Here is a 56,551-nt window from a genome sequence, read left to right as displayed (position 1 = left end):
GACCACCTCCACCCCGACTCCGGCATCGCGATTGCGACCGCCGCCGACGGCGAGAACCTCACCAAGGAGATCTTCGGCGACCAGGTCGTCTGGGTGCCGTGGCGCCGTCCCGGCTTCCAGCTCGGTCTCGACATCGCCGAGATCAAGGCGAAGAACCCGCAGGCGGTCGGCTGCGTCCTGGGTGGTCACGGCATCACCGCATGGGGCGACACGTCCGAGGAGGCCGAGAAGAACTCGCTGTGGATCATCGACACGGCGGCCGCCTACATCGAGGAGCACAGCAAGGCGGATCCGTTCGGCCCCGCGCTCGAGGGCTACGCGGCCCTGGCGGAGGAGGAGCGGCGTACGAAGGCGGCTGCTCTGGCCCCCACGATCCGTGGCATCGCCTCGGCAGACCAGCCGATGGTCGGCCACTTCAACGACTCCGACGTGGTCCTCGACTTCCTCGCCCGCGAGGCTCACTCGCGCCTGGCCGAGCTCGGCACGTCGTGCCCCGACCACTTCCTGCGCACCAAGGTCAAGCCGCTGGTCCTCGACCTTCCGGCGAACGCGACCGTCGAGGAGTCGATCGCCCGCCTCAAGGAGCTCGCGGTCAGCTACCGCGAGGACTACCAGGGCTACTACGACCGGCACGCCGACCAGAACAGCCCCGCGATCCGCGGCAAGGACCCGCTCATCGTCCTGGTCCCCGGCGTCGGCATGTTCTCCTTCGGCAAGAACAAGCAGACCGCCCGCGTGGCGGGGGAGTTCTACGTCAACGCGATCAACGTGATGCGCGGTGCCGAGGGGCTCTCGACGTACGCGCCGATCGATGAGTCGGAGAAGTTCCGGATCGAGTACTGGGCGCTGGAGGAGGCCAAGCTCCAGCGGATGCCTGCCCCCAAGCCTCTGGCGACCAGGGTCGCCCTGGTCACCGGCGCCGCCTCCGGCATCGGCAAGGCCACCGCGAAGCGGCTCGCCGCCGAGGGTGCCTGCGTCGTGATCGCCGACCTCGACCTCGCCAAGGCGCAGGCCGCAGCGGAAGAGATCGGCGGCCCTGACGTCGCCGTCGGCCTCGCCGCCGACGTCTCCGACGAGGCCGCCGTACAGGCGATGTTCGACGCCGCGGTGCTCGCCTTCGGAGGTGTCGACCTGGTCGTCAACAACGCCGGCCTGTCGCTGTCGAAGTCGCTGCTGGAGACCACCGAGCGCGACTGGGACCTCCAGCACGACGTGATGGCCAAGGGCTCGTTCCTGGTCTCCAAGGCGGCGGCGAAGGTGCTGATCGAGCAGGAGATGGGCGGCGACATCGTCTACATCTCCTCGAAGAACTCGCTCTTCGCCGGGCCCAACAACGTCGCGTACGGCGCGGCCAAGGCCGACCAGGCCCATCAGGTCCGGCTGCTGGCCGCCGAGCTCGGTGAGCACGGGATCAAGGTCAACGGCATCAACCCCGACGGCGTGGTCCAGGGCTCCGGCATCTTCGCCGGAGGCTGGGGCGCCAAGCGCGCCGAGGTCTACGGGGTCAAGGAGGAGGAGCTCGGCAAGTTCTACGCCCAGCGCACCCTGCTCAAGCGCGAGGTGCTGCCGGAGAACATCGCCAACGCCGTCTTCGTGCTCTGCGGCCCGGACCTGACCCACACCACCGGTCTGCACGTGCCGGTCGACGCCGGCGTCGCCGCCGCCTTCTTGCGATGAGCCCTGACCTCAGGGTCGCGGCGGTCGACCTGGGCGCCACCTCCGGCCGGGTCATGTCCGGCCGGATCGGTGGCGACCGGGTCGAGATCGACCAGCTGCACCGCTTCCCGAACGGGGCGGTACGTGTCCGCGGCTCGCTCTTCTGGGACGTGCTCGGCATCCATCGCGAGGTGCTCACCGGCATCCGCGAGGTGGCCCGGACCGGACCGCTGCACGGCATCGGCATCGACTCCTGGGCCATCGACCACGGGCTGCTGGACCACGACGGCCAGCTCCTCGGCCAGGTCTTCAGCCACCGCGACGCCCGCGTCGAGGGGATCGCCGAGAAGGTCGTCGCCCAGATCGGCGCGGCGACGCTCTACGGCACCACCGGCATCCAGCAGCTCCCGTTCAACACGATCTACCAGCTGGTGGCTGCCCGCGGCACCACCGCCCTCGACTCCGCCGAGACGATGCTGCTGCTGCCGGACCTGCTCGGCTACTGGCTCACCGGTGCGATCGGCGCGGAGCGCACCAACGCCTCGACCACCCAGCTCTACGACGTACGTCAGGGCACCTGGGCGGTCGACCTGTGCCGGGAGCTCGGGATCCCCGAAGGGGTCCTCCCGCCCCTTCGGGACCCGGGCTCTCTCCTCGGCACGCTGCTGCCCGACGTCGCTGACGAGCTGGGTGTCACCATCGACGTACCCGTGGTCGCGGTGGGCTCGCACGACACCGCCTCGGCGGTCGTCGGCGTCCCCGCGGGGGTCGGCGATTTCGCCTACATCTCCTCGGGCACCTGGTCGCTGGTCGGCCTCGAGCTCGACCAGCCGGTGCTGACAGAGGAGGCCCGGCTCGCCGACTTCACCAACGAGGTCGGCGTCGACGGCACCATCCGCTTCCTCAAGAACGTGATGGGCCTGTGGGTCCTGTCGGAGTCGCTGCGCTCGTGGGGCGAGCGGCGCTACCAGGGCGCCGAGCTTCGCTCGCTGCTCGCGGCCGCGGCGGAGCTCGAGCCGCTGCGTACGGTCGTCGACATCAACGACCCGCGACTGCTCTTCCCGAGCACGTCGGCCGACCCGATGCCGGAGCGGATCGCTGCGCTGGCCGCGGAGTCCGACGAGGCGATCCCACACTCGCCGGCCGCGATCACCCGCTGCATCCTCGACAGCCTCGCTGTCGCCTACCGTCGCCACGTACGCACCGCCGCCGCCCTCGCGGGAACCTCGCCCGGGGTCGTCCACGTCGTCGGCGGCGGCTCTCAGAACGAGCTGCTCTGCCAGCTCACCGCGGACGCCTGCGGCCTGCCGGTTCTCGCCGGTCCGGTCGAGGCGGCCGCACTCGGAAACGTCCTGGTCCAGGGCAGGGCTCTCGGGGCCGACCTGCCTGACCTCCCCGCGATGCGGGACCTGGTCCGCCGCTCCTACGACGTACGCCGCTTCGAGCCGCGCGACGGCCTCGACTGGGCCGCCGCAGAGGCCCGCATCTCCTGACCCTGCTCCCCGAAGGCACCCCCATGACCGACTTCCTCTCCACCGCCCGGCTCAGCCGCCGCGCGCTCTTCGGCACCGCGGCCGCCACCATCGGCACCGCTGCCGCCGGCGTCACCGCGACCGCAGCCGTGACCCCCGCCGGGGCTGCGACCGCGACCGGCACCGCCGGGTTCCCGGACGCCTTCGTCAAGGCGTTCCGCAAGCCGGGCACGGCCACCGCCGCGGGCTTCCGCTGGTGGTGGCCGCACGGCCTCGTCGACCCGGTCGAGATCGCGCGGGAGGTCGACCAGGTCGCCGACGCAGGCTTCGGCGTGCTCGAGGTCGCGGACGTCACCCACAGCCTGCGCGCCCGCAACATCGACATCGACGTCGCGATGCACGGGTGGGGGACGGCGCCGTGGGTGGCCGGCGTCAAGGCCGCGCTCGCGCAGGCGGCGAAGCGGGACGTACGCGTGGACCTGACGGTCGGCCCCTCCTGGCCGGCCGCCGTCCCGACGATCACGCCCGACGACGACGCGGCCTGCACCGAGCTCGTGCACGGACAGGCGGTCGTCAGTGCCGGGTCGTCCTACGACGCAGCGCTTCCTGAGCCCGTCGTGGAGCCGGCGTCGTCGGTGACCCGCGCAGAGCTGGTGACCGTGCAGGCGCACCGCGTCACCGGTTACGTACGCGACCGCAACAACAACATCACCAGCACGATCCTCGACCCGGCCTCCTACCTCGACCTCAGTGAGAGCGTCCAGGGCGAGCACCTCACCTGGACCGCGCCGGCCGAGCCGGCCGGCGCCACCTGGGTCGTGCTCGCGACCTGGCAGCGGGGCTCGGGCCAAGAGCCCGAGGCCGGCCCGCACACCTCGCCGCGTGCCTACGTGGTCGACCACTTCAACCGTCGCGGCGCCCAGAAGGTCATCGACCTGTGGCAGGACCGGGTGCTCGACGGCGAGCTGCGTACGCTGCTGCGCGCCGCGGGCGGCTACCTCTTCGAGGACTCCCTCGAGATCGAGACCGAGGCGACGATCTGGACCCGCGACCTCCTCGACGAGTTCGAGGCGAAGCACGGCTACGACCTGCGGCCGTGGCTGCCGTTCGTGCTGGAGAAGGACGAGAAGTACCAGTTCTCGATCGCGGCCACCGACCCCGCCACCGCCGACAGCCTGCGCACCAACGAGATCCGCGACGACTACAACATCGTGCTCTCCGACCTCTACCGCGACCACCACCTGCGCCCGATGCAGGAGTTCGCGAAGACGCTCGGCATGGGCATCCGGATCCAGCCCTACGGACTGGAGACCGACACCATGCAGCACTCGGCCGTGGTCGACGTACCGGAGACCGAGTCCCTGGGATTCAAGAACCTGGACGACTACCGGGTGATGGCCGCCGGCCGCGACCTCGCCGGCCACACGGTCCTCTCCTGCGAGGCGATCTGCTACAACGGCGCCGCCTACAACACGACCTGGGGCGCCAACAGCACCAGCCCGACCGCCCAGAACCAGGCGCTGTTCACGATCAACAGCATCTTCGTCGCCGGCGTGAACCAGCTGATGATCCACGGCTTCCCCTACGCGAAGGCGCCCGACGTCACCTGGCCGGGCTTCGCGGCCTTCTCGCCCTACTACAACGGCGCGATCGGCTTCGGCGAGGCCTGGGGGCCGCGCACTCCGCAGTGGCAGCACATCCCCGGCATCGCCGCCTACCTCGCCCGCACCCAGCTGGTGCTGCAGACCGGCGCCCCGAAGTACGACGTCGCGTTCTGGCGCCACAAGGGCTGGGCCTCGACCGGCATCGGCCCGCAGTGGATCACCAACAACGGCACCAAGCTCGGCTGGTCCCACTCCTTCGTCAGCGCCTCGCTGCTCGCGCTCGACGGCGTCGACGTCGCGAACGGCCGCCTGGCGCCCAACGGTCCGGCCTACAAGGCCGTCGTCGTCGGTCCCGACAACCTGCGCAGCAACGCGTTCACGATGGAGATCGACGGCGCGAAGCGGCTGCTCGCGCTCGGTCGCAAGGGCCTGCCGATCGTGCTCATCGGCGACTGGTCGCAGGTCACCGTCGCCGGGCGCGACAGCGAGGCGGCCACCGCCGAGGTGCGCTCGCTGATGGCCCAGATCGGCGCCCTGCCGACCACCCGCACCGTCCCCGAGGCCGAGGTCGGCAACGCGCTGGCCGCGCTCGGTGTCGTACGCGACGTCGAGCACGCCGACTCGACGGTGATGCACGTCCGGCGCGTCACCGGCAAGGTCGACCTCTACTACCTCGCCAACGCCCGGCACGCCGAGAACCGGCGGCTCAACCCGGTGCAGCAGGACGTCTGGCTGACAGCCACCGACCGCGCCGCGGTGCCGTGGCTGTTGGACGCGTGGACCGGTGAGGTCACCCGGATCGCCGCCTACGAGCGCGCCGGTGACCGGGTCCGGGTACGGGTCGATCTCGTTCCGGGCCAGTCCACCGTGGTCGCTCTCGCGGCCCCGGGCGCGGGCGTCGCCCGCTCTGTTCTCCCCGTCGCCACCGCTGGCCAGGCCGTGGTGGCGCGGGGCGCCAACGTCGCGCTGCGCACGACGACCGCCGGCACCTTCGAGCTCACCAAGGCCGACGGCCGGACGGTGAAGGTCGCCGTCGACCGCGTCCGTGAGCCGGTGACGCCGCAGTCGTGGGCCCTCGCGCTCGAGGACTGGAAGCCGGCGAACCCGGCCGACCCCAAGGACCTCGCCACGACGAAGGAGGTCGTGACCAGCGACCTCGCGTCGCCGCAGTCCTGGTCGAAGGTCGCCGGTCTCGAGGACGCCTCCGGCATCGGCCGCTACCGCACGAGCGTCGACCTGGGCACCGACTGGACCGCGGAGGACGGCGCCTACCTCGAGCTCGGCGAGGTCAACGACACCTTCCGGGTGCGCGTCAACGGCGGGCTGTTGGCGCCGTGCGACCCGATGGACCCAGTGGTCGACCTGGGCCACGCCCTGGTCGCCGGCTCCAACACGATCGAGATCGAGGTGGCCTCGACGCTGCTCAACCGGCTGCGCACCGTCACCCCGTCGGTCTACGGCGTGGCGACCAGGCAGAGCTACGGGCTCGCCGGGCCGGTGCGTCTGGTGCCCTACGTCGAGAAGGTCGTGGCCCGATGAGCTCGGTGTCCCGGTCGCGTGCCCATCCATCGGCCCATTCATCGATCAGCGTCATGCTGAGACAGGAGTGAACCGTGGCGGCCTCGGGCGGCGTACGACCTTCCTCTTCGACCGATCTTCCCGCGGACGAGGTGGAGGTGCTGGCGTTGTTCGCGCGGGGCTACACGATCGAGCGGATCGCGCGGGCGCTGGGCATCTCCGAGCGCACCGTGCGGCGCCGTCTCCGGGCGGCCGCGGATGCGCTGGGAGCGGGGACGAGTGTGGAGGCGGTCGTGCGGGCCGTACGCACCGGACTCATCTGAACTGATTTGATGGCAACTAGACAGACGAAGGAGGCTGCTCGATGCGAGTCGCACTGATGGTCACCTGCATCAACGACGCGCTCTACCCGAGCACAGGGAAGGCCGTCGTACGCCTCCTGCGCCGGCTCGGCGTCGAGGTCGACTTCCCGCAGGCGCAGACGTGCTGCGGGCAGCCGATGGTCAACACCGGTTACCTGGACGAGGCGGTCCCGGTGGTGCGTACGTTCGTGGACGCGTTCGCCGGCTACGACGCCGTGGTGACACCGTCCGGGTCGTGCGCGGGCTCGGCCCGGCACCAGCACTCGATCGTGGCCCGCCGCTCCGGCGACGAGGCCCTGGAGCGGGCAGTCGCGGAGGTCGCCCCGAAGGTCTATGAGCTCTCCGAGTTCCTCGTCGACGTGCTGGGGGTGACGGACGTGGGCGCCTACTACCCGCACCGAGTGACCTACCATCCGACCTGCCACTCGCTGCGGATGCTGGGTGTGGGGGACCGGCCGCGACGGTTGCTGGAGTCGGTGCGGGGGATCAGGCTGGTCGACCTGCCCGGCGCCGACCAGTGCTGCGGCTTCGGTGGCACCTTCGCGGTCAAGAACGCCGACACCTCGATCGCGATGGGCGCCGACAAGGCCCGCCACATCCGCGAGACCGGCGCCGAGATCGTGGTCGCCGGTGACAACTCCTGCCTGACCCACATCGGCGGCGTGCTCTCCCGGCAGCGCTCGGGCGTACGCACCGTCCATCTCGCCGAGATCCTCGCCTCGACCGAGGGGGCTCTGCGATGAGCGGCACCTTCGTCGGCATGCCGGCCTTCCCGGAGGCCGCCCGCGAGGCCCTCGCCGACTCCCAGCTGCGCCACAACCTCGCCCACGCGACCGGCACCATCCGCGCCAAGCGGGCCAAGGTCGTCGCCGAGGTGGAGGACTGGGAGGAGCTGCGCCTGGCCGGTGCCGCGGTCAAGGAGCGCGCGCTGCTCGACCTCGACACCCAGCTCGTACGCCTCGAGGAGACCCTGACCGCCAACGGCGCGACCGTCCACTGGGCCCGTGACGGCGACGAGGCCAACGCGATCGTCGCTGCGATCGCGAAGGTGCACGACGCGGAGGAGGTCGTGAAGGTCAAGTCGATGGTGACCCAGGAGATCGGGCTCAACGAGGCGCTCGCCGAGGAGGGCATCGCGGCCTGGGAGACCGATCTGGCCGAGCTGATCGTGCAGCTCGGCGACGACCTGCCGAGCCACATCCTGGTGCCGGCGATCCACCGCAACCGGGCCGAGATCCGCGAGATCTTCCGGTCGAAGATGGGGGCCGCGGGCCGTCCGGCGCCCGCCGACCTGACCGACGAGCCGGCCGTGCTCGCCGCTGCTGCGCGGGAGCACCTGCGCGAGAAGTTCCTGCGTGCGAAGGTCGGGATCTCCGGTGCCAACTTCGCGGTCGCCGAGACCGGCACCCTCGTCGTGGTGGAGTCGGAGGGCAACGGCCGGATGTGCCTGACCCTTCCCGACGTGCTGGTCTCCGTCGTCGGCATCGAAAAGGTCGTCTCCCGCTGGGAGGACCTCGACCCGATGCTCAGGCTCCTGCCGCGGTCCTCGACCGGCGAGCGGATGAACCCCTACACCTCGACGTGGAGCGGGATCACCCCTGGCGACGGCCCGCAGGAGGTGCACGTGGTGCTGCTCGACAACGGCCGCACCCGTGCCCTGGGCGACGAAGTCGGCCGGCAGGCGCTGCGCTGTATCCGGTGCTCGGCCTGCCTCAACGTCTGCCCGGTCTACGAGCGCACCGGCGGCCATGCGTACGGCTCGGTCTACCCGGGCCCGATCGGCGCCATCCTCAACCCCCTGCTGAAGGGCGTCGGGCACGACGACCAGACCGACTCGCTGCCGTACGCCTCCTCGCTGTGCGGCGCCTGCTTCGAAGTCTGTCCGGTACGCATCGACATCCCCTCCGTCTTGGTCGACCTGCGCGCCCAGGTGGTCGACGCCCACCGAGGTGGCGTGCCGAAGCCGGAGGCCGTGGCGATGAAGGGTGCGGCGTACGTCCTGGGGCGCTCGCGCCGCCTCTCCGCCGTCGAGCGCTTCACCGGTCTCGGCATGCGCTTCGCGCGCCGCTTCGGACCCGCCGCCTGGATCGGAGCCCGAGATCTGCCGGACGCGCCGGGGGAGAGCTTCCGCGCCTGGTGGCTGCGCACGGATGGCGGCCGCACCGACGGCGGCCGAAAGGGAGATGGCATCGATGACTGACGCACGCACCGAGATCCTCGCCAGAGTCCGCGAGGCACTGGCCGGCTCGGCGGTCGAGCTACCCGAGACGTCCGCTCCGCGGGACCTCGCGCCCGTCGCGACCCCCGAGGTCGTCGACCACTTCGCCGAACGCGTGGCCGACTACCGCGCCGTGGTCGAGCGCTGTGGAGCCGAGAAGCTCGAGGGCCGCATCGCCGCCGCGCTGCCTGCCGGCGGCCGGGTCGTCGTCCCACCCGGCCTGTCGGTCCAGGTCCCCGAGGCGATCGTCGACGACGGCACCCTGACCGCCGCGGAGCTGGACCGGATCGCAGCGGTCGTCACCGAGGCGCGCGTCGGCATCGCCGAGACCGGCACGATCGTCCTCGACCACGCCCCCGACCAGGGCCGTCGAGCCATCTCGCTGGTCCCCGACACCCACATCTGCGTGATCCGCGAGGACCAGGTGGTCCCCGACGTACCTGATGCCATCGGCGTCTTGGACCCCGCCCGTCCGCAGACCTGGATCAGCGGCCCGTCGGCCACCAGCGACATCGAGCTCGACCGCGTCGAAGGCGTACACGGCCCCCGCACCCTCCACGTCCTGGTGGTCGCCGGCAAACGGTGACCGGATCCGGCCACGACCCTTCCCGATCGTGTGACGGTGGTCATAGTCTTCGGAGTGCTCTGAAACGTATCAATCCCGCTCCGGAGGACCCCCATGAAGCTCCGCCTGGCCGCGATCGTGATCAGTGTCCTCGTCGTCGCGGTGCCGGTCCCGGCCGTGGCTGTCGACGGCGCGGCGGCTACCCACCTCACCATCTCGCAGCTGTCCTCGCCGCGCGACGTGGAGGACCTCAGTTCGCCGCTGCTGGCCTGGCACGTCCCCTTCGCCGAGCAGAGCGCCTACCGCGTACAGGTCGCCCGGATCAGCGAGGGCATCGGAGCCGCCGGAGTCTGGGACTCCGGTCGCGTCAGGTCCTCGGCGAGCACCAACGTGCCCTACGCCGGTCCGGCGCTCGAGCCCGAGCAGACCTACCAGTGGCGAGTACGCACCTGGGACGGCCGTGGAAAGGGCTCGGACTGGTCGAGCGTCTCCACCTTCACCACCGGCCCCGGTCAGGAGTGGGGCCAGGCCGAGCCCATCTGGCTCACCCAGACCCGCACGATCTCCTGGGGTGACGTCACCATCGACACCACCTTCCGGATCACGTCCCAGAACGCCACCATCGCCTTCCGGGCCGCGGACGCCAGCAACTACTACATGTGGCAGTTCCGCGGCGACGGGGTGAACACCTTCGCTCCCCACAAGCGCGTGGGCGGGACCTTCACCCAGCTCGACTCGGTGGCGCTGGCCAAGCCCCTCGTCCGCGACACGTCCTACCGGCTGCGCATCCAGGCAGAGGGAACCACCATCCGCACGTGGCTCGACGACACCCTCGTCGACACCCGCACCCTCACCGACTTCGCCGCCGGCTCGGTCGGCTTCCGCACGGGCGGGTCCGAGCGCAACGCGTGGGACGACCTGACCGTCACCTCCGCCACCGGCGAGGTCCTCTACACCGACGACTTCTCCGCCAGCAGTGACTTCGCCTGCGGCGCCGCGGTGGGCGGCTGGCTCGAGGTCGGCACGAACGCCAACTGCATCTACGGTGTCGAATCGCAGGACTGGGCCTTCCTCCGGCACGAGTTCACGCTGCCCGACAAGCCGATCGCGGCCGCCACCCTCTATGCGACCGCATCCTCGACCGCGCCGGGCCGGCAGTACGTCTACAAGGCGTGGCTCAACGGCGAGTTCGTCGGTCTCGGGCCGACGCAGCCGATCCGCGGCGAGGCCCGCTACGACGGCTTCGACGTGACCGACGCACTGCGGCCGGGAGCCGAGAACGCGATCGGGGTGCTCGGCTGGACGAGCAGCGACCGGCGCTTCCTCGGGCGGCTCGTCGTGGAGTACGCCGACGGCACGCGTGACGCGATCGTGAGCGGTCCGCAGTGGCGGAGCCGCTCCGGCGGCCTCGTCTTCCCCTCCGCCGGCAGCATCGGAACCTCGTTCTTCTCGGCACCGAAGGAGAACCTGCAGTCGGCCCAGTGGCCCGAGGGCTTCGCCGAGCCGGGCTTCGACGACTCCGGCTGGAGCGACGCCGCGGTGCGTCCGGCTTTCGGCGACCTCCGCGCCGCCCCCACGGCGAAGGTGGAGCAGCAGTTGAGGGCGCCGGTCAGCGTCGTGGAGAAGGCGCCCGGCCACTACTTCATCGACTACGGCCGGACGTGGATCGGCGGTCTCTCCCTGGACGTCGACGGCACGGCGGGACAGGTGCTCGACCTCCGGTTCGGTGAAGAGCTGTCCGCGCCCCAGACGGTGCGGTACGCCATGCGTACCGGCAACACCTACCAGGACAGGTGGACGCTGCGTGCGGGCCAGCAGCACTTGGAGACCTGGGGGATGCGGGTCTTCCGCTACGCCGAGGTCATCGGTGCTCCCACCGGTCTGGGCGCCGCCGACTTCCCCGCCCTGGCGCAGGTCTATCCCTTCGACACCGACGAGGCGGTCTTCGACTCTGCCGACGACGACCTCGATCGCGTGTGGGCCCTGTCGCGCAACACGATCGAGGCCACCAACCACGACCTCTACGTCGACTCCTGGAGCCGCGAGCGCGGTGCCTATGAGGCCGACAGCTACCTGCAGATGATGGCCAACTTCTTCGTCTCCAGCGACCCGACCCTGGGCAACTACTCCCTGGAGTACCTGCTCACCCGCAGGACGTGGCCGACCGAGTGGCCGATGTACACGATCCTGGCCTTCCACGACTCCTGGCAGCAGACCGGTGACACCGCGGCCCTGGCCCGCAACTACACCGCCCTGCAGGAGAAGCTGCCACTCAAGTGGGTCGAGCCGTCGACGGGACTCATCCGCAAGAACAGCGGATCCAACGGCTCCAGCTCCTGCACCGACTGCGACATCGTCGACTGGCCCGCGTCCGAGCGCGACGGCTACGTCTTCCGCCCCTACAACACGGTCATCAACGCGATCGGCCACCGGTCGTTCCGTGACATGGCGGAGATCGCGACGGCGCTGGGCCACGACGACGACGCGGCGACGTACACCGCCATCGCCGACCGACTCCGGAACGCGGCCAACGACAGGCTGTGGGACTCGGCCAAGGGTGCCTACCGAGACGGTCTCAACGCCGACGGCACCCCGATCCAGCACTGGGCGATCCAGGCCAGCGTGTTTGCGACGGCGTTCGGACTCGCACGAGGTGAGGTCGCGCAGCAGGCCGCGGACTACATCGGAACCCGTGGCATGGCCTGCAGCGTCTACTGCGCCGCCTTCGTCCTCGAGGCCCTCTACGACGGCGACCGCGGAGACGTCGCGCACCAGCTGCTGACGAGCACGGGACTCCGCAGCTGGCTCAACATGATCGCGAAGGGAGCCGGTGCCACCGCCGAGGCCTGGGACACCTCGCTGAAGCCCAACATGACGTGGTCGCACCCCTGGGCGGCGTCCCCGGCCTACAACGTGCCCCACGGCATGTTCGGCATCGAGCCCCTGATGCCCGGCTACGAGGAGTTCCGCGTCCGGCCGCAGCCTGCCGGGGTCCCGTGGGCACACGTCACCCTGCCCACCCTGCGTGGACGCATCGGCGCGGCGTACGCCACGACCGACCGTGGCGTCGACCTCGGCGTGAGCGTCCCCGGCAACTCCCGGGCCGAGGTCTTCTTGCCGTCGCCGTCCGGGGAGCAGGTGTTCCTCGACGGGCGCCCCGTGCCCGCTACGCGTGAGGGCTCCTACCTGGTGATCCAGGACGTGCCCTCCGGCTGCCATGTCATCAGCACGAGCTCGGGTGAGAGCCCGGAGGTCGAGCGGCTTCGCGCCGTCTGCTGAACCCGAAGGCTGTGCCCGGATCCGGCCACAGCAACGTATCAACTCGCTCGGAGGAACCCATGAAGCTCCGCCTGGCCGCGATCGTCACCAGCGCCCTGGTCGTCACCAGCCTCTCGGCCGCAATCTCCCCCTCGGGGGCGGCCCCGGGCAACACCGCACCTGATCGGCCCGTCAGTCTGACCGTCGACGACATCGCTCGACCGCTCAACACCGACCTGACCCCACGGTTCGGCTGGCTGCCCCAGGACAGCGACGCCAACGAGGTGCAGAGCGCCTACAAGATCGAGGTACGCGACGCCGACGGCGAGATCGTCTGGGACTCCCGCAAGGTCACCTCCGCGCAGCAGTCCTACGTCGACTACGCCGGCGAGACCCTCGAGCCCGGCAGCCGCTACACCTGGCGGGTCATGACCTGGGACCGCCGCAAGCACCCCTCGCGGTGGTCGGCGAAGGCGGCATTCGAGACCGGGCTCGGCGACACCGACTGGGCCGGTGCGAGCTGGATCAGGCGACCACCGGGCACCGCGGACAACCCCGCCCAGGAGCGCGACGAGTGGACCCTGGCCCGCACCGAGGTCGAGGTCCCGGACGGCAGGATCGTCAGCGCCCGCAGCTACCTGGCGGCCAGCCACACCGCCGAGCTCTATCTCGGCGGCGAGCAGGCCGACCGGATGAGCAACTTCGGCTACCCGAGCGAGGGCTACTACCAGGCCGCGGACGTCACCGACCTGGTCACGCCCGGCGAGACCCTCGCTCTCGGCGTGAAGCTGCACTGGTTCAGCGGCGGCCAGGGCCGCGCGGCGGGCATCCCCGGCGTACTCCTGAAGCTCGAGCTGACCTACGCCGACGGGGAGACGACCACGATCGTCACCGACGGCTCCTGGAAGGTCCGCCGCGGCCCGTACGTCACCGTCGGCACCCGCAACGGCGAGGGCCTCTGGATCGAGCACCTCGACGGCCAGGCCGCCCAACAGATCGGCGACTGGACCGAGCCCGGCTACGACGACTCGCAGTGGTCCGGCGCCGTGGTCGTCGGCGCGCACCCGGTGGCGCCGTTCACCCACCTCGAGGGCCAGCAGACAAGGCTCGCCGAGACCGTCGTCCACCCCGAGCGCATCCTCGAAGCCGCCGACGGCACCCCGGTCGCGGACTTCGGCAGGATCATCCCGGCCCGACCCGGCGTGCACTTCGAAGATGGAGTGGCCGGGCGACAGGTCCCGATCCGGGCCGGCTACGAGCTCGCCGACACCGGCCGGGTCTCGACCACCGGCCTCTCGACGCAGAGCACCAACATGTCCTTCCCCTACACCCAGGCCGCCGGCGCGCAGGACTACCTGGCGGTCGGCCACCTGGGCTTCCGCTACCTCGAGATCCCGGGCGCGGGGGAGGAGATCACCGCCGAGGACGTGACCGCGACCGTCGTCCACACCGCGTACGACGAGGACGGCGCCGCCACCTTCGAGAGCTCCGACGCGACCCTCGACGACGTGTGGGACCTGATGGACCGCTCGCTGCGCTACTCGGTCCAGGAGACCTTCGTCGACACCCCGACGCGCGAGCAGGGCCAGTTCCTGCACGACACCGCCAACATCTCGATCGGCCTGATGTCCTCCCAGCGTGAGCGGGTCGCGTCCCGCCAGGCGATCCGGGAGTTCCTGCTCAGCCAGGAGCGCTACTGGACCACCGGCAACGACGCCGGCCGCTACAACGCGGTCTACCCGAACGGCGACGGCAAGCGCGACATCCCCGACTTCACCGAGGTCGTCCCCGACTGGATCTGGCGCTACTACCTCGAGACCGGCGACAAGGCCGTGCTCGAGGACGCCTACGACAACCTCACCGCCACCGCCGGCTACATCCGGCGACACATCGCCACCAGCGGCCCGACCCAGGGTCTGGTCACCAACCTGTCCGGCGGCTCCGGCCAGTACCTGTACGGCATCGTCGACTGGCCCGCCCATGGCCGCTTCGGCTACGACATGACCACCGCCGCCAGGACCACGGTCAACGCGCTCGGCGTCGACGTGCTCCGCAAGGTCGCGCTGATCGGCGAGGAGCTGGACCGCCCCGACGCCGAGGTCGCCGCGCTCCGCTCGGACGCCGACGCCCTCGCGACGCGGATGAACCAGGCGCTGCGCACGGCCGACGGGTCCTACGTCGACGGCCTGCTCGCCGACGGCACCCAGTCCGCCCATGCCGGACAGCACGCGACCTCGTACGCCATCGCCTTCGGCGTCGCACCGGAGCAGGACGTGCCCGTGCTCGGTGAGCAGATCGCCTCCCAGGGGATGAAGCAGGGCCCGATGACCGCCCACGTGCTGCTCGAGGCCCTCGCTGAGGCGGGCGCCGGCGAGAGCGTCCTGAACCTGCTGACCAACGAGGACGACTACGGCTGGGCCGGCTGGCTCGCCGGCGGCGGCACCTTCACTCCCGAGGCCTGGGAGCTGAGCGGCTCGGCCAACAGCGCCTCCCACGGCTGGGGCTCGCGCGGCATCGTCGACGTCACCGAGTCGGTCCTCGGCATCCGCACCACCGCCCCCGGCGCCGCCGAGGTCGAGCTCACCGTGCCGGCCACCGGCCTGACCCACGCCAAGGGCTCGGTGGCCACCCAGCGCGGCCGCGTCGCCTCCGCCTGGACCCGCACCGCCGACGCCGTCACCCTTCGCGCCACCATCCCGGTCAACGTCACCGCGGTCGTACGCCTCCCCGAGGGCTCCTACCTGGCCACCGGCCCCGGCAGGACCGCCCCGGAGCGCCTCGGGACCGCGAACGGCATCACCTCCTACCGGATCGGCTCCGGTGCCTGGACCTTCAAGAAAGGGGCATGACCAGGTGCCGTGACTCCGCTAACCTGCGGCAGTGCGCCGAATCGCCGTGCTCGCCGTGGGTCTCCTGATCGGGGCGACCCTGGCCGCCTGCGGCACGACCGAGCCGCGCGAGACTGCCTGGCCCGACGGGCTGACCGCCTACCTCGACCAGACCCGGCTCCAGCGCAACACCGGTGAGGCGTTCGTACGCCTCGTCAACGACACCGGCACCTCGATCGAGGTCTCGCGCCTCGAGGTGGGCAGCGACCGGTTCCGGGCCCGATGGACGGGCTCGGAACCGGTCGACCCCGAGATGGACTTCGACTTCGACATGCCTCGCGGGAAGTGCGGCGAGGGCGGCGACGCCGACCTGACCATCACTTGGCGCGAGACGGGCGAAGAGGGGGAGTGGCGCACCAGCACCGGCAAGGCCGAGGACAGGTACGCCAACGTCGACCGCCTCCTCGACCGCGACTGCGCCGAGCGCACCCTGACCGAGGCCGCCGACATCACCGTCGGCGAGCCCCGGGTCGAGGGTGAGGGCAAGCAGAGCGTCTTCGTCCTCCCGGTCACGTTCGCCCCGACCGAGGCTCTCCCGGACGTCACCTTCGACGGCTGGGAGGGCACGGTGCTCTTCCAGCTCACGGCCGAGACACCCACCTGGCCACGAGCAACCCCGCTCCCGATGACGGGCGAGCCGACCACGTTGGAGCTGCGGGTCCTGCCGGCTCGCTGCGACCCGCACGCCCTCGCCGACGACAAGGTGGGCAGCCTCTTCCGCGTCCATGTCGGCGGCCCCGACGTTCCGGACGGCGCCAACTACTTCCTCCCGCTCAGCAAGGCGCAGAAGACCGCCCTCTACGACTTCCTGCCCGGCTACTGCGGCTGGGAGTGAGGCTCAGCCGAAGAGCGGCCCGAGCGCGGCCCGGGCGAGCAGGAACCCGACGATCCCCACGGCCCATGCCGTCGCACTCGCGGCGTGTTTGACCAGCCAGCCGTCGAGGAGGGCCAGCGGGCGCGCCACCAGGGGAGCGGCGAAGACGCGCGCGGCGGTGAGCAGGAGCGCCGGAGCGATCATCACCGCGCAGTAGCCGAGCACCCATAGTCCCGAGACCGGCCAGTCCGGCCCCTGGGTCCCGATCACTCCGATCGCGGCCAGGTAGGGGAGCATCGAGGCGGCCTCGACGAGCCCGGCGAGCACCGCCAGCGCGGCGAGCGCCGAGGCCGATCCGGACTCGGAGGCGACCGCCCGCTCGCGCCAGCGGAGCAGGCGGCGCGGCGGTTCCGGGGCATCGGTCTGGCCCTTCGCCGACCTGGGCGGGTCCAGCTTGAAGCTCCACGCGAAGAGACCGACACCGACGAGCAGTTGTCCCCACAGGAACGTGCGCGAGTCGCGCAGCCCGGTGAGCGCATCGGCCACGGCCGAGCCACCCAGCAGGATCGCGATGCCGAGCAGCGCGTAGAACCCGGCGATCGCGCCCAGGTAGACCAGGATCCGTCCGGGCCGCACCCGGCCGGGTGCCATCAGCAGCCACACCGGGATCAGCAGGGTGCCGAAGCTGGTCGAGTCGATCAGTGCCAGCACCGCCAGTGCGACGTACGTCGCGGTGCCGCCCAGATCGCCGGTGAGTGGGCCGAGGTCGATGTCCATGCCCCGAGGTTCGCGCGCGGCCGGCCGCACGCGCGTCGGTCGAACCGGTGATCCTTCGGCGCGGAGATACATCCTTCGGATGACCCCGAGGAGGCGGCGTACGTGCTGAGATGGTGTCGTGGACCGTCCGACCCTGCTGCAGCAGCTGCCCGCGGCGCTTCTCGGCGGTGGCACGAGCCTGCGCGCCGCGGACCGCCGGCTGGCCTGGCTCGACGCCGTGATCGTCCTCGCCGCCGGCCTCGCGCTGCACGCACTCGGTCAGGTCGGGGGCGTACGCGGTCTGCACCCGTTCGGCATCGACCTGGACAGTGTGCCGACCTGGTGGCATCTCGTCCCCCTCACCCTCGCGGCCGGGGCGCTCGTGCTCAAGCGGCGCCGGCCGCTCGCGGTGCAGACCGTCGTCGCCCTCTGCTTCGGGGCAGATCTGCTGATCGGGAGCAGCATCGCGATGGTGGTGGTGCTCTGGGACGCGCTCTTCGCCGGCCAGCTGCACGGATCGCCGCTGGCGCGACGCATCGCCACCGTCGCCGTCGCGGTGGCCATCGGTGCTGCGGTCGTCGCCTCCGCCGCGGCCACCTCGGACCCGCGCACCCCCGTCGTGCTCGCACTCACCCTCTTCGCGATCGTCGTCACCCCGATGTGGTGGGGCAGCAACGTACGTCAGGGCAGCGAGCTCGCCGACGCCGCCGACGACCGGGCCCGGCTCGAGCGCGAACGCAGCGCCGCGCTGCTGCGGCTGGCCGACGCCGAGCGGCACGACGCGGTCCGGGCCGAGCGCTCCGCGGTGGCCCGGGACCTGCACGACGTGGTCGCCTCCCACCTGTCCGCCATCGCGCTGACCTCGGGGGCGGCGCTGGCCGGTGAGCACGACCCGGAACGGGACCGCGCGGCGCTGCGGTCGGTGCGGGCCGAGAGCCTGGCCTCGCTCGACGACATGCGCGCGATGATCCGCGTCCTGCGCTCCGACGGCGATCCCGGCGACGCCGAGGACCTCACCGCCGCCTCCCGCGCCGCCAACCTCGGCCCCGTCCTGGAACAGGCGCGACTGGCCGGCCTGCCGCTGCGGGTCGACGACCCCGGCGGGCTCTTGGACGGTGCCGACCTCGCGCTGCCGGTCTCGGTCGACCACGCCGTCTACCGGATCGTGCGCGAGTCCCTGACCAACGTGCTCAAGCACGGCGGCGGCACCACTCATCTGCGTCTGATCCCCGGCGACGCCCTCGAGATCGAGGTGACCGATGCCGGCGCCGCGAAGGAGCCCCCGGCCGAGGCCGGCACCGGCACCGGACTGGTGTCGATGCGCGAGCGCGCCGAAGCCCTCGGCGGAACCTTCGAGGCCGGCCCTGACGGCCCCGGCTGGCGGGTCCGGTCGACCCTGCCGCTCCCGGGAGCGAGCGCATGATCCGCGTTCTGCTCGCCGACGACCACGCCGCCATCCGCGCCGGTCTGCGCATGTTGCTCGCCACCGCCGGCGACATCGAGGTGGTGGGGGAGGCCGCCGACGGCGCGACCGCGGTCGCCAACGCGCGGGCTCTGCGCCCCGACGTCGTGCTGATGGACGTACGCATGCCCGGCACCGATGGCGTGACGGCGACCCGCCAGGTCGTCGAGGAGGGGCTCGCCGACGTACTCGTGCTGACCACCTTCGACCTGGACGAGTACGTCTTCGGTGCCCTCCGCGCCGGCGCGGCCGGCTTCCTGCTCAAGTCGGCGGAGGCGTCCGACCTGGTCGACGCCGTCCGGCACGTCGCCGCCGGCGACGGTGTGGTCGCCCCGGAGGTGACCCGCCGGGTGCTCGCCGAGCTCGCCGGCGCGCCGGACCGATCCGTCCCGGCGTCCACGGCCGCCGTACCACTTCCTGAAGACCTCACACCCCGGGAGAGGGACGTACTCGCGGCCCTGGGACAAGGCCTGTCCAACGCCGAGATCGCCCAGCGGCTGGTGATCTCCGAGGCGACCACGAAGACCCACGTCTCCCGCGTCCTGGCGAAGCTCGGGGTCGCCTCGCGGGTCCAGGCGGCGATCGTGGCCCGCGAGGCGGGCATCGTCTGAAGACGCGCCCACACCCCAGAGTTCACCGGTTCGTGACCTTCGGAGCCCCCATCCGGACGCGCCAGGTAGCAGAATTACCAACCGTCCGTAACGCACACACTGGAGGATTCATGTCCGGGAAGAACCGCTCCGTGCTCACGATGATCAAGCTGCTCCTCGCAGGTCTCGTCGCCACCACCAGCCTGCTCGGTGGGAGCGTCGCGCTCGCTCCTGCCGCCCAGGCCGACTGGATCGAGAGCTGCACCCACAAGGGCTGCGCCGAGGCCCTCGACTCCAACGAGGTCTGGGCCTCGCTGGGCTACCCGTCCAACCGTGGCTGGCACGACTGGCCGCCGACCGGCACCTGCAACTTCTCCGGTGGCACCTACAACAACTACGAGGGCGAGCTGCCCTCGGGCCACTCCTACCTCGAGTTCGACGTGACCCCGCGCGAATGCGGTGCGCAGCGCCAGTCCTACCGGCTCGTGGTCGACACCACAACGGGTGACGTCTACTTCACTCCCGACCACTACAGCACCTTCTACTTCCTGGTCTGAGTGTTCCGGAAACGGGCCTCTGACCTGGGCAGACACGGCATCGCCGGCCCAGGTCGGAGGCCCGTTCGTACGCTTGGAGATCCCTGAGACCTCGCTGAGACGCCGCTGAGACGCCGCAAACACGGGTCCGAGGATCGCGAAGGGCGTGGGAGCCCGCCGTACTCTAGGGACGTTTGTGACCGCGGGAGGGGACATCTTGAGCTGGCAGGGCAATCCGCCTTACATACCCACGCCGACGCCGAAGAAGAAGCGTGGAAGGAAGGTCTTGAAGGCCTTCTTCATCGTGATTCTGGTGGGCGCGCTGATCGGCGCCCTGGGTGTGATCGTGGCCTACAACGCCATCCCGATCCCCAGCGCCAACGCCGCGTACGAGAAGGAGACCTCCTTCGTCTACTACCGCGGCGGCAAGGACGAGCTCGGGCGCTACATCGCCGACTCGCAGGACCGCGACTCGCTGCCCTATGACGAGATCCCGCAGTTGATGAAGGACGCCGCGGTCGCCGCGGAGGACCGTACGTTCTGGACCAACAGCGGCATCGACATCAAGGGCATCATGCGCGCGGTGGTCAACAACAACACCGGAGGCGCCCAGTCCGGCGCCTCGACGATCACCCAGCAGTACGTCAAGAACCTCTACCTCACCCAGGAGCGCACTTACACCCGCAAGGTGAAGGAAGCGGTCATCTCGCTGAAGATCAGCCGGCAGAAGTCCAAGGAGGACATCCTCGCTGGCTACCTCAACACCATCTACTTCGGCCGTGGCGCCTACGGCATCGAGGCGGCATCGAACGCCTACTTCGACAAGCCGGCCGCGGAGCTCACCCTCCAGGAGGCTGCCGCGCTCGCCGCGATCCTCAACGACCCCAACGACCTCGACCCGAGCAACGGCGAGGAGGCGGTCGCCGAGCTCGAGGGCCGCTACCGCTACGTCATCAACTCGATGGTCAAGATGGAGATGGTCGACGCCGCCGAGGGGGAGAAGGCCAAGGAGTCGCTGCCGAAGTTCAAGAAGCCGCGCTCCGACAGCCGCTACGGCGGGCAGAAGGGTCACGCGCTCAAGCTTGTCCGCGACGAGCTCCTCAAGCTCGAGGACGAGCAGGGCAACCCGCTGGTCACCGAGGACGAGATCAACGGCGGCGGGCTCCGCATCACCACCACGCTGACCAAGAAGACGATGCGGACTGCGGAGCAGGCGGTCAACGACGTACGTCCGGACGACAAGAAGGCGTACATCGAGGGCGATGTGAAGGACGAGCTCCACGTCGGTGCGGCGACGGTCGACGTCAAGACCGGCGCCCTGCGCGGCTTCTACGGTGGCCAGGACTACCTGGAGTCCCAGATCAACTGGGCCGCGAGCAGCGCCACGATGGCCGGGTCGACGATGAAGCCGTTCACCCTCGCCGCGGCGCTGAAGTCGGGCTACTCGCTCAAGGACACCTGGAACGGCAACTCGCCGATGGAGTTCCCCGGTGGTGTGAACGTACGCAACTCCGGCCAGAGCGCCGCCGACCCGAACGGCCACAGCTACGGCTCCAACGTCAGCAGCCTCCAGGCGATGGAAGACTCGATCAACACCGCCTTCGTCGAGATGTCCGACTCGCTGCCCAACGGCAGCAAGGACGTCTACGACATGGCCGTACGCTCCGGCATCCCGCGCGGCGACCGCAGCGACCCCGCCTACCCGGGCATCCCGATGAAGTCCGGCGGCGACATGCAGCCCGAGAACTTCCTGCTCACGCTGGGCAACTCGACGGTCAGCCCGATCAACATGGCCAACTCCTACGCCACGATCGCCAACGGCGGAGTGCACAACGACGTCTTTGTCGTCTCCAAGGTGGTCGACGCCGACGGCACCGTCATCTACGAGCACGACGACACCGAGGGCAGCAAGCGGGCGATGGACGAGGACGTCGCCGCCGACACCTCCTACTCGCTCCAGCAGGTCGTCTCCAGCGGCACCGGCCAGGCCGCCAGCGCGGTGGTACAGCCGGCCGCCGGCAAGACCGGCACCGCGACCAACGACAAGGACGAGGTCTCCTCGGCCTGGTTCGTCGGCTACACCCCGCAGCTCTCCACCGCTGTCGCCTACAGCCGCGGACAGGGCAGCGGCGCCCTCGACGGCTGGCTCGACACCTTCTTCGGCGCCGACTACCCGGCCGACACCTGGGTCGAGATCATGGGACAGCTGACCGACGAGCTCGACTACGAGGAGTTCCCGCCGCCGGCCGGGCTCGACGGTGACGCCCCGGAGTCCGGCCACGCGCCGTACGTCCCGCCGAGCCCGGATCCCGAGCCGACCGAGGAGCCGGAGCCGTCGAACACACCGCCGCCGTCCCAGGAGCCCACGCCGACGCCCACGCCGACACCCACCCCGACGCCGACCCCGACGCCTACTCCGACGCCGACCAAGACGCCCGGTCCTCCGGACCCCGACCCCGACGACCCCGAGACCGAGCCCGGCCCGCTCTGAGACGACTGAGCGGCGGGGATATGGGCGAACGGCAGTGGGATGGTGACAGGGTGCTGCTCGAGATCCGTGGCCACAACCTTCCGGGCCGGACCTGGGAACTCGAGGACGGCCCGTGCCACAACGTCCATGTCGGCATCCAGCGGGGAAAGCACCCGGTCGACCTGGTGCGCGGCGACAGTGAGAGCGCGGTCTGGAAGATCGAGATCGAGCTCCTCGATGTCGACGCGGGTCTCGACTTCCGCGGCGACGCGGTGCAGGGCAGACGCGGAGCCAGGTTCGTCTATCTGACTTGGGGTGACGTGGGCGGCGACGGGTTCACGATGTTCCGTCGCGCCAAATTTGATGCTCGACGACCTCGTCCCACTGGTGGCGTCTGGCCGGACCGGTCAGCACGTCATCGCCACCGTCGACCTCACCGATGAGTGCGGTGGCCCGCGATGCGCTCGACTGGCCGCACCGGCCCTCCAGCTCCGAAACAGATGACGTGTCAACGCTTGCTGGGGGACCTCAGTTCCCACGACCTTGCCCGACACGGTTAGATAGTGCCCGTGTCTGTGATCGCCCCCGTCGACGTCCACGATGACACCGCTCTGAAGGCTTGGTACGCCGTGGAGGCGGCATCGATGGCCTTCGATCGACCCTACGCGTCGCATCGCACCTTCGAGGCGCTCGCAAACTCCGTGCGCACCCCGCACGACCACGGCCGCCGCGTACTCCTCGCCGCGAAGGAGCAGGGCGAGACGATCGGCATCGCTGAGCTCGACCTCCCCGAGGAGGAGCGGAGCCACGTCGTCGAGCTGGGCATCCACGTCCTCCCCGTGCACCGCTGGCGCGGGGTCGGCACCGAGCTGTGGCGAGCCGCCGATGACGTACGCCGCACCAGCGGCCGCACCCTGACGACCGCCGAGGTGACCATCCCCCCGAAGTCGTCCCTGGCCTTCGCGCGGGCGCTCGGCTTCAAGTCCGTACGCCGCGAGGACCACCTCGCTGCCGACCTCCCGCTGCCCCACAAGCCCTTCAACGTGCTCGGCTACGAGCTCCTGATGTGGGAGGACCGGACCCCCGAGGACCTGCTCGCCCAGTTCGTCGGCCTGCGCAACCAGATGGGCAAGGAGATGCCGGGCAAGACCGAGCAAGACATGGTCGCCCACACCGCCGACCGCATCCGCTCGGCCGAGAAGAGCACCGCCCGCTCCTACGACCGCATCACCGCCGCCGCCCGCGAGATCCTCACCGGCGAGCTGGTCGGCTACTCGGTCATCTTCCTGGCCCACGGCAGCGACGAGGCCATCCAGGACGACACCTTCGTCAAGACCGCCCACCGCGGCCACAAGCTCGGCCTCGCCCTCAAGGTCGCCACCCTCGCCGCCGTCCAGCGCGACCACCCCGAACGCACCAGCATCCACACCTGGACCGACCCGTCGAACGACGTGATGCAGCGCATCAACAGGCAGTTCGGCTTCCGCAAGATCGAGCTCATGCACGAGGTCCAGCGCACCGATCGTTGGTAGCTGGGCCGCTTCTAGGCGCTGGGCCGGGAGGTGGCCAGCAAGCGCGGAATGCCGTAGCCCGATCCAACAGCGTGCTGTCCAGATCGATCATCAGAAGCGGCACTTGGCGAAGCCTAGTGACCAGGAATTGCTCAGCCGCTCGTGTCCGATCGTCGGTGAAAGAAAAATTCCTTTCACGGCAGGCGTCTGCGCGAGCGTAGGAGATCGCCCCGCCGGCAGTTGTGCGTGGTAGGCCGTGCGGGGCTCGAACCCGCGACCCAAGGATTATGAGTTCTCTCGCTGAGGCGCCCTGACCTGCATCTTCGGTTCTGGAGGCTTCGGCAGCGACGCCCGTCGTACGCAAGTCAGAGTTTCGTCTGTCATTTGGTGTCGCGAGATCGGGCACGAGCGCTTGGTGCGCTACAGGACGCGCAGGGGCTTGCCTGCGACCTTACGGCCCGACCCGAGGCCGAGGTGTGGACGAACGTGCGTCACTTTCAGTTCGCGGCAACTGTCCTCCACGACATCACGGGGGACGAACCACTGCACCCCTTGCTCGCCGTCGATGACCACCGGCAGATCAGACGATCCGACGACGTGAAGGTGAGCTAGGTACCAATGCATCGACTCGGGCGGCGCACCGACTGGCTCGAGCCACCATGAGGTGACCTGAGCGGATCCACGGCCCTTGTTCAGTGCCGACACGGTGAGCACTTTGGTCACTGGTCCGGCCGTTAGAAATCCGAGGCTGGCTTCGGCCACGAGCACAGCACCGGAACGGCTCCACATCACCCATTGAAGGATGAGGCCGACGATCGACAGAGCAAGTGCGGCGCCGGCTATGCAGGCGGTTACTACATCTGCTGTGTCCATGTCGCGTGTCCCAGCCTTCCCTAGCTTGGCCCCCGGTCGATTGACTCATGGTGTGGGCAACCAGGTGCCCGGTCGCGTTGCCTTTGGCGCGCGACCGGGCCTGGAGTAGGCCGTGCGGGACTTGAACCCGCGACTGGGCGATTATGAGTCGCCTGCTCTAACCCACTGAGCTAACGGCCCGAGCAGAGCCTAGCGGGCGCTTCGTCGGGTGTCGTCCTCGGCTCGACCACTGCTGACTTCGCTCCCGACCGCGGCCCTGGCCCGAAACGGGCGTTCTAGTGCGCAGGAGGATGCCGCCGCCCTAGGATCTGTATCTCACGCACTTGACGGAGACCACGGTGAGTAGCAACGAGAACTTCTTTGAGTCGCCGCAGGCGGCAGCGGTCTACAAGCACAAACTGATCAAGAGTTATATCCCTGCCTGGGTTGGCAAGGTGGGTTCAACATCTACGGACAAACGTGTGGTTGTGTACGACGCCTACTCGGGTCCCGGACGCTATGAGGACGACCAGCCTGGCTCGCCCGAGTTGCTCGTCGATACCGCCGAAGATATGGCAAAGCTCCGTGCCGTGTATTCGGTGTTCAGCGAGAAAGACGAGGAATACTGCGACCGGCTAGGTGCAATGCTGGACGAGAAGGGCATCGACGCTGAAACCTATGAAGTTCGGCGTGGTCCCGTGGAGGAGCACGTTGAAAGTGTGCTCGACTTGGCTGGTGATCTTCCGCTCTTCGTATTCCTGGATCCATACGGCTTGACCATCCCATTCGATCGTGTTGTCCACGTGCTTAAGTCGCGGGACAGGCCTACGTACTCGAGATTGCTTCAGCCCAAGACTGAGTTGTTAATGAACTTCTCGTACGAGGCCGTGCGGCGAATCTCAGGCGTCGTCCGGTCGGACAAGGAGTACCCAGCCAAGAAGGGCCAGATAGCGGCGCTCGACACTGCTCTCGGTGGGGATTGGTGGCAAGAACTTGCGCGCGAGCAGGTGGACGGATGGGTTGAGTTGGTTCTAGAGGGGTACGCGACCCGCATTGCCGAAGCAGTCGGGGCGTGTGGTTTCATCACAGCGGATGTCGCCGACTCTCTCAGCGCGCAGCCTGTTTATGAGCTCATTCTCTTCACCCGCCACATGGATGGCTTCTGGGAGATGGCTCGATCCATGTCAATGGCGCGCAAAGAATGGCGTCAGTGGTTGGTCGATGCTCGAGAGGAGGCGGCTGGCGGTCAAGCCGAACTTCGAGGACTGGATTTTGCCGACGATGAAGCCGCTTGGGTGGACGAGATCGCGGGTAACGTCGAGGCCATCCTGAGGGCCGAGACTGGATTCGTCATCGAGCAGAAACTTGCTGACGTGTTTGGGCGCACCCTCGGGCTTGCGCGTGAGACGCACATTCGGCAGGCCTTGAGAAAGACCAAAGATATGGATCTTATCGATGCTGTGCCAAAGGGAAGCCTCCAGCGAGCTTATATAGCTCGCAAGTGACCAGCGGTGGGAAACTCGTCCCAAGTGTGACCATCAAGTTCGCGGCCGCCGCTCTTCGCGCGGATTCCACCCCACTGCTTGAAAAAGAATGGCGTGCGCGCGGTCACACACTGATCGCGAATATCCCTAATCCAGTCGGGATCGACTGGTCGCGCATGAAATCCGCTCTCCCCGCCAGCGATGACCCAGTCGATGCCCTCCAGTGGGAGGTGAGGAAGAGAATCCAGTAGTGGCTCGCATGACAGAAAGCGGACTGCTGCAGGGACCGTGGCCAAGTCGCGGATGCGGTCGTATTGCTTCGCGGACTCGACACTTACGCCCATCCACACGTTGCTTGGCCAGTCGATCCTGTCAGCGATTCGTGCAAGTCGGTGAGCGCGCTTCGTCAGGACCTGGTAGGTGTGATGTGGCGTGTCAGCCATCACGCCGAAGACCTGCTTAATGAAATCGACCGGGATTCGAGCATGGAACAAATCGCTCATCGAGTTGACAAACACGACTCGGGGCCGCTTCCACGTGTATGGAATATTTAGAGCGTCGGGGTGAATCGTGACGCCGAAGCCCGGGCCGCTCGTTCGTGGGTCGCCGTCGCTCTGGTACTTGCTGTTGCCCATTGCCTTAAGCCGCTTGGAGAGGGTCAGCGCATAACAGTTGTCGCATCCGGCCGAGACTTGGTCGCACCCGGTCGTCGGGTTCCAAGTGGCCTCAGTCCATTCGATTGCACTCTTGTCGGCCATGGTCTTCACCCTATCGAATCGAACGTTTGTTCACCGGTTATTCGTCAGGCGCGTGCCTTCGTGTGACCCGCTCGCACGGTTGGAGTTCGACTCCCGCCGTGCGAGCGGACGCGGTGGAGCTCATCCTTCTATGCCGCCATCGTCGGTGAGGGCCTGCTCGATCCGCTTGCGTGCAGCGTCCTCCTGGCCGTCGACTGCGTGCGCATAGACGGTCAGCAGCACCTGCACGCTGTGCCCGGCCCACTTGGCTACCAACGGGGCGGGCGTGCCGGCGGCTAGCCAGGTGGAGACAGCAGCGTGTCGGAGGTCGTACGCCCGGCGAGCCAATGGTGAATTCTGTTCTTCCTCGGTGAATGCGGCCGCTCTGGCATTCTTCATGACGCGACCTACGGCAGAGAGAGGCACCGGGCGCGACAGCGACGCGGGGAGTGCATGACCCCACTTGCCTGCGCGAACGACGAAGAGTCGACCGTCCGGGCCCGTGCCGAACTTCTCCAGGTGACGACTAAGCAACTTGACCAGCGGGGGAGGGAGAGGTGTCGGGCGGACGGAGTTTCGAGCGCGGTGTTTCAGGCCGCGCTCTTCGCCGAGAGTTCCATCGTCGGTCCAGTCCCTCCCTGGGTCCTGATATGAACCGGCGAGACGAGCTTCGCCCCATCCTTCGGCCGGCAGGGTGAGATCAAGTTCGCTGAGATTGCGTACCTCGGCTGGTCGCATGGCGGCGTAGTAGATGCACCCGATGAAGGCTTCGAACTCCGGATCAGACGCGTGGACGGCCGCAAGGAGGCGCTTCGCCTGCCGATGGTTGACGACCACCCGGGCATCGAGCTCCTCGGCGGTGGGAGCGCGCTTCACCTTGACGCGCTGCAGCGGGTTGGACTCGAGGAAGCCGAGCTCAAGTGCGTAGCCGATCGCGCTCGAGAACGCGGCACGCTTCCGGTTCGCCGTCTTAGCGGCCGCGGGGCTGCCGTCGAGCTTCAGCGAGATTGCCTTCAATACTCGGCGAGTCGTAGCGGTGTCGTTGAGGTCCTCGACCGGTCGACTTCGCTTGGCGATCCATGCGATCACCTCGCGGTACTCCTCCGGTGGTTCAGGGTTCTTGACGCGGGCGAGTGAGTTGAACGCCCACGTCCTCAGCGCCTTTCGGAGCAGTGCGTCGTCGGGCGGTGTGTCGTCGCCCTTCACCATTGCGATCGTGATCGTCGTCAAGCCGTCGGCGGTGCTCTTGCGGGTGTTTGGCGAGAAGTCGGCCCATTTGACGTCCATGTGATCCATCGCGAAGGTCAGCCAGGTTGGACTCGTCGCCTTCGGCATCATGGACTGCGGCAGCCCGCTCTCGATGTCGAACGCCTCGCCCTTCCGGGCGGCTGAGATCAGGTCGGACCGGAACGACTCCGCGAGCCGTTTCGTGCTGAAGGTCCGAGGGATCGGAGCGTTCCTCCCGACGACCCAGCGGACGCGGTAAGTCGTGCCACGCTTGCCGGTGATGGTCTCGATGCTCCAGATGCGTACGTCGTAGCTCGTGCTCATGATGCTTCGTCCTCCAGGTTGGCCAGCCAGTTGTCGAGTTCGATGCGGCGTACGCGGATCTCGCCGCCGGGCAACTTGATGCAGCGCGGCCCGACGCCCTTCGCGCGCCAGTTGTAGAAGGTCGCCCGGGTGATCCCGAGCTCGTTGCAGAAGTCGCGCACCGTCAGGTGCGCTGCGGTGCTCTCGGAGCGGTGCCTAGACATGCGGTCGGTTCTCCTCTTGGCGGTGACGTGGTGCTGGACCAGTGGTGTTTAGGGCGAGGGCGGAACTTGACCCGGTGACCCGGAAACCCGGCAATTCGTGCTCTGAACTGGGGTTATTGGTGCCGGGTTTGTTGGGGCTGGGTTTGTGGTCAAACCCGGTGATCCGGTGATTCACCGGGTTTCCGGGTTTCACGTCGTTCTCCCGGTTTCGAAACCCGGTGGTAGAAATCCCAGGTCAGGGGAGGTTTCGCCGGGTTTCCGGGTTTCCGGGTTTGGATCGGGGATCTCGGTCTCGGCGGTCGGCTCGGGTGCGTGTTCGATCCAGTAGGCGCGGCAATTGGTGACAGGGTCGATCTCGGAGCGCAGGACGATGTCGCCGCGCCATCGGCCGACCTGTCCGGTGAGGCGCCGGCCGAGGGTCTTGACGGAGAGGGACTTGCCGCTGTTGGTGGTGGGGAAGGTGCCGTCCCAGCGGTCGCTCATCCCGACCTCTGGTTCAGCGCTTCTCCGCAGCTCGGCTGCGCCGACGTGGCGGGGTCCGTTGACGCGGTCCCACTGCAGGAGGAAGGCGCGCCATTCGGCGTGGTCGTCGTCGAGCTCGCGGGCGTCGTTGAGGTTGGCGAGGAAGCCGTGGATCTCGTGGTGCTTGAGGAATCCGCCGAGGGCTTGGGCCCAGGTGGTGAACTGCCGCATCGCGGGGATGTCGTACGCGCGCGGAGCTCCGGCACGGGTCCAGTCGAGGATCAGGATGAGCAGGTGCCGCAGGACGGTGGCTTGGTTGGCGGGGTCGAGGATCCAGGTGTCGAGGTTCGGGATGGAGAATCCGGTGCGCTCCTCGGGGTGCGGGCAGTCGGGGTCGAGGCGTACCCACACGGAGCGTGAGGCCATGTCGCCGCCGGTGCGGAGGTTGTTTCCGGTGGCCAGCCAGAGACGGTCGTTGGCGTATGCAGCGGCGGAGTTGGTGCCGAGCTTGCGGTCGGCCCACATGTGCTCGGTGACCAGGCGGGCGAGTACGGCGGAGTCGATGACGCAGCCTTCGACGAGGTTGTCGAACACGATCACGCCGGCAGGGTCGCCGAGCACGGTGGTGATCGACTTGCGCAGCTCCTCCTCGGAGTCGGTCCAGGTGAGCACACGCTGCCCGACCAGCAGACCGACACAGGAGGTGAGGATGGTCTTGCCGGATCCGGGCATGGTCGCGTCGACGACACCGAACGGCGAGAGCGCGCGCGTCATTGGGCGCAGGATCGGCGTGGCGAGGATGGCGACGTAGTTCGCTCGATCGGCCGGGCTGACCCACGGGAAGTCACGCAGGAAGCGTTTGAGGAGGAACTCGCGGGCTTCGGCGACCTCGGCCGCGGTGGGCTCGGTGGGGATCTCGCCGTACTCGATCCGTCCAGCCAGGTAATAGCCCGTGGCGGCGTCGTAACCAGGCGTCTGAAGCAAGGTCCCGTCCGGGCGCAGAACGGGTGTGGAGATGACCTTGTGCAGCGGCGCGAGGCCGGGCCAGTCCTTCTTGGCGAGCACGGCGTCGAGGACGGCTTTCGAGGGCATGACCTCCTCTTCGTAGGTGTCGTTGGTGTCCTTGATCTTGCGTACCCGGAACGCTTCGACCTGCTCGGCGATCAGCCCTGCGAGGCGCGCTGGGCGCAGCTCGAACGGGCGGACCGGCAGCGGCACGTCCTCGTTGCCCGCGACGATGTCGGCGGTGCCGGAGATGCGCTCGAGAACGACTGGCGAGCCGTCGTGGACATAGGTGCCGTCGAGGATGCCCTGGTCTAGTGCCTTGGTCAGTACACGGATGGTCTCCGGGTTGAGACCGAGCTTGAGCCGTCGTCGACCGTCGTCGGAGAGCGGCCAGAGGCCGGTGCGGTGGTGCTCGTCGGTCGGGTCGTAGGTGACGGGCTTTTTCATGCTGGTCTCCTCCGAGTCGGATACGGGCTGGTCTGGTTGGTGGCTGACTGTGGTCATACGAGGGCCTCGACGACCGCGGCGATGAGGTCGCGAGCGGCAGGTGGGGTGACGGCGTTTCCGGCGAGCTTGACCCGCTCGCGGCGGGTGCCGGACCACTGGTAGTCATCGGGGAATGCCATCCCCGCGGCGACCTCGTGGGGTTCGAGCATCCGGAATAGGCAGTCGTCGACCTGGGCCTCAGCGGCGGTGATGTCACCGGGTGTGAGGACTGACATTTGGGCGGTGGTGGTCAGGGTCCGCATGTACTCGTCCCCGGGAGTCGTCATCCGGTGCTCGGCTCCGCCGTTCGTGCCGAAGTGCCGCGTGATCAGGGCGTGCCGGTCTCGGGTCGTGACCGTGCCGAGCGGGTCGGCGGCAGGCTTCGCGGTGTGGCTGGTGCCGTAATAGGGCATCACCAACCCGTGATGGTTCCCCGAGGCCGTGAACGTCGCGGCCGGGTCGGCCACCGGGCGGGCGGTGGACCCGCCGCCACGCAGTTCAGCGATGAACGGCTCAGGCGTAACAGCGGCCGCGGTGACCAGGGCCGTGGTCTCGCGGGTGGTCATCGTCCGGTACGCCTCCGAAGCCGGTCGGGCGTCGTCGTTCCAGGTCCCTCCGGCCGGGACGCACAGCGCGTCGAGATGACGCGAGGTCTGGGTGCGGAGGGTCTGCCCGGTGGTGCGAGTCCGGTCGCCGGCGCGGCCTTCGAGGGGCACCACGAGCGCCTTGGTCTCCTGGGTGTGGAGGGTGCGCAGCGTGTCGTACATCGACCAGGCGCGGTAGTAGCCGTTGGGGCTGCCGTGGGCAGGGTGTTTCGGGTCGGCGGCGTCGTACTGGTTGCCGCCATGTTCGAGGTGGAACGGCGACCAGTACCGCGCGATCCCGGCCGCGATCCGGCGACGGGTCTTCTCCGCGAGCGGCTTGGTACGTTCCCCGATCCGGCTGCCCTGGATGGTCCAGTCGATCGCGGCCGCCGCGGGCAGGTAGCCGGGCTCCACGGTCGTCCCGCAGGCGTTGTGGACGTAGACGTATTGGGAGCGGTACTTGCCCACGGTGCGGCCGTTCTTCCACGCCTGGCGGGACTCGACGACCTGGTCGCACTTCGGGCACCAGGCCAGCGGCCGCAGCACCTTGTCGATGTTGGGCGCGCGGGTGCCTTTGAGCCAGCACACGATGTAGAGCCGGTCGCGCGATTGGGGTGCGGGGTCGCCGTGGGCCTGGGCGTGCATCGAGTTGAGGGAGACGATGCGGAAGTCGTAGCCGAGGTTGCGCAGGCCCTTTCGCCACAGGGTCCAGGCTTCGGCGTAGCGGGGGTTGGTGGCGATGTCGACGACGTTCTCGATGATCATCGCGGTATAGCGGTGGTGCTCGGCGAACCGGAGCACATCGAACATCAGCAGCCGGGAACGCTGAACGATCGCCTTCTCCGGATCCTCATCGACCAGCTCGGGGTCGAGCAGGTCGAGCAGGTCGGCCTCCATCGAGATCTTGGCGTACTTGCTGCCCGATGCCTGCGACCACTTGGTGCACTCCGGCGATGCCCACAGGATGTCGGTGCGGGGGAAGTAGCGGGGGTCCTCTTGGTGGAGGTCGACACAGGCGTGGTCGGCGTCGGGGTGGTTGGTGTTGTGGACCTCGACCGCGAGCGGGAGGTGGTTGGCGGCCATCCGGATCTCGACGCCGGGCACGGACGCGCCGCCGGTCGATGAACCTCCGCCTCCGCAGAACAGATCGGTCATGGTGGGCATCAGGCGGCCTTCCTCGAGTTGGGGGTGCGGGGGTTGGCGGCTCCGGCGTGGAACCCGGAGCGGATCGTGGAGTCGATCTCGCGGGGGTTGCAGTCGCAACCGGGGCCCATGAGCGAGTGCGCGGCGGTGGTGAGGGCGTCGTAGGCGGTGTGCTCGTCGAGCACGCCTCCGGCGATGAGCTGACCGAGGGACTTGGCCGAGACGAACAGCCGGATGTTGTGCTGTTTGGCTGGGGCGCTGGCGACGTTGGCGGCTTCCTGGGTGACGGCGCTCTTGACGTAGGCGGGCAGCCGGTCGGTTGAGGCCGGGATCCTGGTCGGCCCGGCCGGGGTGGGGCGGTGCTGGCGGCCGAGGAGGTCGAGCAGGAACAGCGGGAGCGGGGCCGGCGGCCGGTCCTCGACGATCGCGTAGCAGCTCGTATCGGTGCTGGTCGCGATGATCGTCGGCGGGGCGACGACGTAGCCACCGTGGGCGCGGGTATCGATGAGCCAGCCGATCGTTCCGGCGGTGTTTCCGAATCGGGCACCCTCGGGTGCTTGGTAGTAGAGGTGGGTGCCGCCGGAGGGCGTACGCACTGTGTAGGTGGGTGTGATGGTGCCGCCTCGGGCGCCGGCGATGTGGTCGAGTACCTCGGCGCCGGTGGTGATCCCGAACCGGTTCCACGGCTCCGGGATCTCGGTGCCGGGTTTGTGGGTGTCCAGGTCGACCACGAGCAGCCCGGAGGGACCGCAGGCGATCGCGAGGCCGTAGGTCGGGGCGTCGTCGGCCCAGGCGCGTCGGATTCGGTCGGTGTCGGTGGTGGCGCGGGCGTCCCAGCCGGTGTGTCCGTCTCGGCATCGGGGGTCGGTGCCATTGCAAGTGTCGGCACTGTGGTTGGGTCGTGCGGGGCGCTTGGTGTTCGGCAGGAGCGGGAAGACGTGCCAGCCACGGGCAGCGGCGGCCAGGGCTCCGGCGAGCATCGGGCGGGTCTGGGGTGCGGCGTACATCAGGCGGCCTTCCTCTCGTGGCGGGTGCGGCGGGCTTGGGAAGCGTTCTTGGTCGCGCGGCGGGCTTTCTGTCGGCACAGGTCGCCGCAGTAGATGGCGTGGGGTGTCGGACGCGTGAACTCCTTCTCGCAGCCCGGGCAGATGCGGCGGGCCGGCGCTGGGGTCCGGGCAGCGCGCTTGAGGTTCGTGCGCTCGCGCTCGGTCATGCCTCCCCACACGCCCATGACGGTGCCGAGGGACAGCGCGAGGGCGAGGCAGTCGCTCCGGACGTCACAGGCGGCGCAGACCTTCTTCGCGGCCGCGGGGCTGCCACCGGGCTCGGGGAAGAAGACCTCGGGGTCGGTCTGCGGGCACAACGCGCCCGGGAGGTCACCGGGGTGCGTGGCGGGGGTGTCAGGCGACGTCATCGCGGTTGGCCTCCTTGGTCCAGCGGTAGACGGTCCGCTCGGTGACGCCGAGGAGCTCGGCGACCTCGGGCACGCTCATGACTCGGCGCAGTTCGACGGCGGCGCAGGCGGGGTGGACGTGGTTGCCGTCTTCCTCGCCCAGGTCGGTGTCGCAGATGGCGCACAGTCCGGTGTCGGCGTCGTCCTCGACGGTCTCGATGTTGTGGGTGTCAGGGATGACGGTCAGGGCCGGTGTGGCACTGACATCCGGGGTGACATCCGGGGCTACAGCGTCGCCCGGGGCGGTGATCGCGTGAGACTCGTTGTCAGGGTCGGTGTCAGCCTCGATGTCAGCCCCGTTGTCACGGGAGGTGTCAGGGTCGGTGACCGGCTGACCGCCGAGGAGCTCGCGGTAGGCGACCGCGCCGGCGGCGTGCTTCTCGGCCGAGGCGGTGAGGCGCTTGGCGGCCTTGTTCTCGGCTCGCTCCACGGTCACCTTGATCTCGGCCAGCGCGTGGGTGCGTGCGGCGAGGCGGGCGGATTCGCCGTAGCCGGTGATGGTCTCCATGTGGGCGGCGTGGCGGGCCTCGATGACGGCTAAGGCGCGCTGGTCGCGGATCTCGGCGGTACGGGCTCGGATGATCGCGGCGGTCTCGGCCGAGACGGTGACCTGGTCGCGGATCCCGTCAGCGACCAGCAGCAGCGCAGCCAGGGCCGGGATAGCAGACCAGGGGCCCATGTGTCCGACAGCGGCCAGGAGGACCGTGGAGACGGCTACAGCAGCCGCGGTGGCCGCTCCGAACCCGTAGGCGGCGGCCCGCTGGCCGGACTTGTAGGCGGCGATGGTCGTGTGCCCCAGCGCTGCCCAGACCACGTCAGCGGCAAGGGCGACCGCGACACCGACAGCGGGTGCGGCGGCACCGGCGGCGGGGATCATCGCGGCGACCTGCGGGGCGATGGTCACGGCGACCTGGACGAACCCGACGCCGGTCATGCCGAAGCCGACGAGTGCCAGTCCAGACGGGCGGGCGGTTGGGCGGGTGGTTGTGGTTGACGCGTGGTCGTGGGGGCGGTTCTCGGCGTAGCGAGTGTGGGTGCTCATGAGGATGGATTCCTGTTCTGATCAGGTGTTTTAGGCATGGGTCGGGTAGGGACCTGAGCCAATCGGCGGCCCAGAGCCAAGCGAGGAGGCGGGTTACCAGCCGGGCTTGTGCGGTTTGCTGTCGCGCGACGGGAGGACGGTGGTGGTTGCCTCGGCGTGGATGTCGCGGGCGAGGTAGTAGAGGCGGCGGCCGGCGCGGAGATGGGTGCCGACGCCACGGCAGCGGCGACACGGCCGGAGCTTGGTGCGCCCGAAGGTGTTCGTGCGGGTGCGGTGGCCGGTTCCCTCGCAGCGGCGGCAGCGGGTGAACGGGCTGGTCGAGCAGATCGCGGCGTAGATCCCAGCGGCAGCGAGGGCGACCAGGACGGTCGCGGTAGCGAGCGTGAGCGGTGTCATCGGTTCTGTCTCCTGGAGGGTTTCCGGCGGGTGCGGCTCAGGGGTCGCTACCGCTACTTTCGAACATGTGTGCTGGTCAGGGCGGGGTTTGGTGGTAGCGGGGTGGGTAGCGGGGCCGCTACCCGTAGCGGGGGCGTTACCTCCCGCGTTACCTCGGCTTCGGGCTAGTCCTCACCTCCCTCAGCGCCCGGCTGGCCGGTCGCGGGCTGGGCGGTCTCGTCGCGGACGGTGCGGAGCTTGACCAGGTCGGTGCGGCGGTAGCCTCGGCGGACCTCGCCGGTGATCTTGACGTTGACGGAGGCGAGTCCGGCGGTGCGTGCCATGTCCGAGAGCGCAGCAGCGGTCAGGTGCGGATAGGCCTCGGGCCAGGTGTCAGCCAGGGCGGTGGCGGCGGTGTCCCAGTGCTGGCCGTTGGAGGCGGCGACCTCGGTCAGGTCGGCGAGCAGGTCACGGGCCGGGGCGGTCTCGATCGGAGCACCCACGACCTTCCCGCCACGCAGCGACGCGGATCGGGCGACCATCCCTGCCCAGGTCTCCTCATCGGGGAACTGGGAGCGGACCGCGACGGGTGCGGCGCCACCGGTCATGCAGCCCCAGCCGGCGTCGAAGACGGGCCGGTAGACGGTGCCGGTCAGGCCACGCTTGTAGGCACCGGTGCCGAGGATCATGTCGTTCTCGACCTGACCAGCGACCGAGAGGCACCAGCGGTTGGTGACACAGCGGGTGATGCCCGGCGGCAGGGAGGACTTGTCGGGGATCTGGGTGGCGAGGATGACGCAGATCCCCAAAGCGCGCAGGCGCTTGATCGCACGCTCGAAGTCGCCAGCAGCATCGGGTGAGTAGAGGAACAGCTCGTGTGCCTCGTCGATCAGCACACAGACGGGGTGGAGGCCGGAGCCGGGCTTGGCAGCCAGCTCGGGGGTGACCTTGCCCTGCGGGGCCTCACCACGGCGACGAGCAGCCAGGATCCGCTTACCGCGCTTCTCGGCCTCGGCGACCAGCCACCGGCCGATCTCGACACCCTTGTCGAGGGCTTCCTCATCGACACCACAGACATAGGTGGAGCACTGGTCCTCAAGGTCGAGGAAGTCACCGGTTCCCTTGAACTCGGCGATCTTGAGCTCGCAGGTCGGGTCGAGCATCGCGATACCGAGCAGGGCACGGGCGGCGTAGGACTTACCGGAGCCGGGCTGGCCACCGATCAGGTAGGAGCGCTGGAACAGGGTGGTGGTGACGGGTCGGCCGCGCTCGTCGGTGCCGAACTCGGCCTCCTCGAAGAACGACGCCGACGCGGTGTCGCCGGCCAGGGACCAGGTGGGCTGGCCGGTCTTGGATGCGGGGTGGTAGCCGACCCACAGGTCGAGCTGGCCGGGGTGGTCCGGGCCGGCAGCAGGCCAGACCTGGTCGACCGGGAGCCGCAGCGCAGCCGCCAGCGCGTCGCGCTTCTCCAGCACCTTCACCGCGGTGACACCCTCAGGCAGGTTGACCCGGGCCAGCCAACCCGGGCCGTCGCGGTGGATGCCCGGGTGGCAGAACTCGACCTGCTCCGGGCCGGTGATCCCGCGCACGGCGAGGGCGACCAGGGCGTTACGGACCAGATCGCCGGTCAGCTTGGTGAACTTCCGACCAGAGGCCACACGGCCCAGGATCGGCTTGTCAGCCGGACGGCCCAGGCGGGCGAACAGCAGCACCAGGCCGACCAGGACACCAGCAAGGACGGGGCCGGCCAGCAGGCCGGTGGTGAGCAGGATTGTGACCAGGATCAGCAGCGCGGCCGACGCGATGGACAGGGCCCACATGCGGCCGCGTGCCTCCCGGGCGCGGACCTTGTTGAGGGCCTGCCAGGTGTAGGCGTCGTTCGAGGCGGCGGCCTGCTGGCGCAGCTCGTAGTTGCCCTCCTCGGCGCGCACCCAGCGGGTGACCTTGCCGGTCACCCGACCGACGCCGACCAGCGAGTAGCCCAGCGTCTTGGTGGCGTACAGCGGGGTGCGTACGGCGTGGAAGGCGGTGTAGTAGCGGGCGGTCGAGACGCCCTGAACGACCGCGGCCTTGCGGGCCTCGGCAGAACGCAGCCACGGCGGGATCACCGGGGCACGATCACCGGCTGCCCGGTCGGGTGCGGACCAGGTCATCGACGACGGAAGGTCGTCCGGCTCGCCGGACTCGACCAACTCGGTCGACTCGTCATCATCGGTGACCGGCGCGGTGTGGTCGAGGTGGTCGACGACCGCGACGACGGTGCCGTCGACCACCTCGACCCGCTCGGCGTCGGTGCCCCGGTCGAACGGGATCACCTCCCCGAACTCGCCGGTGTCATCAGCACGGGCGGCGAGGCCGATCTCGTTGCTCTGGTGCTCAGTCACTGTTCGGTTCCTTCCTAGGTCCCGTGGTCATCTGGTCTGGATCAGGTGGGTCAGGCGGTGATGGACGATCGCCAGCAGCCGGTGTTTCGGCATCGACGGCTCGATCTGCTCGGCATCGAGCAGGGCGACGACGGCGGCCAGCCCTTGGATGTGCAACCGGAGTTGGTCGAGGGTCGCGGCCAACTCCAGTCGGAGCTGGCCGCATGCCCCGCAACGCTCACCGGTCACCGCTCGTCGGGGAACTTGTAGTTCTCGGCCTGCTGGGCACGGGCGCGGTGGACCTTGGCGAGGTCGGCGGCGTCCTTGGCGGCGTCGGGCTTGCCCTGGGCGGCGAACCGCTTAGCGGCACGCGCCAAACCGTCGGCGTGCCGACGATCCTGGGCGGCGGACTTGGCGAAGTCGGCTCGGGCTGCGGCCTTGTTGATCTTCTTCATGGCTACTTCGTTCCCTTCTCAGTGGTGTTCCCGTGGGTGGTGTTCTCGGTGGTCATGTGGTTGACGTGCTCGATGCGGCCGGTGGGCCAGTCGTGGAGCGCGGGGAGCTCGCGGGTGCCGGCGTAGGTGCCGTCGAGGCCGAACACGGGGCGGGAGTGCTCGTGGGATCCGCCGGCGTGGGCGATCGCGGCCAGGACGAGATCGAGAGCGTCGTGGTCCAGGCCGGTGACGAGGTCGCCTAGGCCGACCTTGGCCAGGCTCGGCTCTGCCAGCGAGGCGGCGATGTCCAGGACACGGCGTTCCCCGCCGGAGAGCTGACCGCCATCGGTGGGCACCATGTCGGCGCTGAACCAGTGGTGAGCGGCCTCGTGGTCGTGCTCGATCCAGGATCCGTGGAGGAGGCGGCCGTGGTTGAACCGGATCAGCAGCTCGACGGCCGCTTCCAGTGCGTACAGGCCACGGGCCCACTCCCGCAGGTCTTGGACGAGGTCGCCACGGCCCTCGGAGATCGGCGTGCTCATCAGGCCGCCGCCTCGGACCAGACCCGCTGGGTCGTGGTGATCTCGACCCACACATCGACCTCGGAGGAGGCGGCGACCTCCCAGCCGGCCCAGGCGTGCCGCACGAGCAGCCCGAGACCGTCCTCGGTGTCGGCGGTCATGTGCTCGGACAGGTGCAGGAACTCGGCGAGCTTGGCCGCGGCGTCGTAGCCGGCCGGGCGGATCGCCAGCCGTACCACCGGCCGCCTGCCAGAGGTGCCGACGACCTTGGCAACAGCCAGGTTCGGCTCGACGACGACGGAGAACCCATGCAGCTCGACGCTCGGGAGACCCTCCAGGAGAGTCGCAACCCAGGTCAGGTCCCAGGACTGGGCGGCGCTCATCGGATACCACCAACAGCGTCGGTGAAGGTCACGATCGCCGAGGTCGAGGCGGACTCGATGCCCGACAAGATCGGACCACCGATCGCAGTGGTTGCGCCCAGCGCAAGACCGGTGAGCGCTCCGAGGATGATCGCGGCGGGAGACATTCCCACCCACTTGATCGCGACAAAGACGGCGATCAGGAAGATGACGAGCAAAGGTGCAGCAACCATGACTGGTTTCCTTCCGAGAATCAGGCAGCCTCGGCCGGGTCGGCCGGGCTCGGGTTGACGAGGGTGTAGACAGGCGCGGCGGTGAGTGCCGCGTCGTGGTTGGCCTGCTGAACCAGCAAGAGCAACAGGGCACTCATCGCCCTGCGGTGCGCCCGCTTCGCAAGCACATCGGCGGGGCTGGTCAGTACGCGGCACTCCGCGTCGACTAGGTCGACGCCAGCGGCAATCAGCGGCATCTCCGCCTCGATCTCGTCGAGGTCTGCGGGCGTTGGTGCGGTGTCCATTGGTTGGTGCCTTCCGAAGAGATGGATGACATTGCCTTGCTGTGCACTAGGGTGCACTAGGGCAATCCGGATGTCAATGCCTCTACGCACACCAGGGCATTTGTGGTTACCTTGGAGGCATGATCAGCAGAGACAACGCGACCCCTCTTTCCGAGCAGGTCGCTGAGGACATCCGGCAGCGGGTGCGGGACGGCGAGTACGAGGTCGGCGCGAAGCTGCCCCCGCTCCGTGAACTTCGTGAGACGTACGGCGTTGCCGAGGTCACGGTTCACAACGCCATCCGCGAGCTGCAGCGCGAAGGCGTCCTCGTGTCGAGCACCGGCCGTGGCACGTATGTCAACGCGCTCCCAGAGACTAAGGAAGGCGTCGATGACGTCGACCAGCTCCGACGCGACGTCGCGAGCCTGTCGAGCCGCGTGGAGCGGCTGGAGAAGCTCGTGGGTGGCGCCGATTCGGCCGGTGTTTGACATGCCTCTAGTCAGCCGTGATCGAGCCGTTCTCACCATGAAGCGGTCGTGCAATCACAGTGCAATCCGCCGGCATCTCGCCGAGCAGGTGAAGGTGAGCCGATGACGAGCGTTGTCGAGTGGGGTGCACGGGAGGCCGACGCGCTCCGTGCCGCTCTGCGGCTCACCAATGAGGAGTTCGCCGAGCAGCTCGGGGTGTCGGTACGTTCGGTCGCGATCTGGCGAAAGGGCGGCGATGCCGCGATCTCGTTGCAGGTACAGCGGATCTTCGACACGGTCCTGGAGAGTGCGACGAACTCACAACGCGCGCGATTCGCCCAGCTGGCGGGTCTCAGCGGAGCGGCCGGCAATGCAGACGAGTTACGGAGCCGTCTCGATGCGGCGACAAACCTTCACAGCGCGCTCGGGTGGCTGCAGAGCGGCCGCGACGACGACGCAGCCGCAGGTGTGCTCGCTGCGGCAGCGCAGCTGGATGCGGCCGCGGGTTCTCGATGGCGTACGGCGGAGACCGATCGATCGGCAGTAGCAAAGAGGCTGCACCAGTACTACGCCGCCGGGTTCAGCGATCATTGGCCGGTGCGCGTAGGGCTCGGTGATACCGACATCGACCTCACGATCCTGAGCGCGGGGGAGTGGGTAGGCGGTCCGATCGATCTCCAGGCCGGCGAGGGCGCAACGCGCTTCGCGTACGACCACGCGGCCACTGTCGTGCCTCAGCCCGAGTCAGACGCCTGGCGTCGTGCCGCCGAAACCCGACTTGCTGAGTGCCTGGTCCAGGAGACGCGCTTCGTCGACGGCCAGCTCTACCGGATGACCGGATGGGAGTCGCAGCCTGACGGCGTGCGTACGTCCTTCGCGACGGGATCGTTCGCTCAGTACGCGCTTACGGTGGATCTCCTCGAAGCCGAGACCTTCGCGGCTGCGCAGAGTGGCAACGACGAACTCCCGCTGCGCGATCTGATGATGCCGACTGTGGAGTCCGTGCTCGCGCCGGGATCGCGCAACTGCATGGGTGGAGCGCTTGCGCTGACGGCGTTCGCGCGCCCGGCGCAGGGTCCGCGCCCGGCTGACTTCGCCCTGTTGATCCAGGAGCGCGGGTCGAAGGTTCTCAACGCGTCGGGCCGACTCGCTGTGATCCCAAAGTGCTTCCACGAGCCGACGTCGGAGCCGACCTGGGAAGTCAGCGTCGGGACCTCTCTTGCGAGAGAGCTCGAGGAGGAGCTTTTCGGCAAGGCGGAGGTCGATACGACACTCGACACGCGTCGAACGATAGACCCGATGCATCCGGACCTGCTGACCGGTCCGATGCGCTACCTGACTGAAGCAGGGTCGGACGCCTGGTCGATGGAGTGCACCGGATTCGGCTTCAACCTCCTCACCGGAAACTATGAATTTCCGTGTCTTGTCGCTGTGCACGACGAGGAGTTCTGGCAGCGTTGCGGAGGTGACGTCGAGAGCAACTGGGAGTCCGAGCGGATCATCCTCGTCTCGTCGCAGGACGAGGCCGGCCTGCGGGTTCTCGCTCACAACCCGGCGTGGTCGGACGAGGGCCTCTTCGCCTTCGTACTTGGCCTGCGACGCCTCCACGAACTGCACCCCGAGCGCGTAGCGCTTCCCCACTTCGAGATTGGATTCACCCAGTGACGACCGCCTCCGGCAACGCGTACGACGACGGCGCGGAGCGCCGCGGCTGGCTCATCGGCCACTTCATCAATCCTGAGACCAGCCTCCTTCACTCCACCGATGTCGAGGTTAAGTGGGGCACTCACCAAGCGGGGGAGGAGCGCCACGAGTGGACTGTCGCCGAGGAAGAGGTCCGGACGACCATGGTTTTGCTCCTTCGCGGCCATTTTGCTGTGCGCCTCGAGGATGGCGACCAGGAAATGAAGAGGGAGGGCGACTTCGTGGTGTTCGGTCCCGGCACGTCGCACTCGTGGCAGGCATTCGACGACTCAGTTGTCTTGACCGTCCGTTGGCCCTCCGTCGTTTGAACTGCGACCGCGGGTCTAGCGGCTGCTGTCGCGTGTGCAGTGGTCGCCGCGAGCGCAGAGTCGCTCACTTGCACGATCGCTGCAGGCGGGCTTGGTGCTCTGACGTCAGCTCTGAGCGGATAGATCGGCGTGAGCTTCAGGCGTGCCTACTTGTTGGCCCTCCCCGCAACTCCAGGCCTACTTGCCCGGGCCGCCGAGGCCTGGCGGTACTGTCCGCTGAACGGCTTGTCGAACAGATACAGGATCCCGATCGGCGCGACGATGCCATCGCAGCGGTGGCCTTCGTGTTGTAGAGAGCGTGCCAGACGTCATCTGTCGAAGAGCGGGTGCCGGGTCCCGCCGTCTCCGGCTAGTTCTCGCTTGGTGCTACCAACCAAGGAAACTCTGGATGGAAGCCGAAGCAAAGGAGGTGGACGAGATCGAGCTCGTAGATCTCCGCAGGCGTGATGTTCATGATCAGGTTCTACCCACACTCGCGCTTCTTAAACATTCTCGCGGTCAGGGTGGAAGCATGCTCGCCGCGGTTCGGAGCCGAATCTGCGTCACTTGAGACGACGGTCAAGCAGACGAGATGGACGCAGGGCGCGATTCTGCTACCTGCTAGGCCCGCGTGGTGCATCATGGCCGGATGACTACGGCCCGCGGTCTCAGTGACACTCTAGTTGGTGCCGCCCGCCTGACGAATGCTGGCTTCGAGCCGTTCGTGCTAGCAGGAAATCGTGGTTCAAACAAGACCGTGAAACGCGCCGCGCGAGAGTACTTCGATGACTATCTGCGACGCTACGTCGCGCTACTTGGCCGTGGCGAGATAGCAGCCACCGCCGTCCCTGAGGCAAGCCAACGTGACGTCCTAATTGTCGACACGGCATCGCGACCGCTTCGAGCGAACAGTGGCCTGGCAACACAAGGAAGTGGCCGTTCGGAACCGGGTGCGGCGGAAGGTAGACGAATCAGTGGAACGCGAGAAGAAAATGCATGACGGCGATCGGACAACTCGAAAGTGGCAGTCAGCCAAGCCGTTCCTCCTGAGCATTCCGGTACATATTGGTCTCTGGCTCGGCATAGGTTTAACCCTCACTGCATGCATTCTTTTGGGTCTCTGGGTCATGTTCGGCAAGCCTGACTTCCAAAATCAATCGACGACAGGCGTCGGCCCCGAAATGCTCTTCAACGCCTCAAAGTTGGCATTGGGAGTCGTCGCTGGGATGGGCGGCGTGGTCGCCCTGGTTGTCGCGACCCGGCGACAACGGTTGGGTGAAGCAGATCATGGCCGTCAGGAGCGCGCAACGGTACGAGACGAGACGCGACTATTTGCTGAGAGGTTTGCGCAGGCGACTCAACAACTAGGGTCAGATCAAGCTGCTGTTCGCGTCGCAGGAGTATATGCCCTCGCCGGACTTGCCGATGATTGGTCCACGGGGCGCCAGACGTGTGTGGACGTGCTGTGCGCGTATCTAAGAATGCCGTTTCGACTTCGGGAGGCCAGTTCCGGCAGTAGAAACTTGGAGGTCTTACAGGAGGCGACAGAAGACCCGGCTAGTGGTCGCATGGCGTACCCGGCGGGCGAGGAGCATGAAGTCCGCTCTACGATCCTTAGTGCGATGCAGCAGCGGATGAACCAGCATTCGGTGATTCGGTGGACCGGTCTGAACTTGGATTTCAAGGGCGCCATATTCGACGAGGCTGAATTCGAGGGGTTTATATTCGAAGGGTGTGATGTCGAGTTCGATGATTGCGTCTTTTTGGGAGCAACGTTCTTTGAACGATGCTCTGTTCTAATGACTCGAATATCGTTCAGGCGCTGCATCTACTTGGGGTCAGTTGCATTTACGTCGTGCCGATTTACTGATGCGAACGTTGACTTATTCGGTAAATTTGATTCCCTGTCGGCAGTTCTAAGTCTTGATGGATCGGTATTTGAGTCAGGGACAATTCAATTAATGGGACCACACGGCAATCTGAGGAATGTGGAGTTCACGGACACGGTACTCGCAGGCGGTCGTATAAGGATCCATGGATCGAATATGACAACTGGGACCGGCGTCTCGTTCAATAGGTCAACAATCGCAGGTGCGGACATTAGTTTTGAAAGTGGTACCTACGATAATGGCGTTATAAGTTTCAATGACGTGATATTCAGTGCTGGCGAAGTTACTTTCCAGGGTCACAGAATCGACCGCGACGCTGCCGTGCAGGGTCTTGCGGGAACGGAATTTTCCTTTGACGATGTAGATCTCTCGGGCGGGGGCATTGGCTTCGGCTTCTTCAATATTGAAGGAAGTCAAATTCATTTCGACCGCCTGTCCATGACCGGCGGAGTTATTCAGTTCGTTGACGTCACGCTTAAGGCTGGCGAAGTGAAACTGGATGCTCCAAATATCGCCGGCGGAGAAATCGATCTCGGAGACATAGGTGAGTCGGAGTCGGGACGGATAATCGCCGCCGCCGCCGGTGAGTTTCTTCGAAAGAGCTCTGCAAACGGAAGATTCTCCTTGGGTTAGTACCCCGCCCCAAGGATCGTCACCCAGGACCTGACGACGTCTTAGAGTCTTGCGACCGTCAGCGACTCCCGGCCACCAAGTGCTGTCGTGGGCAACACGAAAACCTCAAGGGAAGATTGACGAACCGCCCGCGGGAACTTTGGCGAAGCGATCGTCGAGGCCGGGCGGCGACCGCCTCTGGAGTCAGAGGCCTTCGCGCAGGTAGAGGTCACGCAACAGCCCGATCTCGCCGCCGTGATGCGCGACCTCGTTGAGGGCGTGCAACGCGAGCTTCAGGTAACGCTCATCGGCCCAGCCGCCGGGTCCGAAGCCCATCGGCGCCAGCAGGCGCTCGTCGCCGAGAGCCTCGATGCGAGAGACGAAGCGCTCCCAGTCTTCCGCCAGCGCTTGGACACCCTCCTTCGCGTCACCTGGCCACGCGAGGCGGTCGCCGAACTCCGGGACGTCCTCGAAGAAGTGGATCACGTAGCCCCGCAGGCAGCCGGTCCCGATGTGCATCATGCGCCAGGCGATTGTTGTGACGGGATCCGGCACGTCCGGGACCGGCTCGGGGAAGAGTTCGTCGACGCCGAAGGTGCCGTCCTTGCCGGGCCGGATGTTGAGACTGTCGTCGGCGGGCTCCCACAGGTACTCGGCGTCGGTCAGGCCCTCAAGACGGCTGAACAGCCGGAGTCGCACGCCTTCGAAGGTCGCGAGCAGATCGTGGGTGATGGGGTCAGACAAGTGAGGTCCAGGGCTCGGCGGATTCGGCGGGTAGAGGGATCTCTATTCTGCAGCCCGGGCCACGCCTTAGACGGCAGCCGGGCCAGCGGACAGTTTCGCGTCCACCCCGCACCAATCGCAATGGGAGAGCCGGTCCTACACGGAGACCGAGCACTGAAGTCGACCCACCTTGTAGATCTTGACGTTGACAATGAGTTGTCAACGTTCGCTGCATCCGACAGGAGTGCATCCCTGATCTGTAGTGCGACGCCGAGTCGGCCGGTCGCGGCGGGTGGCCCTGAAGTGAGCGGATCGTGTGTGCTGCCGGGCCGGTCCGGGGGTCTACTCCGCGGGTTCGATCAGGTCGCCGTGCATCCAGCAATGCCTAACTTCCCACTCGCCCGTGGCTGGCGTGTGACTGGCGTAGATGACGAGGCCCTCCCATTTCGAGACACCGCCACGATCCCGCTTCGGTCGCCACTCGAGCAGGATCGCGGGGTACCGGTCGGTGCCGAACCGAACAAAGCAGTGCCTCGGCGGACGAAATCGCCAGTCTTTCGCAGCCAGTTCGGGGATCGTGCTCACCCCATCAGGATAGAACACCTGTTCGAGGTAGCGAACGGGTGGCCGCCGCGGCTGCATCCGTTGTCTCGTACGTGAATACGACGCGGGCATGTTCGCATGAATGTCGAACGATTGTTCGATCTAGACGGAATCGGCCCGGGTCTGACCAGCGGATTTGCTGACCTGGAGGGCTGCCCTCCGCATGATCCCGCGGTGGCGTCACCAAGTCGCTTTCGGCATTATGAGTCCTCTGCTCTAACCGACTGAGCTAACGGCCCGCGCAGATCCTAGCGGGAGCGCATGGACGATCGGTCACCCCGGCGATGATCGAGCCCTTTCCGTCCAATCGGCGCATCACGACTCAGTCGTCGTAGTCGACGGTGACCGCCGGCGTGGTCGGACGGGACTGGCAGGTCAGCACGTGACCGGTCTCGACCTCGGCAGAGGACAGTGCGAAGCTCTGCTCCATCGCGACCGACCCCAGCGTCACCTTGGCCTTGCAGGTGCCGCAGGCTCCGCCGAGGCAGGCGTACGGCGCCTCGAGCCCGGCCTTCAACGCTGCCTCGAGAACGGTGTCGCCGGCCGCCAAGGGGACCTCGTGCTGTCGGCCGCGCAGACCGACGGTGACGGTGGCCGGGGCGAAGCCGTCGGCGACCCGGGGCTGCTGGTAGCCGTGGAAGAGCTCGACGTGGACGCGGTCCGCCTCGGCGCCGCGTTCGAGGAGCAGGTCGCGTAGATCGGCGACCATCTCGACCGGTCCGCACAGGAACCACTCGTCCACCGAGGCCGCGGCCAGGTGCGGCCCGAGCCACCGTTCGAGCTTGGCCCGGTCGATCCGACCGCGCAGATGTGCCGGGTGCCGCGGGTCGCGGGAACGTAGGTGGATGATCCGAAGGCGGTCGGCGTAGCGCGCCTCGAGGTCATCGAGCTCGTCGCGGAACATCGTGCTGTCGGCGTCCTGGTTGCCGTAGATCAGGGTGAAGCGGCTCTCGGTCTCGACAGCAAGCGTCGTCTGCAGGATCGAGAGGACGGGGGTGATTCCGCTGCCGGCGGCGATCGCCACATAGCTCCTGGCGGCGAGCGGGTCGACCGCGGTCCCGAACGACCCGGTCGGAGTCATCAGCTCGAGAGTGTCCCTGGCCTCCAGCTGTTCCATCGCGAAGGTGGAGAAGGCCCCGCCCGGGATGTGCTTGACGGCGATCGCCAGGGTGTCGGAGGTGGCCGAGGAGCAGATGGAGTAGTTGCGACGTACGCCCTCGCCACCGAGGTCGGTGCGGACGGTGATGTGCTGACCGGGTTCGAAGGAGAACTTCTCGCGCAGCTCGTCAGGCACGTCGAAGCGGATCAGCACGCTGTCGTGGGTCAGCCGCTCGACGCCTGCGACCGGGACCGGGTGGAACTCGGCGGCACGAGCCGAGGATCGCCTCGGCATCCGCACCGGGAGGAGCCGGGCCATCTTGCCGTTCAGTGTCTTCCACTCGCGGTACTCCTCCGCGTCGAGCTGATGGCCGAAGACGGTGCCGATCGCCGCATCCCGCTCGAGGTAGGCCTCCTCGTTGCGGCGCCAGGCCGCGACGTAGCGGTAGAACGGGATCGAGGGATGCAGGTGGTGGACGAGGTGGTAGTTCTGCGAGAGGAGCAGGGGAGTCAGGACCCATTCGGAGCCGACCCGGTTACGGGTGGCGCGGTAGCGGTTCTCCTGCTGGGTGTCCTCGAGGTCGTGGTGCGGCAGCCAGTCGAACCACCAGGCCAGCACGAACATCGCGAGCCGCTCGGGGATCAGATACAGGACCGCCAGCGTCCACAGATGTCCGGTGAAGCCCGCGGCGACGATCACGGCGATCGTCGTGACCATCAGGAAGACCGTCTCGAGCACCTCCGCCCGCGGACGCCGCCGAACATTGCGCACCAGGAAGGACAGGTACGGCACGTCCATCAGCGGGAACCGGAAAGGGACCTGCCACCACGGAGCGCCACTGACGAAGTGGTCGGGGTCGTTGTCGTCGTCGTTGGTGTTGCGGTGGTGCTCGATGTGGATGAACGCGAACGACCTGAACGAGATCAGCGGCGAGACGAAGAGCATCGCGACCCGGCCGAAGGCCACGTTGACCCAGCGGTGGGTGCTGATCGAGTAGTGCGCGGCGTCGTGCAGCACGGTGAACAGCACGAAGATCGCCGCTGCACTGAGCAGGACCGTCACCGGGACGGGAAGCCGTTCGGCCAGCGCCGCCCAGGTCGAGACCGCGAAGACCGCGATCGCGCCGGAGAAGATGCCCACGATGGGCCAGGAGATCGTCGGGACCTTCTCGCCCGGGTCGGGGAGCGCGTGGCGGCTGGCTGCGGGTTGCTCCGTCGTAGTTGACATGCTCGAAACGTACGAACCGCGAGCGGCACCCCGCGAGAGGTGCCGAGCCCATGTCGATGTGCGCGCAGCACATCCGGCACAAACCCGGTCAGGCCTGGTCAGGCTCCGGTGCGAGCACGAGCGGCCCCAGCACACCCGCCAGACGCAACGCGGCATGCAGCTCGGCAACCCGCTCGGTCGCGGGAAGCCCGCGTCGTTCCTCGGCCCGGCGAACACGCTGCAGCACCGTGTTGCGGTGTACGCCGAGCTCGTCGGCCGCGGCCGCCAGGCCACCCTGTGCGTCGAGCACCGCGAGCAACGCCCGCCGCTCTTCCTCCTCGCGGCGCCCGGTGACCGCCAGGCCGCCGAGCTCGGCCGCGACAAAGGCGCGGGTCAGGTCGAGGTCGCCACTCATCGTGTCCACCAGCGCCAGCTCGGCGTACGGCGTGACTGCTGCACCGCGACCTGCGAGCTCGATGATCCGCCGGCCGCGCTGCGCCTGGACATGAGAGTCGCGGAAGCCGGCGGCACCCTGGGCCGGCGTGCCGAGCGTGGCCCGGACCGTGTCCGGGATCTTCCCGGCCAAAGGCTTGAGGTCCGTCGGTGCGACGCCAGGAGCACCTGTCGTGGAGACCCAGCCCCACAGTGCCCGAGCGCCGTCCGGGACGAGCAGGGGATGGGGTGAGCCGAAGTGGGCCCCCACGGTCTCACCCACCCGCGCCAGATCGACGTCGTCGCTGTCGGTCCAGCAGACGAAGCCGGTCTGCCATCCGGTGAGCCGGTGGGACAAGGTGCGCTCCGCGCGGCGGAGATCGATCCGTCCACCCGCGATCAGGGTGCGGACCGCATCCGTCCGCGCCGCGCGCGCCTGGGTCTGGATCCGGTCGAGCTCTGCGACGTACTCGGCGGCGACCTCGCTGGAGATGCGGTCGACGTAGGCGAAGGCGTAGTGCTGCAGGTGTGCCACCACCGCCAGGGCGAGGGCCGGGTCCGGCATCGAGTCGTTGATCCCGGTGAGGATCCGTTCGCTGAAGTAGGCATGGCCGATCCGGTAGAAGCGCAGCATCACGTCGACGCTGTAGCCCCGTCCGGCCATCGCGCGCGCATGCTCGAGCGCGGTGACCGGCGCCGAGGCCGCGCTCACGTCGATACCGTGCCGCACCATCGACAGCGCGGCCTCGAGGTTGGATGAGCACGACCCCAACGTCAGACCACGAAGCTCCTCATCAGCGCTCGCCTCCGGGATCCGCTCGAGGATGTAGGCGAGCATGTCATCGGCGTACGACGCCACGTGCCCCAGCAGGTCGGCAGCGGTTCGGCGCAGCTCGATCACCACCGACTCGGGCAGGTCTTCCTGCTGTCCCGCGCTGGCCCCCATGTCCGGAGACTATCCAGCGCTCTGCCCCGGTGGGTGGCACGAATTCAGACATGTGAGGTATGTCGCGTGGCGCGACGGGTACCTCCGGGGGTACGTGGGTGGTTGGAGGGCCGCCCGAGGAGGGAGCACCAACATGTCTGTCACCACACGCGTGGGCACCGCTGTCGCGGCGGGGTACGTGCTCGGGCGATTCAAAAAGCTTCGACTCGCCGTGATCGTCGGGTCGGCGCTCAGCAACAGCGCCGTACGCGACCGCAGCCTCGAGCTGCTGAAGATCGGTACTCAGAGCCTTGGCGGCTCGCCGGACGTACAGAAGCTCGGACAGCAGGTCAGCGGAAAGCTCGTCACGGCTGGTAAGGCGGCCGCGGTCGCCGCGGCCGCGGGCCAGATCGACAAGCTCAGCGATCGGTTGCACGAGCGAAGCACGCTCTGGAGCGCGTCGTCGTCCGATGCGGACGCCGACCAGGACGCCGACGAGGACACCGACGAGGTTCCGGAGGACGAGGAGCCCGAGGACGAGTACGAAGCCGAAGACGAAGCCGAAGACGAGGCCGAGGGTGAGGAGCCTGAGGACGAGTACGAGGAAGAGCCTGAGGACGAGGCTGAGGAGGAGCCCGAGGACGACGAAGAAGCGGAGGAAGAGCCCGAGGACGAGTACGAAGACGAGCCCGAGGACGAGGCGGACCAGCAGGACGAGGACGACGAAGAGGAGAAGCCGCGCCGGCGCGCGCGGAGCTCCCGTCGCCGGCGCGCAGGTGCGCCGACAGGAGGTGCCTGAGTCATGACGGAACAGACTCACAAGAAAGCGGCAGCCGACACGGAGGACTCGGGCCTTCTGTCCCAGCTCCCCGTCGATCGGCTGCGTAAGGAGGCCCTGGGTCTCAGCCGCGCCTTCGGGAAGCGGAGCCTGAGCAAGCTGGGCAGCGGCGTCGAGGGGCTCACTGACCGACTGACCGGCTTCGCCGACGGTGTCCCCACGAAGAAGACCGTGAAGGCGGGGGCGAAGGCGGCCGTCGACAAAGTCACGGCTCCGGTCGGCAAGGTGAAGAACACCACCGCCCAGGTCAAGGACACGGCGACTCAGGTCAAGGACACCGTTGACAAGGTCTCGGGCGGTCTCAACAAGAGCGAGCATCCCACCGGCAAGAAGCTCAAGGTGACCAACATCGTCGAGACGGTCGACGTACCCGTCAGCCGGGACGTCGCCTACGAGCAGTGGACCCAGTTCGAGGAATTCCCGTCGTTCATGAAGAAGGTCGAGAACGTCAAGCAGGAGGACGACCAGGTCTTGACGTGGCAGGCCCAGGTGTTCTGGTCCCACCGCACGTGGAAGGCCACCATCCTCGACCAGGTCCCGAACGAGCACATCGTGTGGAAGAGCGAGAGCGAGAAGGGACGCGTCGACGGCGCCGTCACCTTCCACGAGCTCGCGCCGAACCTGACCCGGATCCTGGTCTCGCTCGAGTACCACCCCAAGGGCCTCTTCGAGCACACCGGAAACCTCTGGCGGGCCCAGGGGCGTCGAGTGCGCCTGGAGATGAAGCACTTCCGGCGGCATGTGGCCAACCACACGCTTCTCCACCGCGACGAGATCGAAGGGTGGACGGGCGAGATCCACGACAAGGAGGTCGTGGACGACGGTTCCGGCGAGGGCTCGGAGAACGGGCAGAAGAACGGCTCGGAGAAGTCGTCGTCGGGCAGCAAGCCGGGCAACGGGTCTTCCAACAACAGGTCTTCCGGGAACGGGTCGTCCGGTGACAAACCGCAGGCGAAGAGGTCGACCGCCAAGAAGACCGCGGCCAAGAAGACTGCGGCCAAGAAGCCGGCAGCCAAGAAGTCCGCTGCCAAGCAGCCGGCGGCCAAGAAGACCACGAGCACGCAGCGCCCGACGAAGCAGAGCGCGAGCAAGCAGAGCGCAAGCAAGCGGAGTCCGAGGAAACAGAGCGCCAGCAAGCAGAGCACGAGCAGGCGTACGTCCTCACGCTCCTCCACGAAGGCATCCTGACCATGGCCGAGAACGACGAACGCCGTGTCCAGGAGCTCGAGCGCGACGTCGAGGAGCTCATGGTGGAGGTCGATCGCTATCGGACCGCCACCGAGGACGCCTTGCAGCAGCTCGACTGGTGCATCGGCTACTTCGTCGGGTGCGGGAAATCCGGCCTGGCGAGGTCGCTCGGCGCCAACCGGGCGTACATCCGCAGGCACGTACTGAAGCGGGCCGAGCAACCTGTGCCCGCCGGCACTCCGGCAGAAAGCGACTGAGTCATGACCATCACCCAGCAGAACCGGTATCTCGACCGCCCGGCGCCGAGCAGTCTCGCCGACGTCATCGACACGATCCTCGACAAGGGTCTGGTGATCGACATCTACGTGCGCGTCTCGCTCGTCGGCATCGAGCTGCTGACGATCGACGCACGCATCGTGATCGCCAGCGTCGACACCTACCTCCGCTTCGCCGAGGCGGTGAATCGGCTGGACCTCACCGACACCCAGACGCACGGCATCCCGGAGCTGATCGAGGGGGTGACCGAGTCCGGGGCCAAGGGGAAGACATCCGGCGCGATCGAAGGAGCCAAGGAGAAGCTCGGGAGCATTCTCGGCAGCGACGATGAGGACTCCGACAAGGACGCCGACAAGGACGCCGACAAGGACGACGACGAGCACGAAGGTCAGGGTCGCAAGCAGCCGGCTCGACGCACTCGGAAGAGCACGTCAAGGCAGACCAAGGAGAAGGAGGACTGACCGTGCCTGTCCACGTCTACGGAGTCACGGACACCTCGGTCACGATCCCCACGGACCGGACGGGGCGGTCGAAACGTCCGCTGCGCCATATCGACGGCGGCGACCTTCGGGTGCTCGTCAGCGATGTGGACGACGACTCGCGCGTGCTGCGCGAGGACCTGATGGCACACGCTCATACGCTCGAGGCGGTGGCCACCCTCGGGACGGTGCTGCCCATGCAGTTCGGCGTCGAGATGCCGGACGACGACACCGTGCGCCACGAGCTGATCGAGAGCCGCGGTGACGAGATCCGCCCCCTCCTGGAACGGTTCGAGGGCCTGCTGCAGCTCACCGTCGCGGTCGACCTGATCGAGCAGGAAGCGCTCAAAGAGGTGCTGCGGCGGGACCCCGATCTCGTCGCGCTGCGCGACCACGTACAGCGAGCCGCCCCGCAGGACCGGCACTCGGCGGAGGTACGCCTGGGCGAGGCCATCGCGGGCGCGCTCGAAGCGCTGCGGGCCGAGGTCGGCGACGGCGTCGTCGACCGGGTTGCCCCGACCGCCCGTGCCGTCTCCCTCGGCGAGGTCCGCGGAGCGCTGCAGGCCGCCGAGGTGTTCCTGCTGGTCGAGCGCGACCGGCAGAGCGAGCTCGACGCCACGGTCACCACGCTGCGCGATGACCTGGCGCCGCTGGCGTCGCTTCGCTATGTCGGCCCGCAACCGCCGTACGCGTTTCTCGACGCTGCCTCGTCGGGAGAACTCTCATGGGCCTGATCACGCAGCTGCTGACTCTGCCCATCGCGCCCGTACGCGGCGTGGTCTGGGTGGCAGAACAGATTCGCGAAGAGGCCGAGAGCCAGTACTTCGACCCGGCCACGATCCAAGCCGCGCTCGAGGATGTCGACGCCCGCCGGGAGGCCGGCCTGTTGACCGAGGAGGAGGCCGCCGATCTCGAGGAGGTTCTCGTGCAGCGTCTGATGACCGGAGGCTGGCATGAATGAGCCCCGCAAACCCACCCTGTCCTCGATCGCCGAGCACGTGCTCGAAGAGCTCGAGGCACTCGTGGGATGTCCCGCCGAGGGCGTCACGGCAATCCGTCGCGACGACGACGGCTGGGTCGTCAACGCCGACATCCTCGAGTTGGAACGAGTCCCGGAGACGACCGATGTCCTTGCCTCCTACGAGGTGACCGTCGACCCGGAGGGCGAGATCACGGGCTATCGCCGTGTCCACCGCTACGTCCGAGCCCAAGTGGAGGAGCGATGACCGAGACTCAGCGCTCACCGATGTTCGTGAGCAACCGGCCCCAGTCCTCACCCGAGAGCCTCGCCGACGTGCTCGAGCGTGTCCTCGACAAAGGCATCGTCATCGTCGGTGACATCCAGGTCCGGCTGCTCGACATCGAGCTGCTCACCATCAAGGTGCGACTCATGGTGGCCTCCGTCGACAAGGCCCGCGAGATGGGTATCAACTGGTGGGAGGGCGACCCGTTCGTCAGCAACCTCGAGGATCAGCAGAAGCAGGACGAGGAGCTCGACCTCCGTCGGCGGCTCGAGGCGCTCGAGCGCAGCGTCGGCGGGCAGAGCGGGATCGTGGAAGATGAGACGAGACGTGAACGTAGATGACGCGACCTTTGTCGTTCATGCGTACGGACTCATCCAGGGTGACGAGCCCCGGCCCATGCCTGACCACGGGATCGCGAACGCGGACATTCGCACCATCCCGTTCCACCGCCTCGAGGTGGTCGTCAGCGATCTGGCGGCCGCATCCTTCGGCGAGGCCGCCTGGGCGGAGCACGGCGAGGACACCCGTTGGCTCACGCCCGTCGCCGCTGCCCACCACGAGGTGCTCCAGCACCTGGTCGAGCACGGTGACGTGCTGCCACTGCAGCTGCCCGGCATCTACCCGAGCGATGAGGTGCTGGTCGATGCCTTGGACTCGAGTCGCCGGGACCTCGAACGCGCCTGGCGGTTCCTGGCCGGACACGTCGAGTGGTCCCTCCAGATCTTCCCGACCTCGCCTCCACCCACGCCCGCGGCGACCGCACCCCGCAGCGGGCGCGAATACCTCGAACGGCGCCGGTCCCAACAGAGTGCCCGGGACGAGGTACGACGACAGCGCGAGCTCCTCGTGATGGACACCCATGAGGCGTTGGTTCGCGAGGCGACCGCGAGCGTGGTCAGGGCGCCGTTGGACAGCGCGGTGACCGGCCGAGAAGAGCCGATGCTGCTCAACAGCGCCTACCTCGTACCCCGCCAGGAGGAGCAGCGCTTCCTCCAGGTCGCCGAGGAGCATCACCACCAGCTGGTCGCGACCGCCGGCATGCGGCTCGAGGTCACCGGTCCGTGGCCGCCGTACAGCTTCGTCGGTGCGGCGGACCAGAACGGCGACGACCTGACCAGGACGGCGCCGTGACGCTCGAGCACTCCCCGGTCCCCGACGACACCGCACTCATCGACCTCGTCGACCGCCTGATCGACGGCGGTGTCGTGGTGGGTGGCGACATCGTCCTCTCGCTCGCCGGGGTCGACCTCGTCTATGTGGGCCTGCGCCTGGTTCTCGCCCCGGCCCACAAGGTTTCGCTACCCGGTTCCTGGAGGCAGCCATGATGCTCCTCTACGCCGTGGCAGCCACGGACAGCGCAGACGAAACGGTCGACACCCCGCTGCAAGCACACCGCTCCCGCGGGCTCACCGTCTTCGTCGAGCCGAGAACCCAGCCACCCGAGCGGTCGATGCACGAGCTGCTCGGGTTCGGACGAGCGCTCCACCAGCTGTGGTCGTACTTCCCCGTGCTGCCGATGCGCTTCGGGACGGTCGTGAGCGACAGCGATGAGCTGGACCAGCTGGTTGCGGAGCGCGAGAGCGAGTGGACCGACCGGATCGCCGCCGTCACCGGATGCAGCGAGTGCATCGTCCACCTCCCCCTGCCCGAACGTGTCCCCGAACGTGTCAAGGACGAGCAGACGGGTTCGGACTATCTCCGCCGGCGCGCGAAGGAGCTGAAGCAGCATGATGCCGAGGCCGCGGAGCTGCGGGCGTTGCTCGCTCCCTACACCTCCGAGATCACGAAGCTCACGGCGATCCGTCCGCAGGAGGCTCGGCTGTCGGTCCTGCTTCCAGACGAGCACGTGGAGGCTGCCCGGGCAGCCATCCGAGATTGGGGCGAGAGCCGGCCCGGGGTGACGGTCACCGGCCCGTGGCCACCGTTCAGCTTCTGTCAGGAGGAGAGCCCGTGACGCGGCCCGACAAGGCAGATCCATGGCCCCTGGACCTGGACGGGGAGACCGACCTGCCCTCCGCCTTGAGCAGACGCATAGATGCGGATCCGGAATCCGTCGAGAAGGGGCTCGTACAGCTCGTGCTCACCCTCGTCGAGCTGCTCCGGCAGCTGATGGAGCGCCAGGCGATCCGCCGCATGGATGCGGGAGGCCTGAGCGAGGAGGACATCGAGCGGCTGGGTCAGACCCTGATGCTGCTGGACGAGAGGATGACCGAGCTGCGCGACCACTTCGGGCTCACCCCGGAGGATCTCAACATCGACCTGGGCCCGCTGGGCAAGCTTCTCTGAGGAGTTGGCGCTCAGCCCTCGCGGTCGATGAGGTATTTCCCGTCGGCGTAGACGAGGCCCAACGTCACCGTGCCGCCGTCCTGGCGGCCGTCCTTCATCGAGTATTTGTAGGTGTAGGTCACCTTGAGCGGGTCGACGCTGGGGGAGACAGAGACGACGCTGGTGCTCGCGACGCTGCCCCACCAATCGCGGTAGCCCTCGATCCCGCCGCTGCTCGCTTGGAACGCGGGAGTCAGCATCGAGCCAAAGGCACTGTCGGGGTTCTCGGGCGCGGTGGCGAGATAGCTGCGGATGAAGGCGTCGATCCCCTCGGAGGTCGGGCCGGCGGTCTCGCTGGCCGAGGGGCTCTCGCTCGGAGACTCGCTGGCCGTCTCGCTGGGTGACGCCTCCTCGGAGGCCTCCTCCGACTCCTCGTCGTCTGCGTCGTCGTTGGCCTCGTCGGTCGCCTCCGACAGCGGCGATCCGGACGCGACCGGCTTCGGTTTCGCACTCGGCTCCTCGCCGCGGTTGGCCCACAGCGCTCCGCCGACCGCCAGCACCAACGCGGCAGCGGCGACGAGCGCGATCGGCCACCAGCGACGTTGCGTCGAGGTGGTGGTCGACTGTGTCTTTCCCGGAGGCGTGGCCGGGGCCGGGGCCGGCGCCGCGACCGCGGCGAGCGTCTGCGTACGCAGCGCCACCGGCTCCAGCTTCTCGGCCGCCAACCGCCCTGCCAGGAAGTCCACGACGTCCTCGGCCGACCACCGCTCGGCGGGGTCGTAGGCCATCGTGTGCTCCAGCAGCGGAGCGAGCCGACCGGCCAGCGGCGTACGCGGCGGGTCCTCGTGCACCACCCGATACAGCGTCGCCAGCGCGTTGTCGCCGATCCCGTAGGGAGGCTCACCCGTCAGTGCCTGGAAGAGCGTGGCCCCCAGCGACCACATGTCGCTGGCCGGGTTGGCCCGCCCACCGGTGGCGATCTCAGGAGCCAGGTACGCCGGCGAGCCGGTGACCTGCCCGGTCTGTGTCGTCTGGGAGTCGACGCCGCGCGCGATCCCGAAGTCGGTCAGCTTGGCGCGCT

Annotated in this window: 56 protein-coding genes, 1 tRNA gene and 1 pseudogene (2 of these 58 running past the window's edge); 34 read left to right on the top strand and 24 right to left on the bottom strand. The window is 68.1% G+C overall.

Annotated features, from left to right (window positions below; translation table 11 throughout):
- The 10 genes from OG801_RS05930 to OG801_RS05885 all read left to right on the top strand — a co-directional run.
- Positions 1–1,677 carry the 3' portion of a bifunctional aldolase/short-chain dehydrogenase gene (locus tag OG801_RS05930; RefSeq protein ID WP_406034433.1) on the top strand. The gene continues 354 nt to the left of window position 1, outside the view, so 1,677 of the gene's 2,031 nt are visible here — the last part of the coding sequence; its start codon lies off the left edge, out of view; the stop codon is at positions 1,675–1,677.
- Positions 1,674–3,149, top strand: coding sequence for a rhamnulokinase family protein (locus OG801_RS05925; RefSeq protein WP_406034431.1), 1,476 nt, complete (start codon positions 1,674–1,676; stop codon positions 3,147–3,149). Before OG801_RS05930 ends, OG801_RS05925 begins: the two co-directional genes overlap by 4 nt.
- Before the next feature lie 23 nt (positions 3,150–3,172).
- On the top strand, positions 3,173–6,271 hold the full coding sequence (locus tag OG801_RS05920) for a glycosyl hydrolase (protein WP_406034429.1): 3,099 nt from the start codon (positions 3,173–3,175) through the stop codon (positions 6,269–6,271).
- Positions 6,272–6,345: 74 nt separating this feature from the next.
- On the top strand, positions 6,346–6,573 hold the full coding sequence (locus tag OG801_RS05915) for a helix-turn-helix domain-containing protein (protein ID WP_355020528.1): 228 nt from the start codon (positions 6,346–6,348) through the stop codon (positions 6,571–6,573).
- A 41-nt stretch (positions 6,574–6,614) separates the two neighbouring features.
- Positions 6,615–7,355, top strand: coding sequence for a (Fe-S)-binding protein (locus tag OG801_RS05910; RefSeq protein WP_406034427.1), 741 nt, complete (start codon positions 6,615–6,617; stop codon positions 7,353–7,355).
- Complete coding sequence (locus OG801_RS05905; RefSeq protein WP_406034425.1) at positions 7,352–8,812, top strand: lactate utilization protein B; 1,461 nt, start codon at positions 7,352–7,354, stop codon at positions 8,810–8,812. The genes OG801_RS05910 and OG801_RS05905 overlap by 4 nt, the downstream gene beginning before the upstream one ends.
- Entirely contained in the window at positions 8,805–9,416 is a 612-nt protein-coding gene (locus tag OG801_RS05900; protein ID WP_406034423.1) for a lactate utilization protein C, read from the top strand. The genes OG801_RS05905 and OG801_RS05900 overlap by 8 nt, the downstream gene beginning before the upstream one ends.
- 93 nt (positions 9,417–9,509) lie before the next feature.
- Positions 9,510–12,674 carry a family 78 glycoside hydrolase catalytic domain gene (locus tag OG801_RS05895; RefSeq protein ID WP_406034422.1) on the top strand — a complete coding sequence of 1,055 codons (3,165 nt, stop codon included), beginning with the start codon at positions 9,510–9,512 and terminating at the stop codon, positions 12,672–12,674.
- Positions 12,675–12,733: 59 nt separating this feature from the next.
- The gene (locus OG801_RS05890; RefSeq protein ID WP_406034420.1) at positions 12,734–15,502 is read left to right on the top strand and encodes a family 78 glycoside hydrolase catalytic domain; all 2,769 of its coding nucleotides are present in this window, start codon (positions 12,734–12,736) and stop codon (positions 15,500–15,502) included.
- Between the two features lie 31 nt (positions 15,503–15,533).
- Entirely contained in the window at positions 15,534–16,376 is an 843-nt protein-coding gene (locus OG801_RS05885) for a hypothetical protein (RefSeq protein ID WP_406034418.1), read from the top strand.
- A gap of 3 nt (positions 16,377–16,379) precedes the next feature.
- Here the strand turns inward: OG801_RS05885 and OG801_RS05880 are convergent, their stop codons facing one another.
- Entirely contained in the window at positions 16,380–17,132 is a 753-nt protein-coding gene (locus tag OG801_RS05880; protein ID WP_406034416.1) for a GAP family protein, read from the bottom strand.
- Positions 17,133–17,250: 118 nt separating this feature from the next.
- On the opposite strand from OG801_RS05880, the gene OG801_RS05875 reads away from it, so the two are divergent.
- The 7 genes from OG801_RS05875 to OG801_RS05845 all read left to right on the top strand — a co-directional run bounded on the left by OG801_RS05875 (position 17,251) and on the right by OG801_RS05845 (position 23,701).
- A complete protein-coding gene (locus OG801_RS05875) occupies positions 17,251–18,534 on the top strand; it encodes a sensor histidine kinase (RefSeq protein ID WP_406034415.1) in 1,284 nt (427 codons plus the stop codon).
- On the top strand, positions 18,531–19,184 hold the full coding sequence (locus OG801_RS05870; protein WP_355021784.1) for a response regulator transcription factor: 654 nt from the start codon (positions 18,531–18,533) through the stop codon (positions 19,182–19,184). The genes OG801_RS05875 and OG801_RS05870 overlap by 4 nt, the downstream gene beginning before the upstream one ends.
- Positions 19,185–19,294: 110 nt before the next feature.
- A complete protein-coding gene (locus tag OG801_RS05865; protein ID WP_160028510.1) occupies positions 19,295–19,720 on the top strand; it encodes a ribonuclease domain-containing protein in 426 nt (141 codons plus the stop codon).
- A gap of 265 nt (positions 19,721–19,985) precedes the next feature.
- Complete coding sequence (locus OG801_RS05860; protein ID WP_406034412.1) at positions 19,986–22,190, top strand: transglycosylase domain-containing protein; 2,205 nt, start codon at positions 19,986–19,988, stop codon at positions 22,188–22,190.
- Between the two features lie 50 nt (positions 22,191–22,240).
- On the top strand, positions 22,241–22,612 hold the full coding sequence (locus OG801_RS05855; RefSeq protein ID WP_406034410.1) for a DUF5990 family protein: 372 nt from the start codon (positions 22,241–22,243) through the stop codon (positions 22,610–22,612).
- The gene (locus tag OG801_RS05850) at positions 22,557–22,673 is read left to right on the top strand and encodes a hypothetical protein (RefSeq protein ID WP_406034408.1); all 117 of its coding nucleotides are present in this window, start codon (positions 22,557–22,559) and stop codon (positions 22,671–22,673) included. The genes OG801_RS05855 and OG801_RS05850 overlap by 56 nt, the downstream gene beginning before the upstream one ends.
- A 65-nt stretch (positions 22,674–22,738) precedes the next feature.
- Entirely contained in the window at positions 22,739–23,701 is a 963-nt protein-coding gene (locus tag OG801_RS05845; RefSeq protein ID WP_355021781.1) for a GNAT family N-acetyltransferase, read from the top strand.
- 399 nt (positions 23,702–24,100) lie between these two features.
- Here the strand turns inward: OG801_RS05845 and OG801_RS05840 are convergent, their stop codons facing one another.
- Together OG801_RS05840 and OG801_RS05835 are read right to left on the bottom strand one after the other, a co-directional pair.
- Positions 24,101–24,553, bottom strand: a complete 453-nt coding sequence (locus tag OG801_RS05840) for a hypothetical protein (RefSeq protein ID WP_406034406.1) — start codon at positions 24,551–24,553, stop codon at positions 24,101–24,103.
- 106 nt (positions 24,554–24,659) lie between these two features.
- A tRNA-Ile gene (locus OG801_RS05835) sits at positions 24,660–24,733 on the bottom strand.
- A 158-nt stretch (positions 24,734–24,891) separates the two neighbouring features.
- On the opposite strand from OG801_RS05835, the gene tcmP reads away from it, so the two are divergent.
- On the top strand, positions 24,892–26,037 hold the full coding sequence (gene tcmP / locus OG801_RS05830; protein WP_406034404.1) for a three-Cys-motif partner protein TcmP: 1,146 nt from the start codon (positions 24,892–24,894) through the stop codon (positions 26,035–26,037).
- Here tcmP and OG801_RS05825 read toward each other — a convergent pair.
- The 16 genes and pseudogenes from OG801_RS05825 to OG801_RS05750 form a co-directional block, all read right to left on the bottom strand.
- The gene (locus OG801_RS05825; protein WP_406034402.1) at positions 26,019–26,774 is read right to left on the bottom strand and encodes a DUF5131 family protein; all 756 of its coding nucleotides are present in this window, start codon (positions 26,772–26,774) and stop codon (positions 26,019–26,021) included. The genes tcmP and OG801_RS05825 overlap by 19 nt on opposite strands.
- 120 nt (positions 26,775–26,894) lie before the next feature.
- Entirely contained in the window at positions 26,895–28,304 is a 1,410-nt protein-coding gene (locus OG801_RS05820) for a tyrosine-type recombinase/integrase (RefSeq protein WP_406034400.1), read from the bottom strand.
- Positions 28,301–28,507, bottom strand: a complete 207-nt coding sequence (locus tag OG801_RS05815; RefSeq protein WP_406034398.1) for a helix-turn-helix transcriptional regulator — start codon at positions 28,505–28,507, stop codon at positions 28,301–28,303. The genes OG801_RS05820 and OG801_RS05815 overlap by 4 nt, the downstream gene beginning before the upstream one ends.
- A gap of 189 nt (positions 28,508–28,696) precedes the next feature.
- Positions 28,697–30,421, bottom strand: coding sequence for a hypothetical protein (locus tag OG801_RS05810; RefSeq protein ID WP_406034396.1), 1,725 nt, complete (start codon positions 30,419–30,421; stop codon positions 28,697–28,699).
- 53 nt (positions 30,422–30,474) lie between these two features.
- The gene (locus tag OG801_RS05805) at positions 30,475–32,208 is read right to left on the bottom strand and encodes a DNA cytosine methyltransferase (protein ID WP_406034395.1); all 1,734 of its coding nucleotides are present in this window, start codon (positions 32,206–32,208) and stop codon (positions 30,475–30,477) included.
- Positions 32,208–33,194, bottom strand: a complete 987-nt coding sequence (locus OG801_RS05800; protein WP_406034393.1) for a bifunctional DNA primase/polymerase — start codon at positions 33,192–33,194, stop codon at positions 32,208–32,210. Before OG801_RS05800 ends, OG801_RS05805 begins: the two co-directional genes overlap by 1 nt.
- A gap of 167 nt (positions 33,195–33,361) precedes the next feature.
- Positions 33,362–33,601, bottom strand: a pseudogene (locus OG801_RS05795) (WhiB family transcriptional regulator); the annotation flags it as partial.
- Positions 33,588–34,682 carry a helix-turn-helix domain-containing protein gene (locus tag OG801_RS05790; protein ID WP_406034391.1) on the bottom strand — a complete coding sequence of 365 codons (1,095 nt, stop codon included), beginning with the start codon at positions 34,680–34,682 and terminating at the stop codon, positions 33,588–33,590. The gene OG801_RS05790 and the pseudogene OG801_RS05795, both read right to left, overlap by 14 nt.
- A gap of 93 nt (positions 34,683–34,775) precedes the next feature.
- Positions 34,776–35,078: a hypothetical protein gene (locus tag OG801_RS05785; RefSeq protein ID WP_406034389.1), complete on the bottom strand. Its 303-nt coding sequence runs from the start codon at positions 35,076–35,078 to the stop codon at positions 34,776–34,778.
- A gap of 164 nt (positions 35,079–35,242) precedes the next feature.
- Positions 35,243–37,441: a hypothetical protein gene (locus OG801_RS05780; protein ID WP_406034387.1), complete on the bottom strand. Its 2,199-nt coding sequence runs from the start codon at positions 37,439–37,441 to the stop codon at positions 35,243–35,245.
- Positions 37,442–37,468: 27 nt separating this feature from the next.
- The gene (locus OG801_RS05775; RefSeq protein ID WP_406034385.1) at positions 37,469–37,669 is read right to left on the bottom strand and encodes a hypothetical protein; all 201 of its coding nucleotides are present in this window, start codon (positions 37,667–37,669) and stop codon (positions 37,469–37,471) included.
- Complete coding sequence (locus OG801_RS05770) at positions 37,666–37,875, bottom strand: hypothetical protein (protein ID WP_406034384.1); 210 nt, start codon at positions 37,873–37,875, stop codon at positions 37,666–37,668. Before OG801_RS05770 ends, OG801_RS05775 begins: the two co-directional genes overlap by 4 nt.
- Positions 37,876–37,877: 2 nt before the next feature.
- A complete protein-coding gene (locus OG801_RS05765) occupies positions 37,878–38,396 on the bottom strand; it encodes a hypothetical protein (RefSeq protein ID WP_406034382.1) in 519 nt (172 codons plus the stop codon).
- Positions 38,396–38,758 carry a hypothetical protein gene (locus OG801_RS05760; protein WP_406034381.1) on the bottom strand — a complete coding sequence of 121 codons (363 nt, stop codon included), beginning with the start codon at positions 38,756–38,758 and terminating at the stop codon, positions 38,396–38,398. Before OG801_RS05760 ends, OG801_RS05765 begins: the two co-directional genes overlap by 1 nt.
- A complete protein-coding gene (locus tag OG801_RS05755) occupies positions 38,755–38,970 on the bottom strand; it encodes a hypothetical protein (RefSeq protein WP_406034379.1) in 216 nt (71 codons plus the stop codon). Before OG801_RS05755 ends, OG801_RS05760 begins: the two co-directional genes overlap by 4 nt.
- A 20-nt stretch (positions 38,971–38,990) precedes the next feature.
- Positions 38,991–39,254, bottom strand: a complete 264-nt coding sequence (locus OG801_RS05750) for a DUF6284 family protein (RefSeq protein ID WP_406034377.1) — start codon at positions 39,252–39,254, stop codon at positions 38,991–38,993.
- A 119-nt stretch (positions 39,255–39,373) separates the two neighbouring features.
- Here OG801_RS05750 and OG801_RS05745 point away from each other — a divergent pair, with 119 nt between their 5' ends.
- The 4 genes from OG801_RS05745 to OG801_RS05730 all read left to right on the top strand — a co-directional run bounded on the left by OG801_RS05745 (position 39,374) and on the right by OG801_RS05730 (position 44,213).
- On the top strand, positions 39,374–39,721 hold the full coding sequence (locus OG801_RS05745; protein WP_406034375.1) for a GntR family transcriptional regulator: 348 nt from the start codon (positions 39,374–39,376) through the stop codon (positions 39,719–39,721).
- Positions 39,722–39,823: 102 nt separating this feature from the next.
- Positions 39,824–41,365 (top strand): hypothetical protein, encoded by a 1,542-nt coding sequence (locus OG801_RS05740; protein ID WP_406034373.1) that lies wholly within the window; start codon positions 39,824–39,826, stop codon positions 41,363–41,365.
- Positions 41,362–41,712, top strand: a complete 351-nt coding sequence (locus OG801_RS05735) for a signal peptidase I (RefSeq protein ID WP_406034371.1) — start codon at positions 41,362–41,364, stop codon at positions 41,710–41,712. The genes OG801_RS05740 and OG801_RS05735 overlap by 4 nt, the downstream gene beginning before the upstream one ends.
- 953 nt (positions 41,713–42,665) lie before the next feature.
- A complete protein-coding gene (locus OG801_RS05730) occupies positions 42,666–44,213 on the top strand; it encodes a hypothetical protein (RefSeq protein ID WP_406034369.1) in 1,548 nt (515 codons plus the stop codon).
- Positions 44,214–44,396: 183 nt separating this feature from the next.
- On the opposite strand, the gene OG801_RS05725 is transcribed toward OG801_RS05730, so the two are convergent.
- The 4 genes from OG801_RS05725 to OG801_RS05710 all read right to left on the bottom strand — a co-directional run bounded on the left by OG801_RS05725 (position 44,397) and on the right by OG801_RS05710 (position 49,201).
- Positions 44,397–44,936 (bottom strand): DinB family protein, encoded by a 540-nt coding sequence (locus tag OG801_RS05725; RefSeq protein ID WP_406034367.1) that lies wholly within the window; start codon positions 44,934–44,936, stop codon positions 44,397–44,399.
- Between the two features lie 321 nt (positions 44,937–45,257).
- The gene (locus OG801_RS05720) at positions 45,258–45,500 is read right to left on the bottom strand and encodes a hypothetical protein (protein ID WP_406034366.1); all 243 of its coding nucleotides are present in this window, start codon (positions 45,498–45,500) and stop codon (positions 45,258–45,260) included.
- 340 nt (positions 45,501–45,840) lie between these two features.
- A complete protein-coding gene (locus tag OG801_RS05715; protein WP_406034364.1) occupies positions 45,841–47,844 on the bottom strand; it encodes a fatty acid desaturase in 2,004 nt (667 codons plus the stop codon).
- Between the two features lie 88 nt (positions 47,845–47,932).
- Positions 47,933–49,201, bottom strand: a complete 1,269-nt coding sequence (locus OG801_RS05710; RefSeq protein ID WP_406034362.1) for a helix-turn-helix domain-containing protein — start codon at positions 49,199–49,201, stop codon at positions 47,933–47,935.
- On the opposite strand from OG801_RS05710, the gene OG801_RS05705 reads away from it, so the two are divergent.
- Genes OG801_RS05705 through OG801_RS05650 form a run of 12 tightly spaced genes read left to right on the top strand, consistent with a single transcriptional unit; the run spans position 49,200 to position 55,491 of the window.
- Entirely contained in the window at positions 49,200–49,979 is a 780-nt protein-coding gene (locus tag OG801_RS05705; protein WP_406034360.1) for a hypothetical protein, read from the top strand. The genes OG801_RS05710 and OG801_RS05705 overlap by 2 nt on opposite strands.
- Before the next feature lie 3 nt (positions 49,980–49,982).
- On the top strand, positions 49,983–51,206 hold the full coding sequence (locus OG801_RS05700) for an SRPBCC family protein (protein WP_406034358.1): 1,224 nt from the start codon (positions 49,983–49,985) through the stop codon (positions 51,204–51,206).
- Positions 51,207–51,208: 2 nt separating this feature from the next.
- Positions 51,209–51,463: a hypothetical protein gene (locus tag OG801_RS05695; RefSeq protein WP_355021772.1), complete on the top strand. Its 255-nt coding sequence runs from the start codon at positions 51,209–51,211 to the stop codon at positions 51,461–51,463.
- Positions 51,464–51,466: 3 nt separating this feature from the next.
- Positions 51,467–51,943, top strand: a complete 477-nt coding sequence (gene gvpJ, locus OG801_RS05690) for a gas vesicle protein GvpJ (protein ID WP_406034356.1) — start codon at positions 51,467–51,469, stop codon at positions 51,941–51,943.
- A 2-nt stretch (positions 51,944–51,945) separates the two neighbouring features.
- Positions 51,946–52,695 carry a GvpL/GvpF family gas vesicle protein gene (locus tag OG801_RS05685; protein ID WP_406034354.1) on the top strand — a complete coding sequence of 250 codons (750 nt, stop codon included), beginning with the start codon at positions 51,946–51,948 and terminating at the stop codon, positions 52,693–52,695.
- On the top strand, positions 52,686–52,922 hold the full coding sequence (locus OG801_RS05680; protein ID WP_406034352.1) for a gas vesicle protein GvpG: 237 nt from the start codon (positions 52,686–52,688) through the stop codon (positions 52,920–52,922). Before OG801_RS05685 ends, OG801_RS05680 begins: the two co-directional genes overlap by 10 nt.
- Positions 52,915–53,187 carry a gas vesicle protein gene (locus tag OG801_RS05675; RefSeq protein WP_406034350.1) on the top strand — a complete coding sequence of 91 codons (273 nt, stop codon included), beginning with the start codon at positions 52,915–52,917 and terminating at the stop codon, positions 53,185–53,187. Before OG801_RS05680 ends, OG801_RS05675 begins: the two co-directional genes overlap by 8 nt.
- The gene (locus OG801_RS05670) at positions 53,184–53,546 is read left to right on the top strand and encodes a gas vesicle protein (RefSeq protein ID WP_406034348.1); all 363 of its coding nucleotides are present in this window, start codon (positions 53,184–53,186) and stop codon (positions 53,544–53,546) included. Before OG801_RS05675 ends, OG801_RS05670 begins: the two co-directional genes overlap by 4 nt.
- Positions 53,533–54,336 (top strand): GvpL/GvpF family gas vesicle protein, encoded by an 804-nt coding sequence (locus OG801_RS05665; protein WP_406034347.1) that lies wholly within the window; start codon positions 53,533–53,535, stop codon positions 54,334–54,336. Before OG801_RS05670 ends, OG801_RS05665 begins: the two co-directional genes overlap by 14 nt.
- Positions 54,333–54,530: a gas vesicle protein GvpJ gene (gvpJ, locus tag OG801_RS05660; RefSeq protein ID WP_406034346.1), complete on the top strand. Its 198-nt coding sequence runs from the start codon at positions 54,333–54,335 to the stop codon at positions 54,528–54,530. The genes OG801_RS05665 and gvpJ (OG801_RS05660) overlap by 4 nt, the downstream gene beginning before the upstream one ends.
- On the top strand, positions 54,527–55,159 hold the full coding sequence (locus OG801_RS05655) for a GvpL/GvpF family gas vesicle protein (RefSeq protein ID WP_406034345.1): 633 nt from the start codon (positions 54,527–54,529) through the stop codon (positions 55,157–55,159). Before gvpJ (OG801_RS05660) ends, OG801_RS05655 begins: the two co-directional genes overlap by 4 nt.
- Positions 55,156–55,491 (top strand): gas vesicle protein K, encoded by a 336-nt coding sequence (locus tag OG801_RS05650; RefSeq protein ID WP_406034343.1) that lies wholly within the window; start codon positions 55,156–55,158, stop codon positions 55,489–55,491. The genes OG801_RS05655 and OG801_RS05650 overlap by 4 nt, the downstream gene beginning before the upstream one ends.
- An 11-nt stretch (positions 55,492–55,502) precedes the next feature.
- On the opposite strand, the gene OG801_RS05645 is transcribed toward OG801_RS05650, so the two are convergent.
- Positions 55,503–56,551 carry the 3' portion of a serine/threonine-protein kinase gene (locus OG801_RS05645; RefSeq protein ID WP_406034341.1) on the bottom strand. It continues 412 nt past the right edge of the window, so 1,049 of the gene's 1,461 nt are visible here — the last part of the coding sequence; its start codon lies off the right edge, out of view; its stop codon occupies positions 55,503–55,505.

The organism is Nocardioides sp. NBC_00163 (assembly GCF_045206295.1).
Classification (GTDB): domain Bacteria; phylum Actinomycetota; class Actinomycetes; order Propionibacteriales; family Nocardioidaceae; genus Nocardioides.
This window is presented reverse-complemented; position numbering and strand designations above follow the sequence as displayed.

What these genes read in the sequence shown, in the direction of transcription:
- OG801_RS05920 (WP_406034429.1), top strand. Translation starts at nt 3,173, where the DNA reads ATGACCGACTTCCTCTCCACCGCCCGGCTCAGCCGCCGCGCGCTCTTC.
- OG801_RS05675 (WP_406034350.1), top strand. Translation starts at nt 52,915, where the DNA reads ATGAATGAGCCCCGCAAACCCACCCTGTCCTCGATCGCCGAGCACGTG.
- OG801_RS05815 (WP_406034398.1), bottom strand. Translation starts at nt 28,507, where the DNA reads ATGTCTAGGCACCGCTCCGAGAGCACCGCAGCGCACCTGACGGTGCGC.
- OG801_RS05705 (WP_406034360.1), top strand. Translation starts at nt 49,200, where the DNA reads ATGTCCGGAGACTATCCAGCGCTCTGCCCCGGTGGGTGGCACGAATTC.
- OG801_RS05865 (WP_160028510.1), top strand. Translation starts at nt 19,295, where the DNA reads ATGTCCGGGAAGAACCGCTCCGTGCTCACGATGATCAAGCTGCTCCTC.
- OG801_RS05820 (WP_406034400.1), bottom strand. Translation starts at nt 28,304, where the DNA reads ATGAGCACGAGCTACGACGTACGCATCTGGAGCATCGAGACCATCACC.
- OG801_RS05790 (WP_406034391.1), bottom strand. Translation starts at nt 34,682, where the DNA reads ATGAGCACCCACACTCGCTACGCCGAGAACCGCCCCCACGACCACGCG.
- OG801_RS05670 (WP_406034348.1), top strand. Translation starts at nt 53,184, where the DNA reads ATGACCGAGACTCAGCGCTCACCGATGTTCGTGAGCAACCGGCCCCAG.
- OG801_RS05905 (WP_406034425.1), top strand. Translation starts at nt 7,352, where the DNA reads ATGAGCGGCACCTTCGTCGGCATGCCGGCCTTCCCGGAGGCCGCCCGC.
- gvpJ (WP_406034356.1), top strand. Translation starts at nt 51,467, where the DNA reads ATGACCATCACCCAGCAGAACCGGTATCTCGACCGCCCGGCGCCGAGC.
- OG801_RS05700 (WP_406034358.1), top strand. Translation starts at nt 49,983, where the DNA reads ATGACGGAACAGACTCACAAGAAAGCGGCAGCCGACACGGAGGACTCG.
- OG801_RS05755 (WP_406034379.1), bottom strand. Translation starts at nt 38,970, where the DNA reads ATGGTTGCTGCACCTTTGCTCGTCATCTTCCTGATCGCCGTCTTTGTC.
- OG801_RS05910 (WP_406034427.1), top strand. Translation starts at nt 6,615, where the DNA reads ATGCGAGTCGCACTGATGGTCACCTGCATCAACGACGCGCTCTACCCG.
- OG801_RS05810 (WP_406034396.1), bottom strand. Translation starts at nt 30,421, where the DNA reads ATGAAAAAGCCCGTCACCTACGACCCGACCGACGAGCACCACCGCACC.
- OG801_RS05880 (WP_406034416.1), bottom strand. Translation starts at nt 17,132, where the DNA reads ATGGACATCGACCTCGGCCCACTCACCGGCGATCTGGGCGGCACCGCG.
- OG801_RS05895 (WP_406034422.1), top strand. Translation starts at nt 9,510, where the DNA reads ATGAAGCTCCGCCTGGCCGCGATCGTGATCAGTGTCCTCGTCGTCGCG.
- OG801_RS05890 (WP_406034420.1), top strand. Translation starts at nt 12,734, where the DNA reads ATGAAGCTCCGCCTGGCCGCGATCGTCACCAGCGCCCTGGTCGTCACC.
- OG801_RS05900 (WP_406034423.1), top strand. Translation starts at nt 8,805, where the DNA reads ATGACTGACGCACGCACCGAGATCCTCGCCAGAGTCCGCGAGGCACTG.
- OG801_RS05870 (WP_355021784.1), top strand. Translation starts at nt 18,531, where the DNA reads ATGATCCGCGTTCTGCTCGCCGACGACCACGCCGCCATCCGCGCCGGT.
- OG801_RS05805 (WP_406034395.1), bottom strand. Translation starts at nt 32,208, where the DNA reads ATGCCCACCATGACCGATCTGTTCTGCGGAGGCGGAGGTTCATCGACC.
- OG801_RS05750 (WP_406034377.1), bottom strand. Translation starts at nt 39,254, where the DNA reads ATGGACACCGCACCAACGCCCGCAGACCTCGACGAGATCGAGGCGGAG.
- OG801_RS05800 (WP_406034393.1), bottom strand. Translation starts at nt 33,194, where the DNA reads ATGTACGCCGCACCCCAGACCCGCCCGATGCTCGCCGGAGCCCTGGCC.
- OG801_RS05695 (WP_355021772.1), top strand. Translation starts at nt 51,209, where the DNA reads ATGGCCGAGAACGACGAACGCCGTGTCCAGGAGCTCGAGCGCGACGTC.
- OG801_RS05740 (WP_406034373.1), top strand. Translation starts at nt 39,824, where the DNA reads ATGACGAGCGTTGTCGAGTGGGGTGCACGGGAGGCCGACGCGCTCCGT.
- OG801_RS05785 (WP_406034389.1), bottom strand. Translation starts at nt 35,078, where the DNA reads ATGACACCGCTCACGCTCGCTACCGCGACCGTCCTGGTCGCCCTCGCT.
- OG801_RS05655 (WP_406034345.1), top strand. Translation starts at nt 54,527, where the DNA reads ATGATGCTCCTCTACGCCGTGGCAGCCACGGACAGCGCAGACGAAACG.
- OG801_RS05840 (WP_406034406.1), bottom strand. Translation starts at nt 24,553, where the DNA reads ATGGACACAGCAGATGTAGTAACCGCCTGCATAGCCGGCGCCGCACTT.
- OG801_RS05745 (WP_406034375.1), top strand. Translation starts at nt 39,374, where the DNA reads ATGATCAGCAGAGACAACGCGACCCCTCTTTCCGAGCAGGTCGCTGAG.
- OG801_RS05770 (WP_406034384.1), bottom strand. Translation starts at nt 37,875, where the DNA reads ATGAAGAAGATCAACAAGGCCGCAGCCCGAGCCGACTTCGCCAAGTCC.
- OG801_RS05825 (WP_406034402.1), bottom strand. Translation starts at nt 26,774, where the DNA reads ATGGCCGACAAGAGTGCAATCGAATGGACTGAGGCCACTTGGAACCCG.
- OG801_RS05680 (WP_406034352.1), top strand. Translation starts at nt 52,686, where the DNA reads ATGGGCCTGATCACGCAGCTGCTGACTCTGCCCATCGCGCCCGTACGC.
- OG801_RS05765 (WP_406034382.1), bottom strand. Translation starts at nt 38,396, where the DNA reads ATGAGCACGCCGATCTCCGAGGGCCGTGGCGACCTCGTCCAAGACCTG.
- OG801_RS05925 (WP_406034431.1), top strand. Translation starts at nt 1,674, where the DNA reads ATGAGCCCTGACCTCAGGGTCGCGGCGGTCGACCTGGGCGCCACCTCC.
- OG801_RS05710 (WP_406034362.1), bottom strand. Translation starts at nt 49,201, where the DNA reads ATGGGGGCCAGCGCGGGACAGCAGGAAGACCTGCCCGAGTCGGTGGTG.
- OG801_RS05760 (WP_406034381.1), bottom strand. Translation starts at nt 38,758, where the DNA reads ATGAGCGCCGCCCAGTCCTGGGACCTGACCTGGGTTGCGACTCTCCTG.
- OG801_RS05715 (WP_406034364.1), bottom strand. Translation starts at nt 47,844, where the DNA reads ATGTCAACTACGACGGAGCAACCCGCAGCCAGCCGCCACGCGCTCCCC.